We start from the raw sequence: 57671 nt of genomic DNA, 5'->3' as shown, positions 1-57671 counted from the left end.
GACAAGGGCAAACTCACCGCCGTTTCGACCGACACGCCATACTCATGCAGCGCCTTTGGTCACATCATCCAGCGCCCTGTCCATGCCGAACAGGAGCGCGACGAGATGATCAAGGAATGTCATCTGGCACTGCTCAAGGCCGGGATACATGCCGAACAGGTTCCCGCTTTTGTCTATAACGACTTGCATACCTACATTGCCAGATACCTGTACCGCTGAAGCAGGCACGAGCAAACTGCCGACGGATCGGCTTTCCAAATCGGCAGTTTGTCGCATACTCCAGAAAACCTTCCATGGCGCGAGAACCCAATGAGTGAGGATCGAAGCAAGGTGGATGTGGGTGACGAAACGCGCTTTCGCCTGCTGATCGATGCGGTGGTCGATTATGCGATCTACATGATCGACCCCGACGGCATCATTTCCAGTTGGAATGCCGGGGCCAGGCGCTTCAAAGGGTATGAGGAAGCTGAAATCCTCGGTCATCATTTCTCGCGTTTCTACACCAAAGAAGATCGCCAGGCCGGTTTGCCGCAAAAGGCACTGGATACGGCCCTGCGCGAAGGGCGTTTTGAAGGCGAGGGGTGGCGAGTGCGCAAGGATGGCACGCGTTTCTGGTGCCATGTGGTGATCGACCCGATACATGACCCGTCGGGCAAACTGCTGGGGTTCGCCAAGATTACCCGTGACCTGACCGACCGGAAAATGGCCGAGGAAACGCTCAAGCAGAGCGAACAGCAATTTCGTCTGCTGGTACAAAGCGTGACGGACTACGCCATCTACATGCTTGCCCCGGACGGGCGGGTCACCAACTGGAACGCCGGAGCGCAACGCATCAAGGGCTACACGCCCGAGGAAATCATCGGCAAGCATTTTTCCCTGTTCTACACCCCCGAGGATCGTGAAGCCGGCGAGCCGCTGCGTACGCTAGACATTGCGGTGCGGGAGGGACGCTTTGAAAACAGGGCGTGGCGCCAGCGCAAGGACGGTACGCGGTTCTTTGCCCACGTGGTGGTGGACCCGATCTGGGGCGATACCGGCAGATTGCTGGGCTTCGCCAAGATCACCCGTGACATCACCGAAGCCACACAGGCGCAGCTGGACCTAGAACATACCCGCGAAGCGCTGTTCCAGGCGCAGAAGATGCAGGCCATCGGTCAGCTCAGTGGCGGTATCGCCCATGACTTCAACAATTTGCTGACGGTCATCCTCGGCAACCTGGAAATTGTCCGCAAACGCATGAGCGACGATCCGCGCATGACCCGCCTACTGGACAACGCCACCCAGGGGGCACTGCGTGGCGTGACCCTGACCCAACGCATGCTGGCGTTTGCCAGGCGACAGGAGTTGAAAGCCGAACCTGTCGATATACCGGCACTGGTGCAGGGCATCACCGGCCTGTTGCGCAGCTCCCTTGGACCTTCGGTGAAAATCGAGACCCGCTTCGTGCCCGCGCCCGAACCGGTACTGGCCGATGTCAATCAGCTGGAGCTGGCGGTGCTCAATCTGGCGACCAATGCGCGCGATGCGATGCCCAATGGCGGAAAGATCGTTTTCGGTACCCGCTCCGAGGTCGTCATCGACCAGCCCCAGTCATCCCTTGCACCGGGGCATTACGTCTGCCTGACGGTCACCGATACCGGTGAGGGCATGGACAGCGCCACGCTGGCGTCGGCGATGGAGCCGTTTTTCACCACCAAGGGCGTCGGCAAGGGGACTGGCCTGGGGCTGTCGATGGTGCATGGTTTCATCGAACAGATGGGAGGGCGATTCGCCCTCAAGAGTGAAAAAGGCCAAGGCACGACTGCCGAACTCTGGTTACCTGTCGCCAACGCCGCCCTTGGGGTCGGCCCGACCGTCACCGAACAACAGCCTGCGCAGGTATCGCCCCTGAATGTGCTGGTGGTCGACGACGACAGCCTGGTCCTGACCAGCACCTGCCTGTTGCTCGAAGACCTTGGCCATCGGGTCATCGTCGCCGAGTCGGGGGCCCGTGCATTGCAATTGATCGAAAGCGCGCAACACTTCGATCTGGTGATTACCGACATGGCCATGCCGCAAATGAATGGCGCACAACTGGCACAGGCCATCCGAATCCTGCAGCCGACCCTGCCGATCATCCTCGCCACCGGTTATGCCGAGCGCCTGGAAGGATTTGCCGTCGGACTTCCGCGCCTGTCCAAACCCTTTACCCAGTCCGGCCTTCTGGAAATCATCGCCTCGGCAATGAAGTGAGTTGGCGGCGGTACTGTTCATGGCGCGCGAGCATCGGCTGGGTGCTGATGCCGTGCAGCAGAATGCTCAGTGCCACCACCGACAGCGTGAGATCGGTGCATAGGCCGAGCACACCTGAGGGCAGGTTGTGGTTCAAGGCGTAGAAAAGGTAGTAGAAACTCCCGATGCCGCGAATCCCGAACCAGCCGATCAACAAACGTTGCCGGCCATCGAGCAACCGCCCCCATGGCAACAGGCCGACACTCAACGGCCGTATGACGCAGAACAACACCAGGGCCAGGCCCAGCGCACGCCAGTCCCAATGCCCGACCAGAACCACCCCGAGCAGGGTCACCAGGAAGACTTCCATGGCCCGTTCGACCAGGCTGCCGAATGACAGCATGTCGCCAATCATGATCCCGGCGGCAACCTGCGTGTCATCCAGATGCTCCACGTCGCCATGCACGGCCGCATCGGGCTCCAGATTCTGGTGACCCACCACCGGTTGAACCAAATGCTCGGCCGGCGGCTGCCAGTGCCCCGTGGATTTCACTTCGGCATGGCGCAAGCCCAACCCGGCGGCGAATACTGACAGAAAACCGTAGCCATGCACCGACTCGGCCGCGACATAGGCGAGGGCGATCAGGGCAAATGTCAGGTAATCGTTGGGGGAGAAAGTGCTGTCGGCGTTGCGGATACGCATCGACAGCGTCAGGCGGCCGATCCCCCGGCCCATGCAGTAACCGATCGAAAGTCCCGCCGGCACTGCCCAAAACAGGCGCTTGAGCACCCATTCATCCAGCCAGGCGGCGGATGTGTCCGGGACTTGTTGTACAAGCAGCATGCCGAAAATGACAAAGGGAAACGCGATGCCGTCGTTGAGCCCCGCTTCGCCTGAAAGTGCGAAACGCACGGTGTCGTCATCCCTCGCATCATTGACCTGCACCAGTGTGGCCAGTACCGGGTCAGTGGGGGCCAGAATCGCCCCGATCAGCAGGGACGGGCCCCATGCCAGGCCGAACCCGTGGTGCAGCAATACACAGACACCGGCGATGCTCAAGAGCATGACCGGACCGGCGAGGCCGAAGGCCACCCGCCAATTGGGATCCTTGAGCGGCAAGCGCAGTTTGAGGCCACACACGAACAGGGAAAACAGCACCGCGACTTCAGTCAGGTGCTCCATCCAGTTGGCCGCATCCCTGATGTCCAGCCTGAGCCAGCCCAGGCCCGCCGGACCGATGACCAGGCCCAGGACCAGGCACACGGCCGAGGTGGTGACCGGCATCCAGCGCAGGTAGGAAGAGGTCAGCGCCAGCGTCAGCAGCACGGCCCCCAGCACGGCGACCCAGGCGATGAAACTCATGGGCCTGGGTCGTCAGCCAATCAAATGCGCAAGATAGTGCCGTGGATGCGCTTGTTCTTCCTTGCGGATATCCGTCCATGTGAAGAACAGCTTGACGAAAGGTGCGGACATGGCGACCTCCAGATATCGGCAGGCCCACTACCGCAGGGCCTATAAGCTGTTGAGCACAGCTGCCATCCGGGGGTTCCATCTTTCGGCCAAAAGAACAGGCAGCGCACGGAATCGACGGCGATTGCGACCGCCCGGCCAATGCCCGTAGGAGCGAAGCTTGCTCGCGAACAGCGATTGTCAGGCAACCACGGTGAAGGACCGGCATTGCGCTGTTCGCGAGCAAGCTTCGCTCCTACAGGGGGCTGGGGAGCGGAGCCGAGAGAGTCAGGCCTTGAGGCTGCGCTCCATCCGTGCGATGCCTTCTTCGAGCAGCGAGCGCGGGCAGCCGAAGTTCAGGCGCACGAACTGGCGGCAGTCGTCGCCGAAGTCCAGGCCCGGGCTCAAGCCGACTTTAGCCTGCTCAAGGAAGAACTGCTGCGGATTGTCCAGACCCAGCGCCGTGCAGTCGAGCCAGGCCAGGTAGGTGCTTTGCGGCACATTCATGGTGATGCCCGGCAGGCGCGTGCGTACGGCGTCGACCAGGTAATCGCGGTTGGCCTGCAGGTAGGCACTCAGCTCGGCCAGCCAGGGCGCGGCTTCGCTGTAGGCTACGCGGGTCGCTTCAAGACCCAGCGGATTGACGCTGTCGACCATGCCGCAACGGGCGTGGTTGACGCGCTCGCGCACGTGGCGGTCCTGAATGATCATGAACGAGGTTTTCAGCCCCGCAATGTTGTACGCCTTGCTCGCCGACATCAGGGTGATGGTGCGCTGGGCGATTTTCGGGCTCAGGGAGGCCATCGGGATATGCTTGCGGCCATCGAAACAGAGTTCGGCATGGATCTCGTCCGAAATGATCCAGGCGTCCTGTTCCAGGCAGATGTCGGCGATGGCTTGCAGCTCCTCCCGAGGGAAGGCCTTGCCCAGCGGGTTGTGCGGATTGCTCAGCAGCAGGGCACCGCCGCCTTGCAAAGCGCGGCTCAGGGTAGCCAGTGGCGTTGTGTAAGTGCCGTCGGCTTGCGCGTCGAAATTCAGCTCGACCTTGTTCAAGCCCCAATGGCCCGGGGCGTGACGCAGTGGCGGATAATTGGGTACCTGCACCACGACATTCTGTTGCGCCTGCACCAGCGCCTTGAGCGCCATGTTGAACCCGGACTCGACCCCCGGCAGGAAGACCAGCTCCTGGGGTTCGACGCGCCAGGCGTATTTGTTCCACAGGTCGGCGACGATCGCCTCGCGCAGGTTGTCCGGGGCCACGCTGTAGCCGACCATCGGGTGTTCCAGGCGTTTTTGCAGTGCCTGGATGATCATCGGCGGTGCGGCAAAATCCATGTCGGCGACCCACATCGGCAATACATCGGCCGGGTAACGGCTCCATTTGGTACTGCCGGTATTGTGGCGGTCGAACACCTGATCAAAATCGAAAGTCATGCGCGGTCTCGTGAAGGCGGGGGCGGTTAATGGCGGCCATGATAAGCCCCAATCCCTGTAGGAGCGAGCATGCTCGCGATGGTCGCCAACGATAACGCTGATTGCCTGACACGCCGCGGTGCCTGGTTGTCCATCGCGAGCATGCTCGCTCCTACAGGGGAAGGGCGTTGCCCGACGGTCGGCTCTCATGGTGATTTCGACAGCCTTGTCTAGAATTCAACTGTCGGCAGCCAGACTGCCGCAACCGTGTTTGCCCGCAAATCCGGCAACGTACCGGATCTTCACCTGATCAGGAGTGCACGATGGACCTCAGCCGTCGTCAGTTCTTCAAGGTCGCCGGTATCGGCCTTGCAGGCTCTAGCCTGGGCGCGTTGGGCATGGCCCCGACGCCTGCCTTTGCCGAACAGGTGCGTCACTTCAAGCTCGCCCATACCCATGAGACCCGCAACACCTGCCCGTACTGCTCGGTCGGCTGCGGCTTGATCATGTACAGCCAGGGCGATACCGCGAAGAATGTCGCGCAAAACATCATTCATATCGAAGGCGATGCCGACCACCCGGTCAATCGCGGCACGCTGTGCCCGAAAGGGGCCGGCCTGCTCGACTTCATTCACAGTCCGGGGCGCCTGCAATATCCGCAGGTGCGCAAGCCCGGCAGCAGCGAGTGGACGCGTATCACCTGGGATGAAGCGCTCGATCGTGTGGCCGATTTGATGAAAGCCGACCGCGACGCCAACTTCATCGAGAAGAACGCTCAGGGCCAGACAGTGAACCGCTGGTTGACCACCGGGTTCCTGGCGGCATCGGCGGCGTCCAACGAAGCGGGCTACATCACCCATAAGGTCATTCGCAGTCTCGGCATGCTGGGGTTCGATAACCAGGCGCGTGTCTGACACGGTCCGACGGTGGCAAGTCTTGCCCCGACGTATGGCCGTGGAGCCATGACCAACCACTGGAGCGATATCGCCAACGCGAATCTGGTTCTGGTGATGGGCGGCAACGCAGCGGAGGCGCATCCGTGCGGCTTCAAATGGGTGACCGAAGCCAAGGCGCACAACAAGGCGCGGCTGATCGTGGTCGACCCGCGATTCACCCGGACCGCCTCGGTGGCCGACTTTTACGCGCCGATTCGTACCGGCACCGACATCGCCTTCATGGGCGGGTTGATCAATTACCTGCTGACCGAGGACAAGATCCAGCACGAGTACGTGCGCAACTACACCGACGTGTCGTTCATCGTCAAAGCCGGCTATGGCTTCGAAGATGGCATTTTCAGCGGCTACGACGCGGCCAAGCGGCTCTATACCGACAAATCCGGCTGGAGTTATGAGCTGGGCGAGGATGGCTTCGCCAAAGTCGATCCGACCCTGCAGGACCCGCGTTGCGTCTATCAGTTGATGAAGCAGCATTACAGCCGCTACACCATGGAACTGGCGAGCCAGATTTGCGGCATGCCGGTCGATGCCATGAAGAAAATCTGGGAGGAAATCGCCACCTGCTCGCAACCGGGCAAGACCATGACGATTCTCTACGCCCTGGGCTGGACCCAGCATTCGATCGGCGCGCAAATCATTCGCAGCGCCGCGATGGTGCAACTGCTGCTGGGCAATGTCGGCATGCCGGGCGGAGGCGTCAATGCGTTGCGCGGGCACTCCAACATTCAGGGGCTGACCGATCTTGGGCTGTTGTCCAACTCCTTGCCCGGCTACCTCACGCTGCCGCTCGATGCCGAGCAGGACTACAACGCCTATATCGTCAAGCGCACGCAAAAGCCTTTGCGTCCCGGCCAGCTGTCCTACTGGCAGAACTACGGCAAATTCCATGTCAGCCTGATGAAGGCCTGGTACGGCGCCAATGCCACCGTCGACAACAACTGGGCCTACGATTACCTGCCGAAACTGGACATTCCCAACTACGACGTCCTCAAGGTCTTCGACCTGATGAGCCAGGGCAAGGTCAACGGCTATATGTGCCAGGGCTTCAACCCCATCGCCGCCTTGCCGGACAAGAACCGCGTGACGGCGGCGCTGGCCAGGCTCAAATGGCTGGTGGTGATGGACCCGCTGTCCACCGAAACCTCGGAGTTCTGGCGCAATGTCGGCCCCTACAACGACGTCAAGAGCGCCGACATCCACACCGAAGTGATTCGCCTGCCCACCACCTGTTTTGCCGAAGAGGACGGCTCGCTGGTCAATAGCAGCCGCTGGCTGCAATGGCACTGGAAAGGCGCCGACGGCCCAGGCCAGGCGCGCACTGACGTGCGGATCATGAGCGAATTGTTCCTGCGCCTGCGTCAACGCTATCAGGCCAATGGCGGCGCTTATCCCGACCCGCTGCTCAAGCTGTCGTGGCCTTACAAGATCCCCGACGAGCCTTCGCCCGAGGAGCTGGCCAAGGAGATCAACGGCAGTGCCACTGTCGACTTCACCGATGCCACCGGCGCCGCGATCAAGGCCAATTCGCAACTGGCCGGGTTCGCCCAACTCAAGGATGACGGCAGCACCGCGTCCGGATGCTGGATTTTCTGCGGCAGCTGGACCGAGGCCGGCAACCAGATGGCCCGGCGTGACAACAGTGACCCGTTCGGCATGCACCAGCACCAGGGCTGGGCCTGGGCATGGCCGGCCAATCGGCGAATTCTGTACAACCGCGCCTCGGCTGACGTGCAAGGCAAGCCGTGGGACGAGAAAAAACGCCTGGTGTGGTGGAACGGCAAGGCCTGGGGCGGCACCGATGTGCCGGACTACAAGGCTGATGTGGCGCCGGAGGCGGGGATGAATCCGTTCATCATGAACCCCGAGGGCGTGGCGCGATTCTTCGCCGTCGACAAGTTGAACGAAGGCCCGTTTCCCGAGCACTACGAGCCGTTCGAAACGCCGATCGGCATCAACCCGCTGCACCCGCAAAACAAGAAAGCGACCAGCAACCCGGCGGCACGGATCTTCGATTCGGTGTGGGACAGCCTCGGCGTGGCCAAGGACTTCCCTTACGCCGCCACCAGCTATCGCCTGACCGAGCATTTCCACTTCTGGAGCAAGCACTGCCGGCTCAATGCGATCGCGCAACCGGAACAATTCGTCGAGATTGGCGAGGTGCTGGCCAAGGAGAAAGGCATCGTCGCCGGCGACCGCGTACGGGTCAGCAGCAAGCGCGGTTTCATTGAAGCCGTGGCGGTGGTGACCAAGCGAATCCGGCCGTTGCAGGTCAACAATCAGGTGGTGCACCAGATCGGTATTCCGTTGCACTGGGGCTTTACCGGCCTGACGCGCCACGGTTACCTGACCAACACCCTGGTGCCGTTCCTGGGCGATGGCAACACCCAGACCCCGGAATCCAAGTCATTCCTGGTCAACGTGGAGAAAATCTGAATGGCCAGCCAAGACATCATTGCCCGCTCGGCCACCACCACCGTGCCGTCCTCGGTGCGCAATCTGGAAGAAGTGGCCAAGCTGATCGACACCACCAAATGCATCGGCTGCAAGGCCTGCCAGGTGGCGTGCTCGGAATGGAACGAATTGCGCGACGAGGTGGGCCACAACCACGGTACCTACGACAACCCGCAGGATCTGACGGCCGATACCTGGACCCTGATGCGTTTTACCGAGCACGAAACCGACGCGGGCAATCTGGAATGGCTGATCCGCAAGGACGGCTGCATGCACTGCGCCGAACCCGGTTGCCTGGCGGCATGCCCCAGCCCCGGAGCGATCATCAAGCACGCCAACGGCATCGTCGATTTCAACCAGGACCATTGCATCGGCTGCGGTTACTGCATCACCGGTTGCCCGTTCAACATCCCGCGCATTTCGCAAAAGGACCACAAGGCCTACAAATGCACGCTGTGTTCGGACCGGGTGGCGGTGGGGCTGGAGCCGGCGTGCGTGAAAACCTGCCCGACCGGCGCCATCGTCTTCGGCTCCAAGGAGGACATGAAGGAGCATGCCGCCGAACGCATCGTCGACCTCAAGAGCCGCGGCTTCGACCACGCTGGTCTGTATGACCCGGCAGGTGTCGGTGGCACCCATGTGATGTACGTGTTGCATCATGCCGATACGCCCAGGTTGTACGCCGGACTGCCGGCCGATCCGGCCATCAGCCCGCTGGTGGGCCTGTGGAAAGGCGTGAGCAAGCCCCTGGCGCTGCTGGCCATGGGCGCTGCGGTGCTGGCCGGGTTCTTCCACTATGTGCGCGTCGGGCCGCAAATCGTCGAAGAGGATGAACTGCCACCGCCGAACGATTCAGCGGTACATGAAGTCGATCCCTCCGTGCACACCTATGATCCGAAACGGGAGAACAGGCCATGATGCGCAAACAGATCCTGCGCTACACCGCCAACCAGCGCACCAATCACTGGCTGGTGGCGATCCTGTTTTTCATGGCGGGGTTGTCCGGGCTGGCGCTGTTCCATCCCGCCATGTTTTGGCTGAGCAACCTGTTCGGCGGCGGGCCGTGGACGCGCATCCTGCACCCTTACATGGGCGTGCTGATGTTTGTGTTGTTCCTGGGACTGGTCTTGCGTTTCTGGCGTGCCAACTACTTCATCGCCAACGACCGCCTGTGGCTCAAACGCATCGACCGGGTGATGAAAAACGAGGAGGAGGGCGTGCCGCCCATTGGCAAGTACAACCCCGGGCAGAAACTGCTGTTCTGGACTTTACTGCTGTGCATGCTGGTGTTGCTGTTCAGCGGCCTGGTGATCTGGCGAGCCTGGTTCAGCGCCTGGTTCGGTATCACCATCATCCGTTGGGCGATGCTGTTGCATGCGTTGGCAGGCTTCGTGCTGATCCTGAGCATCATCGTGCACATCTATGCCGGGATCTGGATCAAGGGCTCGGTCGCCGCCATGCTGCACGGTTGGGTCAGCCGCGCCTGGGCCAGGAAACACCATGAACTCTGGTATCGCGAAGTAACGCGTGAGCAAACGCGCGACGGGACTGCGCCACCACCGATCACGAAAAAGGGCTGACCGTTGCCAACCATCCTCGAACCCGGGCAAATCGAAGCGGCGGCCAGTTCGCCGCCGTTTCTGCACCTGCCACCTGCCAATCTGTTCACGCTTCGCGCCGAGCGTCTCGAACTGCTGGCCCAGGGGCATCCGCTGGCCGACTACCTGCGCCTGCTTGCCGGGCTATGCCGGGCGCAGCAACAGGTACTGGACGATCCGCCTGCGAGCGAACCGCTGGACCGACAACGCATCGAGCTGTGCCAGCAGCACGGACTGCCACCCTTTGCTGCCGACAGCCTGAGTCGCGAGGACGACTGGCAGGCCTGTCTTGATACCTTGTTGCAGCGCTATGTCGCCCCCGATCAACCCGCCGTGCTCGATGCCCTGCAAACGCTGCGCGAAGCGGGCCAGGGACAACGCCGCGCCTGGGCGGTGGCGCTGGTCAGCGGCCAGTATTCGCTGGTGCCCGCGGCACTGGTGCCGTTTCTCGGTGCGGCGCTGCAAGTGGCCTGGAGCCATTGGCTTTTGTGTACGCCGAACCTGCAACTCTCGCCCGGCGCCAGCCTCAGTCAATGCCCGGCCTGCGGCTCGCCCGCCATGGCCGGGGTGATTCGCCATCGCGGCAAACACAATGGCTTGCGTTATCTGGTCTGCTCCCTGTGTGCCTGCGAATGGCACGTGGTGCGGGTCAAGTGTGTGTACTGCGAGCAGAGCAAGGGCCTTGAATACCTCAGCCTCGAAGATGATCGCCACGCCGCCAACCAGGCGCCGCTGCGGGCCGAGGTCTGTCCGGGGTGCAACAGTTACCTCAAATTGCTCTATCTGGAAAACGATGCGCTCGCCGAAGCCCTCTCGGCGGACCTGGGCAGCCTGATGCTGGACATGCGCCTGGCCCAGGACGGTTACCAGCGGCTTGCGCCGAATCTGTTGCTGGCACCGGGAGACGAGTGAGCACAGGGTCTACACTCTGGCACGTAGGCCACTGTGGGAGCGAGCCTGCTCGCGATGGGGCCGGGTCAGGCGCCGTCAATCGCCAAATTGACCGGAGCCGGCCAATCCCTTCGAATTCCGGAGCGCCCGATGCCTGCAAACCCTGCCAGCCAATCACCACGATTACCTTCCATCGACAGCCTGCTGAGACACCCCGTATGCCGGCCACTGGCTGAACGCTACGGGCGCGATTCACTGTTGGCCGCGTTGCGCCAGCTGCTCGATGAGTTGCGTGCAGGCGTACTGAAGGGTCAGGTCGCCGCTGTTGAAACCAGCCCCGAAGTGCTGGCCGGCCGGGTCAGCGAACGCCTCGCCACTCAGCATCGAAGTCGCGTACGCCGGGTGTTCAACCTCACCGGCACCGTTCTGCACACCAATCTGGGGCGGGCCTTGTTGCCCGATGAAGCCATCGATGCCGTGCAAATGGCGGCGCGTTATCCGTTGAACCTGGAGTTCGACCTGCATAGCGGCAAGCGCGGCGACCGTGACGATCTGATCGAAGGGCTGATTCGCGAACTGACCGGCGCCGAGGCGGTGACGGTGGTCAACAACAATGCCGCGGCGGTGCTGCTGAGCCTCAATAGTCTGGGCGTACGCAAGGAAGGCATTATTTCCCGGGGCGAACTGATTGAGATCGGCGGCGCCTTTCGCATTCCCGACATCATGGCCCGGGCCGGGGTCAAACTGCACGAAGTCGGCACCACCAACCGCACCCATGCCAAGGATTACGAGGCGGCCATCGGCCCGCGCAGCGGGCTGGTGATGCGCGTGCATGCGAGCAATTACAAGATTCAGGGGTTCACCACCAGCGTACCGACCGCGGAACTGGCGCAGCTCGCTCATCGGCATGGTTTGCCATTGCTCGAAGACCTCGGCAGCGGCAGCTTGCTGGACCTGACCCGCTGGGGACTGCCCGCCGAACCCACGGTGCGCCAGGCCTTGCTCGATGGCGCCGATATCGTCACCTTCAGTGGCGATAAGTTGCTCGGCGGACCGCAGGCCGGGTTGATTGTCGGGCACAAGGAGCTGATTGCGCGCATCAAGAAAAATCCGCTCAAGCGCGCACTGCGGGTCGACAAACTGACCCTGGTGGCCCTCGAAGCGGTGCTGGGTCTTTACCGAAATCCGGATTGCCTGGCCGAACGCCTGCCCAGCCTGCGCCTGCTGACCCGTCCACAGGCCGCTATCCTCACCCAGGCGGAACGCCTGCAACCCTCGTTGGCAGCGGCATTGGGCGATGCCTGGAACGTCAGCGCGGTAACGGCGCTGGGCATGATCGGCAGCGGCAGCCAACCGGTGGCGAGATTGCCCGGCGCGGCGTTATGCCTGCGTCCGCTGTGTTCCAAACGCCTGCGCGGGCGATACCTGCTCGCGCTGGAAGCGGCATTGCGCGACTTGCCGATACCGGTGCTCGGTCGTATCGATGACGACGCGTTATGGCTCGATCTTCGGCAACTGGACGATGAACCGGCCTGGCTGGCGCAACTCGATCAATTGCAGGTGGAGGGCCGGGCAGGGTGATCGTCGGCACGGCGGGGCACATCGATCATGGCAAGACGGCGTTGCTTGAGGCGTTGACCGGGCAGGCCGGTGACCGGCGCCGGGAGGAACGCGAGCGGGGCATGACCATCGATCTGGGCTACCTCTACGCAGCGCTGGCGCCGGGCGCCCCCCTGACCGGTTTCATCGATGTGCCCGGCCATGAGCGGTTCACCCATAACATGCTGGCCGGCGCGCAGGGCATCGATCTGGTGTTGCTGGTGATCGCTGCCGATGACGGTGTGATGCCACAGACCCGGGAACACCTGGCCATCGTCGAGCTGCTGGGCATTCCAGGGGCATTGGTGGCGATCAGTAAATGTGACCGGGTCGAGCCCTTGCGAGTGCAAGCGGTGCGTGAACAAATCACCCGTCTGTTGGCACCCGGCCCCTACGCCGGAGCGCCGGTGATCGCATTGTCGAGCAGGACCGGAGAGGGCATCGAAACCTTGCGTCTGGCCCTGTTGCAGGCGCAGCAAGAGGTGGCGCAACGCAGCCTCGACGGCGGCTTTCGCCTGTCGATCGATCGGGCGTTCAGTGTGGCCGGCGCGGGTCTCGTGGTGACCGGTACGGCAGTGTCGGGGCAGGTTGCCGTAGGTGACACACTGATGCTGGGCCCCCTCGATAAACCGGTTCGGGTCCGTGGCCTGCACGCTCAGAACCAGGCCGCCAGCACCGCCATGGCCGGTCAGCGTGTGGCATTGAACCTCAGTGCCGAACGCCTGGCACTGGAGCAGGTTCATCGCGGCCAGTGGCTGGCCAGCGAGTGGCTGTACGCGCCGACAAGACGCCTGGACATCGATTTGCGCCTGCTGCCCGACGAAACCCGTGCCCTCGAACATTTCCAGCCGGTGCATGTACATATCGGCACCCAGGACCTGACGGGCCGGGTGGCGTTGCTTGAAGGTGCCAGCCTGGCGCCGGGCGAACGCATGTTCGCGCAAATCCTGCTCAATGCGCCGGTTCAGGCGGTCAAAGGCGACCCTCTGATCCTGCGTGACCAGAGCGCACAACGCACCCTTGGCGGCGCACGGGTACTCGACCCGTTCGCACCGACCCGACAACGTCGCAGCCCGCAACGGCTGGCGCAGCTGCAGGCCCTGGCCGCCAGCAGGCACCTGGAAGCGATACTGCCGGTGTTGCTGGGCAACAGTGATACCGGGCTCGATCCCCAACGCCTGGAGCGCCAGTTCAACTGCCTGCGCGCCAACTGGGTATTGCCACAAGACGTGCGCCTGATCCAGACGCGGCTTTGCCCGGTGCTGTTTGGCGCGGCACGCTGGCAGACATTAAAGGAGCGGGTGGTACAACACCTTGCGCGTTTCCATGAACTGGAGCCGGATCAAATGGGGCCGGACCGCGACCGTTTGCGGCGCTTCGCCGGGACGCCGCTGGAACGCCCGGCGTTTCTCGCGCTGCTGGATGAACTGCTGGCCGACGGCCGTATCACGGCCAGCGGGCCCTGGTTGCATCTGCCTGACCATCAGCTACGCCTGAGCGAGGAGGACGAGAAGCTGTGGCAAAAACTGCAACCGCAGTTCGACGCCGCCGGGTTCGATCCACCGTGGGTACGCGATCTGGGGCAGGACGAGGCGGCCGTGCGTTCGCTGCTGCGCAAGATGGCCAGGTTGGGACTTGTCCATCAGGTGGTACGTGACCTGTTCTACACCGACGCATTGATCCGTAGTCTGGCGGCTATGCTGTTGCAATTGGCTGACAACGACCCGGTGATCCAGGTGGCGGCGTTTCGCGATGCGGTGGGGCTGGGACGCAAGCGCAGCATACAGATCCTGGAATACTTCGACCGGCTCGGCCTGACCCGGCGCCTTGGCGACCGGCGCCAGATCCGCACGGACAACGCGCTGGCCCGCCAAGAGCACTGATTCGCAGGTTGATTTCAAGGAAGGTAATCGCGCCCGGTGGCGCGGCCGGGCTTCAAACCCGGTTGGGGACGGCATCCGTTCCCGGGCAGGTTCGACTCCGGCTACCTTCCGCCATTTCTCAGGCAAACGCGGCGGACAATCGCGAATCCGCCTGAGCGTCTATGCTGGGCTTACTGACGTCAAACCTACTCGTCGAACTGCCAGGAGACCCCCATGGAGCCCACCCCGCTATTAGAGAGGACCTGGACCCGCGGACTGCTCGATGTGTTGATCCGCGCCGGCCTGATTCTGGTGTTGGTGCTGTTCTGCTTTCAGATTTTCAGCCCGTTCCGGGACTTGATGCTGTGGTCGCTGATCCTGGCCATTACCCTCTATCCGTTGCAGCAGAGACTCATGGGCCCGCTGGGGGAAAAGGAAGGACGCATCGCCACGCTGATCGTGTTGATTTCGGTGGTGATACTCCTGGTGCCGATTTACTTGCTGGGCACTTCGATTGCCGACTCGGTGGATAACGCCATGACCATCGTCAAGGACCAGGGTCTGCAGATTCCCCCACCGAACGAGGCGGTCGCCGGATGGCCGGTCATCGGCAAGCCGCTGTCGGCGATCTGGCTTCAGGCCGCCACTGATCTTCCCGGCCTGACCGCCAAATACATCCCGCAAATCAAGGACATCAGCCTGGCATTGCTTGGCAGGGTGGCGGGTGTCGGCATGGGGTTCCTGACCTTTATATTCGCGTTGATCATCGCCGGGATTTTCATGGCCTACGGCAAGGCCGGAAGCCATGCCGCGTCGCAGATCGCCTCGCGGCTCAACGGCCCGGTGAAAGGGCCGAAAATCGCCGCATTGTGCACCGCAACAATCCGCGCGGTTGCGTTGGGCGTGGTCGGCATCGCCTTCATTCAGATGATGCTGGTGGGCCTGGGCCTGGTGTTCAAGGGCGTGCCTGGCGCCGGCCTGATGGCGTTGGGGGTGCTGTTGCTGGGCATCATGCAGCTGCCGGTGACCATCATCACGATACCGGTGATCATCTGGGTGTTCGCCACGGAGGGACCGAGCACCGCCACCATCGTCTTCGCCATTTACATCTTTGTGGCGGGCCTGGTGGACAACGTTCTGAAACCCTTGCTGCTGGGCCGCGGGGTCGATGTGCCGATGCCGGTGGTGCTGATCGGCGCATTGGGTGGCATGGTCACCAGCGGCATCATCGGCCTGTTCATCGGCCCGGTGGTGCTTGCGGTCGGCTATCAACTGTTCTGGGAGTGGGTGGAGGATCGGTCTCAGGAAGAGGGTGGGGTTTAGCCGGGTTTGCGGGCGTCGTGGCTTTTAAGGATTGGCTGATGGAAAGCTTTGTCGGTCATCAAGACAATTGATCAGGCCTGAACGGACATTGTCATCAGGATCTGAATCCGGTTTCACATGACATTCAAAACGGCAGGGTGCGGGATGACACGCAGGCTCAATTCAACCTGAGAATGCTCCTCCCGATCTAAATGGAGAAATGGCATCGATCCGGGTATGGATTGCCAAGGGACGTATCGATGTCGTACAGCTTGTTGATTGTCGAGGGAGAGCGGCTACCGCACAGCTTTTTTCGTGTCATTGAAGAGGGCATGGGGGATGTGACCCTCAGGGTCGTTGACACCTGCGACGATGCCATCGAGCTGTTGAAGCGGCAGACCTTCAACATGGTATTGAGCAGCTTGTCCATGCCAGAGGTGCAAACCGCACAACTGATCCGCAGGTTGGCCATTGCTGGGCATAAACCGGCACTCGCCATTCTGCATACCGCAAGCCGTCGGGCCATCCTGAATGTCAACCTGGCTGCCAGGCATTCGGGTGTCATCATGGTCGGGGTTGTAACAAATCCCATGGATCTGATTTCCCTGCGGGCTGTGCATCTCAGATCGCTGGCTCTGCGCGAGGTTGCAGAGAAAGGGCGCATCGGTACACACCAGTACGATCCTGCATTGCTCAGCAGCGCATTGCACCAGAATCAGATCCGTCCATGGTTCACGCCACGCAGAAATCTGCGCACTGGATGTATCAGCGGTGCCGACGCAGTCGCCTGCTGGAGTCATCCACAAACCGGAAGGCTGCTGGCGAAGGATTTTTTGCCCTCTGACACGGATGCCGATTTCGACGAAGCACTCCTGACGCAAATGCTTGAGGGCGTGATTGCGGCACAGACCACCTGGCTGCATCTGGGCTACACAATTCCCGTCTGGATCGAATTGCCTGGACACTTGTTGTGCCGTGCAGGCATGTCCGATCGACTCTATCAGCAGGTAGTCAGTCTCTATGGGCAACCCCGGCTGATCGGATTTCAGTTGACCAGGGGTTCGACCGTCGAGGGCTGGAACCATTTGGCCGGCGCTATGGAACAGCTGCGCAGCACCGGCTTTGGCGTTGTTCATGATGATCGCGGTCAGGGTTACAGTCGCTATTTGAATCCCGATCCACCGCCGTTCAGTGAAATCAGGATATTCCCGCCTCTTGTGCGTAGCGCTGTGGCCAATGAAAAAGTAGCCGCTTCATTGGCGAGCATTGTTGCGCAAAGTCATCAGTCAGGGCTGCCGGTTATAGCGGGCGGAATAACCACTGCAGAAGAAATTGCGCTGTTGCAGCGTATTGATTGTGATGAGGTGCAGGAACCTTTCAATGCCCCTCCGATGCCGCTGCAAAAATTCACCGGAATGTTGAGTGCCTGTTGGGATTTGCAGGGCTCAATACATGACTTTAAGGATTGCCTGATAGCTCGCTGAGTCATGCCTGTTTAAGCTGAATCTAAACTGTTTTTCAATGTTCGTTACGATCTCGCGCGGCTCCATGTTTCGGGAAAATTGCCTAAAACAATGATGTCGCCGGTTTTGTAAGACACTGCCGTAAAGGTTGAAAATATGCTGCTTAGAAGGTTCAGGCTGACCCACCGCGCTTTGTTGGTGTTTTTGATAATAAATATACTGGTCATCATGCTCGGTAGTATTTCGCTGTGGCAAACGGGCAGGGTGCGAGCGGCGGCGGTTGAAATTGAAAAGAACTGGATGGAGAGTGTGCGTCAGGCCAGCCAGATTGAATCCATGGTACTGAGATTACGACTTGAGTCATTCCGCGCCATTAGTGCCAATAACGAAGAGGTGCGAAAGTCGTCGCTCGACACCATAACCAATACAAGAGCGAAACTTGAACAGCTGTTGGGCGGTTATCAGCAACAAGTCAGTAGCAGCGAAGAGCAACAGATCTATGAAACGACCAAGGCTGGTATGGCGAATTACTCCAGCAAGTTGGACACGCTCTTGACGCTCATAGAAGCCGGAAAGCAGGATGAAGCAATAGCCTTTATTAATACTGCCATTCGCCAGCCCACCAACGAGCTGCAATTGACCATTGGCAAACTGGTAGAGCTGAACCGTTTGGGCGGTCAACAATCAGGCATCGATTCAGAAGAAACTTATCAAAGTTCCATAAAAACCATCATTGGACTGAGTGGGGCCATCCTGGTGATGAGCGTACTGCTCGGTATTGCATTTGCAAGAAGTATCAGTGTGCCGTTGCTCACCGTTCTGGCAATCAACCAGAAAATTTCCGAAGGTGACCTCAGGAACGATGTCCAGTTAAGCGGAAATGATGAACTGACCGATCTGATGGTTTCTACGGCTGCCATGCAAGCCAGCCTGCGTGAAACGATCCGACACATCGGCGATTCATCCACCCAGCTGGCGTCGGCCGCAGAAGAGATGCACAGCGTGACTGAAGAGTCGAATCACGGCATGCAGCGACAAAACAATGAGATCGAACAAGCGGCGACGGCGGTCAACGAAATGACCGTGGCCGTTGAAGAAGTTGCGCGAAATGCGGTGTCTGCGTCGGAATCCGCGCAAGTCTCCGAGCAATCGACTCGCACCGGTTCCGAGCGGGTCACAGAGACCGTTGCAGCCATTCGCAAACTGACGTCGATCGTCGAGAACACCAGTGCGCAAGTGGAAGGGCTGGCAGGCAAGGCGCAGAACATCACCAAGGTGCTGGATGTGATCCGCGCCATTGCCGAACAGACCAATCTCCTGGCCTTGAATGCCGCGATTGAAGCGGCCCGGGCCGGTGATCAGGGCCGTGGCTTCGCGGTGGTGGCGGACGAAGTGAGAGCCTTGGCGCATCGCACCCAGGAGTCCACCAAGGAAATCGAAAGCATGATCGGCGACATTCAGGTCGGTGCCGAACAGGCCGTGCTGGCCATGTCGCAGAGCTGTATCAACGCCCAGGACACCCTCGGCGTTGCTCAGGAAGCCGGCGCGGCGTTGGCCGTCATCGCAAAATCAATTACCGATATCAACGAGAGAAACTTTCTGATTGCCACTGCCTCCGAAGAGCAGGCCCAAGTGGCTCGTTCAGTCGATTCCAACTTGATCAGCATCCGCGATCTTTCGATGCAAACGTCTGCAGGCGCCCATCAAACGGCGGCGGCCAGTAATGAGCTTTCCAGGCTGGCTATAGCAATGGCGGAATTGACCAGGAAATTCCTGACTTGAGTTGACCGGGCCTTGAAAGCGACAGAGCGACAGGCTTGCCGCTTTGTTGCTTTCGTAAACACTTTCCGGAAAAAACGGCGCCACGTTGAACAATAACGTCGATGATTTATGAGCGGCACTGTTGAGGTAGTAAATGGACACCGCGATCAAAAACATTCCACTTTCAGAAGTACACTCGTTGGCTGAACCTGTACCAAGCGAATACCACGCATTCATTGACGAAATTCGTGAAGCGACGACTCATGCCGCCGCCATTCGAGAGTCAGTCGCCAGCGCAGCCTCCAATCTGGGGTTGAACATGTTGTCGGCAAACCAGGAGTTGGTGCAGGCACACCGCCAGTTGTGCAATGTATTGAACCTTGCCGAAGTCAAACAACGTTCGGCCATCGACCGTCTGGAGAAACAGTCACGCAAGACACTTCATGAAGTCATGTTTCGGGCCATTATGGTCCTGGGCATTTCCGCCGGTATTGGTGGAGTCGTTGGTGGAGCGATCACCCAGTTGGCCTTTCGTTGAGCCGTACTCAACCGCCGGAACTTGAACACCTTGACCCCCATTTGCAGTTTGAGTTGGAGGCAGTAATGAAAATAGCCGATCTTGATATGGCTGAATTGATTGACGCCGTCGGCGTTGCACTTGTGCCTGTAATCTTCAAGGGCGTGGAAAAAGAAACACCTGCCTATGCCCTGCGTGAGCGCGCCCGTCTCAATGGCGAAATAATGGGGCGCTTCGCGGCGGTACTTTATTGTGGCGATGAAGTCGGTACCGACATTCTTGAATTGATCGATCTGTTTACTGCGCATATGCGTGGTAAGCATCTGCAATCCATGGATCGATTCCTGGGGCCGGGCGGGGCGTTGAGTGTATTGCGCCATTCGCCGGATCAAGCACTTCGAACACCCAAATAATCAGCTTCGGACCGCGTATCGAATAGCCTGTCGGTTGAGCACCCATCAACCGCATTTTAAGGTTTGCCTGATGGTGGACAGCTGGACGGGGCGCTTAACCTTGCGCCATGAAACTCAAGCAATTCCTGCAACCCGCCGATTCCTATTTCTCCACGCCAAAAGCTGCGCGCAGACTTCTGCGGTTGTTCGCACAGTTTTTAGTCCTGGGGACGATTGCCGGTGCACTGGTTTCGATCCTTTCAATTTTCAGTAGCGAGATATCGCGTCGCCAAGGCTATTTGAATGACGCGATTGTCAACGCGCGGGTGTTTTTCACTCAGCGCGAAGCATTGCTCAAATTGCTTGTGCTCTCATCGGTCAATGACCTGGATGAGGGCAGGGCGAATGCCGGTGCGCAAAAAGACTGGTATGTGGATATCGGTCATCCTGGTAAAGGGTGGAGCTTGCACCTGACCGATGCCATGACGGAGTTCATGAAAGACAAGCGACTCAACCTCGTTTATGTCCCTGAAGAACCCAACACCCCAGGTATTTACCTCAGCAAAGCGGTCACTTTTTTAACATCGATATCACAAGATACGCTGCGAAGGTTGCGTACCCTCGATGCCCCGTCAGCCGGCGCGGCCCACTGCATCTGGCTCAGTGATCAAGGTTCATCTTCACCACGGCTCTATCTGTTCACGCGGGCGGCGCCTGATCGCCCGAACGCTGGCTGGATTGGCATGGAGATGGATGCTTCGGACGTTTCCAGTTCCCTGCATGACGACAGTGCGGGGCAATTTCTGATGCTCAATCCTCATGGTGACGTGATGATGAGCAGTACGGGCTATGGGCGCAACGCGCCACCGGTGCTGAAAGTGGAAATGGGCCACGTTTTCGGTCTGTCCGGTGAAGGCGTTGTACCGAACCAATTGGTGATGCAAAGGCAGCTGGGTTACTCGGACTGGAAGATCTTCTACACGATTGATCTTCTGTCCTTGTTGAGTGTGTTTTGCTGGCCGTTGACGATTTCGTTTTTCCTGATATCGATTACCGCCTTTCTGGTGTATCGACTGGTATCGCGGATTGAACGGCGTTTGATCACGCCTGCCACGCAACGCATCGATGCACTGATAGAAAGTGAAGCGTTCAGTCGGGCCGTCATTCAGACGGCCCCGGTCGCACTGTGCGTATTGCGTCGGGCGGATGGCCAGGTGGTACTTGAAAACCGTCTGTCGGAGCAGTGGCTGGGCGAGTGCAATGAGCGCGAAAGGCTGTGTCATCGCTGGATAGAACAGGCTTTCGATAACAACGAAACGAATCAGTCGGACGAGTTCCAGGCGGGCAATGGTCGCCATCTGTATCTGAGTTTCGTCAGAACCCGTTACAACGCGGAGGATGTTCTTTTTTGTGCATTCAGCGATATCAGTTCACGAAAACAGGTAGAAGCGGCCCTGGCCATGGCCAAGCAGATGGCCGATGCCGCCAATGAGGCTAAAACGCTGTTTCTTGCGACCATGAGCCATGAAATTCGCACCCCCTTGTACGGCGTGCTGGGTACGCTGGAACTGCTTGCAAAAACTGAACTGCGGCCTCAGCAAAAAGCCTATTTGCACGCCATTGAAAACTCTTCTTCTACCTTGTTGAACCTGGTTTGCGATGTCCTGGATGTTTCAAAAATAGAAGCAGGGCAGTTGGCGCTCAATATTCAGGATTTTTCACCACTGGAGCTGGTTCATAACGTCATTCAGAGTTATGTCGCGGCGGCTCGCAGCAAGGGGCTTTCAATCTATTCGTTCATCGATCCGGTTATTCCGGGGATGTTACGCGGAGACCTTACAAGGATCCGGCAAATATTGAACAACCTGCTCAATAACGCCGTGAAATTCACTGAGAGCGGGCAGATTGTATTACGCGTGAAAGTGGGCGCTTTGGAAGGGGGGCGGATCAAGACATTGTGGCAAGTGTCGGACAGTGGCCCAGGTATTGCCCTGGAAGATCAGGCCTATCTGTTCGACCCGTTTTACCAGACTGGCAACAGTACGAATGTGATTGCAGGCACCGGCTTGGGGCTGTCGATATGCCAGCGTCTTGCGGAGCTGATGAATGGCAATATTCGAGTAGTCAGTGCACCCGGCCTCGGCAGCAGCTTCACACTGGAGGCAGCGCTGGAGGCGTTGGCTCCAGCGGCGGAAATGCCGGCCAGGTCAAAATTGTCCCCCGAGGTGGTGTATGTCTACTCCCCGGCGTTGGAAATGTCGGAGTACATAGCGAGCTGGCTGCGTCATTGGGGAGCCAGGACCCAGATCGGATATCCGCCCGGTAATCATTGCGGGGAAAAGGGCGTGTTGATTGAAATTTATCCATATGAAACATCTCACGTATGCCCTGAATGGGACGGACCAAGGATTGTCATCACTTCGCAGGAGTTAGCAGAAGAACGACAGTCGCCTCGACTCCGAAACATTCAGCCCAATGATCTGAATGCACTGTTCGACGCGGTTCTTCAGTTCCAGGGGGACTTGAATGCGTCACAAACACTTATTGAAAGTGAACCGAGCAGGAAACTGGATTTGAACATCCTGGTTGCCGAGGACAACGTTATCAACCAGTTGATTTTGAAGGATCAACTCGAAGCGCTGGGCTGTCGTGTGATCGTTGCGCAAAACGGCTCCGAAGCATTGATGCTCTGGAACGGAGATGACTTTGACGTGGTGCTGACCGACATCAACATGCCGGGGATGAATGGCTACGATTTGGCCAGGGAATTACGCCGCATCGGATGCAGGGCCCCCATTGTTGGCGCCACGGCCAACGCCATGCGTGATGAGACTGATCGTTGCCTGAGCGCAGGTATGCAGCAATTGTTGGTAAAGCCATTTGGTTTGGGGGCGCTTTATAACTGCATGCAACAGTACGAAGGGATGAACATCGATGGCTTATAGAATTCTGGTTGTCGAGGATCATCCTTTTCAGCATGGGTACCTGCTCGGTTTGCTCAACGATCTGAGTGGTTTATCCGTTACTTCAGCTTTCAATGGAGAAGAGGCACTGGCGGCAATCAAGGCTGAGCATTTCGATCTGGTCTTGAGTGATTTGATGATGCCAGGAGTGGATGGCATACAGCTTGTACAGAGGATTGGCAAACTCTCCCGAAAACCGGCCCTGGCCTTTATGAGCTCCGGGTCCGGAAGAATGATGACCAGCGCCAGTTTCGCCGCCAGAAGCCTGGGTTTCAACGTGTTGGGTCTGATCGCAAAACCGGTGAATGTCGGCGCTTTACGAAAATTGCTGGACCAACTCGTCGCTCTGGATTCGGTCGAAGACGCCTCAGTGAGAGCGCCTGCACACCATAGCCTTGCCGACCTCAGTCTTGCGTTGAAAACAGGGCAGATACAACCGTGGTTTCAACCGAAAAAAAGTTTGGCGACCGGGCGGATTGTAGCGGCAGAGGCCTTGGCCCGATGGAAGCATCCAAGCCTGGACGTATTGCTGCCCAGAGACTTCTTGCCCGGAATCATTCGTCATAACCTGGAGGAAGAATTGCTCATGCAATTCGTCACCCAAACCATTGCCGCACAAACCCTGTGGCGTCGTCATGGTTACGACGTGCCAGTTTCAATCAATTTGCCTACACATCTGCTCGATAGCGATGAGTTGCCCGATCGACTGTATGAACGGGTCATTCAAGAAGGAGGGACGCCGTCAAGAATAGGATTCGAACTGATGGAGAACTCTGCCACCGAAGACCTTGGGCATTATTTCGCAGGTGTCTGTCGTTTGCGGTTCAAGGGCTTTGGTTTGGCCCAGGATGACTTCGGCAAAGGCTACAGCTCCTATTTCAATCTGGTATCCACACCCTTTACCGAGTTGAAAATCGATCGCTCACTGGTCAACGGCTGCGTCGAAAACGAATACCTGGCCGCTGCGCTTTCCAGCATCGTTTCGCTGGGTAAACACCTGGGGCTCAACGTTGTGGCCGAAGGCGTGGAAACCCAGGAAGAGTTGGCATTGTTGAGCCGAATTCATTGTGATCAGGTGCAAGGCTTTCTGATCTCCAAAGCAGTGGACCCCCAACTGTTCCTGCGACTGCAAACCGAAGCCGGCCCCGCCATCCATTGACAGCATTGCGCAATCCACCCGGTCCAGTGAGCGAACCTTGGCTAAGGTTCATGCAGTGCTTTTTGCGCGGCATAACTTTTTTGAGAGGTTTGATGAATACGGACACGCTGTTCGCGCGATTGGCAAGAAGCTCGGTACGCCTGAGCTCCGGCCTTCTGCTGTCCTTGGGAGTGGTGTTTTTGCTGGTCATGACCAATGCACGGGCAATCATCCTTCTGCTCGATAGCGAACAAGGCAAGGCCGAAGTGCATTTCGCCAGGGTCCTGGAAAACGTTCGAGAGCAGGAAGCCTTCCTTGGAGAAATTTCAGATGCCCTGGTGGCGCCCAACGACCACATGCAAATGGATGCAGGCCTGCTCAAACAAGGCCTGCAATTCAATGATTCAGGCGCAGATTTTTATGAGGTGTCCGACAGTGATTTTTCATTGTCCTTTACCGTTGCCCAAATGGAGGGGCAGGGCGAGCAAAGTCTGAGGGCCCTGTCTGTAATAGGCTGGCATTTGACCAATTTTTACAGTCGGTTCTGGTCACAGTCGCACTTTCTATCCCCCCAGGTTTTTGTCCTCAGTCCCCAGAGCCAGGCGAGTATCGCGGTTCCTGCCATCGGGAAGTTTCGTAATGAAACTTTTCTTTCCCGAAAGAACTACGACGCGATCACAGGTCACCTGCGCCAGCAGGCCATGGTCGACCCTGCGCGCTTTCAAGATCACGCCGTACATTGGATTCAAGTGGCCTCGAAGTCGCCCTTGGCAAGCGACAGTATGGAGGTGGCCGCTTTTGTCGCCGGAGACCTGCCCATCAATGCCTTGCGTACGCAAAGCGGCATGGATCAGGTGATGGTCGCCACAATGTTTGACCTGCGTCACTTGCTGGAGGGAACAACGGGCCTGGACCTGCCTTTTCATGGAGGTTTTACGCTCATCGCCCCTGCCGGAGAAGTGCTGACTGGCCAGTTGCATGCACCTGCGCAAAACCCGGGGATTTCGTTGTCATCCGATGGTTTATTGATTTCGGTTTTTGATACGTCCATAAAGCACGAGCGCTGGGCAGCCCAGTATTCCGTTGGATACGGCACCCTGTTGAAGTGGGCGACCGTACCCCTGCTACGCTTGCTCATCATTTCACTTGTGCTGTTTGCACTGTTCCGGTGGCTCTACCGCTACTACCAAACGCATGTTGTCGTTCCGGCGAAAACTGCGCACGCCCAACTCATCGAAAGCAGGTTATTCAATCAATCGGTCATCGAAAGCGCACCTGCCGGGCTGATTGTCATTCGGATTTCCGATGGCTCGATCATTCTGGAAAACAAGCGGGCGGAAATTAACCGGGCCGTGTCTCAGACCATCGTCCGGATGCTGCGAAAGCCCTATACCAGCTTGAACGGCGAGGCTTGCATGGCTCTCGAGGGGCGTTACTTTCTGGTCAGTTACTCATCGGCTCGATACCTGGAACAGGACGTGCTGCTTTGTACCTTTTCGGATGTTACCGAGCATCGACAGCGCTCGCAGGCATTGCACCAGGCCAAGTTGGCGGCGGAGAAGGCCAATGAAGCCAAAACCATCTTCCTGGCCACGATGAGTCATGAAATACGTACACCCTTGTATGGCGTACTCGGAACGCTGGAGCTTCTGGGGCAGACAGAACTGGATAAACGCCAGGTTGGCTATCTGCATACGATGCAGGTGTCTTCTTCGACGGTGCTGCAAATCATCAGTGATGTACTGGATGTATCGAAAATTGAATCCGGACAGTTGACCCTGGACGCCGAGGATTTCTGTCCGCTGGATCTGGTAGAGGACGTGGTGTCATCGCATATCGCCGGCGCCCGGTCGAAAGACCTGCAGATATATGCCTGTGTTGATCCGAACATCCCGGATTTTCTGCATGGCGACAGGGTGAAAATTTACCAGGTCTTGAACAACTTGCTGGGTAATGCCATCAAGTTTACCAATATGGGTCGTGTCGTTTTGCGCTGCCATTTATCAAGACCGGACAACCTTGATCCAAGCCTGGTATTTCAAGTTGCCGACACAGGCATCGGTATCACACCGGATCAGCAACGCCACATTTTCGAGCCCTTCTACCAGGCCCGTACCAGCAATCTGGTCAGTGGCACAGGCTTGGGTTTATCCATTTGCAGCCGGTTTGTCGAGCTGATGGGAGGCCACCTCAGTGTTGTCAGTGAGGAGGGACTGGGCAGCAGTTTCACTGTCAGTCTACCTTTCACCGAACCCGAATCCGGTATGGCGAAAGTTTCCGATATCGCGCTCGATGGGCGGCAGGTCTATGTGCGTGCGCCCGCTCGTGAATTGTCGGACAACATTTGTGCCTGGTTGACCCGATGGGGAGCCAGCGCTGCCGTGGTTTCAACAAGATCCCATGAAATGCTCTCCAGTGGTTTGCTTGTCGACGTGCTCGGCGCCGGTGAGCTTCCCTATGGCTGGAAGGGCAAGCGATTGATTTGCGAACACGATGGGCCTGAAGTTGCCGAGGTGACTGAGTCGGGTTTCAGAGTCAGTGCCCATCACGTTCGCAGCATCGCCAGGGGCGTCTTGATGGTCACCAGCGAAACCGGCACGCCCGCCCATCAAGTGCCCGCCACTACATCGCAAAAATTGGAACTGAGGGTTCTTGTGGCCGAGGATAACCTCATCAATCAGGCTATTCTCAAGGAGCAACTCGAAGCGCTGGGTTGCAGTGTCATTCTCGCCGGCAATGGCGCGCAGGCGTTGCAATTGTGGAGCCAGGAAAGCGTTGATGTGGTGCTGAGCGATGTGAACATGCCCGTCATGAACGGTTATGAACTTGCACGGGCGATACGGGCAAAAAATACACAAGTGCCCATCATCGGCATCACAGCCAACGCAATGCGTGATGAAGGCGAACGCTGCCAGGGCGCTGGCATGGACTCATGGATGGTCAAGCCGTTGAGCCAGGCGCACCTGCTCGATGTGTTGGCCAGCGTGCGACCTGCGCGGCAGCACATTGCTCCAGTGACGGGGCTTGCGTCTGAAACCGAGTCAGATGGTCATGCAGAAATACTCGTTCTTTCCGAGGCAATGCGTCGTGTCTTTCATAAATCCATGGAACAGGACATGGAGGCCATTCGTTCAGCTGTTGCATCCGGCGCGCTAGAGGAAACTATCCAGAAACTGCATTCGGTCAGTGGCGCCTTGTCCGTGGTGCGTGCCGAACAACTGTCGCAGATGTTCGGACGGTTGGAGCATCAACTGCGTGAGGATGCATTGAATGCCTCCTTGGCCGCCGAGATAGAACAGGCTCTCGAGATGCTTTCCCGACTACTCAAATCAATATGAACGATGTCACCTGAGCCATTCATCTATGGACACCTTAATGAGCAAGCAAAAAATCACTGTCGTCATCGCGGATGATCATCCAATAGTGTTGCTTGGCGTACGCGAACTGATCGAGCGTGACGATCGCTTCAAGGTAGTCGGGGAGGCAATCAACTCAAGCGAACTGATCAAAGTACTGAATGCCGAGAATCCCGACATATTGATCACTGATTACAATATGCCAGATCACTCCATTTATGGTGATGGATTGAAGTTGGTGAAGTACTTGTCACGTAACTATCCGTCGTTGCAAGTACTTATCTTAACGATGGTTTCCAACGGTCTTATTCTTTCGAGGCTCTATGACCTGGGCGTTGCCGGGGTGGTTCAAAAGAGCCAATTGCATGCTGAAATCCAGCGCGCACTGGATGCATTGAGCCAAAAGCGCCGTTATAAGTGTCCTGCGTTGAACAAATCTTCTGTCATGGACGAGGGGCGCAATGTCGAGCAGCGCCTGGCGCTGCTATCGCTGCGCGAACTTGAGATCCTGCGTTTGTTCGTTTCGGGAATGAGTTTGCGTGATATCGCAATCGACCAGAACCGCAGTGCGAAGACGATCAGCACCCAGAAAGTCGCCGCCATGCGCAAGCTTGAAGTGAATAGTGACCAGGAACTTATAACGTTTTGCCTGGAGGCGAACCTGTTTCAATGAAGGTTTTTTATATGAATATTTCGACAGCCGGACCGACGGGCTGCACTGATTGCTGAGCTGATTTTAAGGATTGCCTGATGGATGGGGAGGGCGCGGCTCAGTAATGTACGCCAGTGTGGCTTGCATCTATTGAATGCCATAGAAAATATTTGTAGCGCTGTCCTGACCTGGCTGAAACCAAGGATGGTTGACCATGAACGCTGTCATGGTCGATTTGATCACGTGTCACCGGGATCCGGGTGCCGCTCGAGATTTATATTACCCATCGATCATGGCGGTGCTGTAGATGTTTGTCAGAAATATGAAATTGGTACCTCGGACGCTGCTCAGTTTTGGGGTGACCTGCGTATTGATTCTTGTACTGGGCTGGCAATCGCTTTGGCGTATGGACAACGTGCAGTGGGCGATTGGTGATCTGCAAGACAACTGCATGCCCAGTGTTCAGCAGGCAGCGAAAATAGAGTCGGTTACTTACAAACTGCGTGTTGCAAACCTGTTTTTCGCCATGAGCGATGCGCAGACCCTCAGCGCGAATATGGAACAAGTGACCAAGCTGAAAGACTCCCTGAAAGCGGAGACGCTTGCTTATATTCCCTTGATCTACGGATCTGAAGAGCAGGCATTGTTCGACAGCGTCAATGCCAATGTGAATGCATTCGTCACGCAAATCGATCAACTATTGGCGTTGGGTGCTACCGGTTCACAAAAAGAACTGGTGCAATTCATTAGAAGTAATTCCGCACCTGCTGCCGAGCGCGTATTGAAGTCCACGCAAGACCTGCAACGCTTGATGAGCGGCAGGAGCGAGAAGTCCAGTACGATGGCTCGCAATGAGGCTCATGAAAGTAAAGTGGCCACCATCGTCATCTTGAGTCTCGCGCTTGTGGTGACATTCATCCTGACTTTCGTGTTCACCCGCAGCATCATTGTGCCTTTGCGCGAGTTGCTGGCCGCCACGAAGAACATTGCCTCGGGCAACCTCGTGGGTGAGGTGACGGTGTCCGGAAAGGATGAAATCTCCGAACTGCAAGTGTCTACGGCTGAAATGTTGGTCAGCCTGAAAAGCACCATCGTTCATATCTCCGATTCATCATCGCTGCTGGCCGCTGCGGCGGAGGAAATGAACGCCATTACCCATGAGTCCAATGCCGGTGTGCAGCAGCAGAGCATGGAGACGGAAATGGCGGCGACGGCGGTGAATCAGATGACCACGGCTGTCGAAGAGGTCGCGCGCAACGCGGTCGCTGCTTCTGTTTCTACCCAGCAATCGGAGCATTCCGCGCGCACCGGTATGAGCAGGGTGTCTGAAACGATTTCCTCCATCGAGAACCTGAGCACGGCCGTTCAAGGGACCAGCGCCGAGATTGAACAATTGGCCGTCCAGACCGAAAACATCGCCAAGGTACTGGACGTGATCCGCGCCATTGCCGAGCAAACCAACCTGCTGGCATTGAACGCTGCAATCGAAGCGGCGAGAGCGGGCGAACAAGGTCGTGGTTTTGCGGTTGTCGCCGACGAAGTGCGTGCATTGGCACACCGTACTCAGGCGTCTACGCAAGAAATAGAACAGATGATCAAGAACGTCCAGGCAGGTTCGGAAATGGCCGTTTCGTCCATGAAACAGACGGATATCGAAGCAACGGCGACGTTGAAGATAGCCCGGGAGGCAGGCGCGGCAATCACGGAAATAACCCGGGCAGTATCGGAAATCAATGAACGCAACTGTTTGATTGCTACCGCCTCGGAAGAACAGGCGCAAGTTGCAAAGTCTGTTGACAAGAATTTGGTGAGTATAAATAACCTCTCGGCCCAGAGTACTACCGCCGCGGATCAAATATTCATCGCCAGTGGCGAATTATCTTCGCTGGCATCCGATCTGAACAAGTTGGTCGGTCGTTTCACCATTTGATACCTCGGGCTGTCGAATCGGCTCGCCATGAATAATCTACGCACATCATCAGGAGGGTCGCTTCGCCTTGCTGATGATGTGCGGTGAGCAAAAAAATTGTAAAAGCGCAGTGTTACACCCCCCATCGGTAGGAGTCGAAAAATGGCGCCCGAATTCAAGACGCAGTTCCCGGACAGTTTGAGTACGATATTTATTTCGGAAAAAGAGACCTGTGATGTAAATCGGTTTATCCAACAATACATTGAAAGTAGAAACCTGGACTCAAGCTTTCAACTGGCATCCGAAATCAGTGCCGCACTGAAGGACTATCCCGGGTTTTCGCCGGTCAGGCTGTATGAACTCAATGCATGGTTGGACAAAAACTACCGATCACGAGTGTGCTGTCGGCCAGTCGAAGCTTTATTGAGACTGGTTGTCAATAATAATTATATTCCGAGAGCGTCGTTTGAAGTCTCTTGATTTCGTGCGACGCACGCCGCGGTAAATGGTGATTTTTCAAGGGTGCTTATACAGAAACTTGAACGATGCGAGCAGGATCGCATTGCTGGGATGGGGACTAACGATGCGGTCTTATTTAATAAAAAAATCAAAAGTGAAGTTTTTCGCGTTTCTCACCGTTGGAATGTTGCTCGCCGCAGCGTTGATTTTTGGAGGGTTGTTTACGATCAGAGAGCTCGATACTTACATACGCAGCATGTATTACGGCAATACGGCGCCGATTGGTCACCTGGCCAGTATGCGTGCGGCGCAATTCAATGCACGGCGTCTTCAATGGCGCATATTCGCCTCTAATGACCCGGTCAAGACCGCAGAGTACGCAAAGGTCATGCAGGCCTCTTTGGGTGAAATGTCCAGGGAGTGGCAACTCTACTACCCAGAGGGCATCAGCAGTCCTGAGGAAAAGGTGGTCGCAGAACAGATCAGGATTGATCTGCCTCAGGTTCTGGCAATCATGCGCGAGAGTGTGCGCCAGCTGGAACAGGGTCACTACGACGAGGCGTTGAAGTGGTACCAGGCCCGTATTCCGTTTCTGGATCAAATGGATCAGATGCTGTCCAGGGACATTGATTTGAACCTGGCGCAAGCCAGGACTTTCGCGGTATTGAGTCAAGCGATTTTCAACAGGATTTTCTGGATTACCGTCGCGTTGTTCGCACTCGGTTCAACAGGTGGTGTCGGCTTGTCGTTGTACTGGCGTCGGCAGAGAGACAACGCCGAGCAAAAATCCCGCGAGCACCTCTGGTTGGTCGATCAGGTGTTCAACATCACTATGGATGGCGTAATCATTACCGATCGACAGGGGCGGGTCACCAAAGTCAATCCGGCGTTTACCAGGATGACCGGGTATACCGAGGATGAAGTGATGGGACAGAACCCGAGCCTGTGGTCATCCGGTCGGCAGTCCCAGGAGTTCTATGCGCAAATGTGGCGAAGCCTTTCGGAGAGCGGACACTGGCAAGGCCAGTTATGGAATCGAAAGAAGAGTGGCGATCTTTATCTGGAATCGCTGGCCATTACTGCCATTGTTGGCCTGGATGAGTCCGACCTCAACTATGCGGCAGTTTGCAGCGATATCACCCAACAACATATGGAGCAGGAGTTTCAGGGCTATCTGGCCACGCACGACCCACTGACCGATCTTCCCAACCGGCTGCTTTTCCGTGAGCGACTGACACAGGCTATCGCCCGTGGCCATCGGGCAGGTTCACAGGTTGCCATCATGTTTCTGGACCTGGATCACTTCAAGGAGATCAATGACAACCTGGGTCATTCCGTAGGAGATGCAACGCTGGCCGCCATTGCGACTCGCCTCAAAGGTTGCTTGAGGGAAGTCGATACCGTGGCACGCCTTGGCGGTGACGAGTTTGCGATTGTGCTGGAGGATATTCACGGCATTGAACAAATCGAACCGATCGCCCGCAAGTTGCTGTGGTCGGTAGGCAAGCCCATTTTCGTGGACAGGCATCAGGTCAGCGTCACGCCGAGTATTGGTGTGAGTATTTATCCCGATCATGGCGACACGCCAGAAACGCTGGTGAAACTGGCGGACCAGGCGATGTACGAAGCCAAGAACGCGGGGAAAAACGCCATCAAGCTCTACGCGAAATCAGATCTGCCACAGTCGTCTGCGACCGATGAGATTTGCGCAACGACTTAACCGGCCGGCTCGGCCTTGCAAGTCATTTCCCCTGAACCCGGCTTCTGGAACATGGCCATGTCGCCGTTTTGCCAGAAGCTGTAGGTCCCCAGAACATCCTTGCCCGTGTAACGGGCTCCCATCTCGCTCGGCACCTGACTCAGGGTGATCGAACTGCTCGCCCATTTCAGGTAAACGACACCGGGCTGAGTGATGAAGAAGGTCGCGTCGATCTTCGCGTTCAATCCCGCACAACTGAATGCCAGCGGACCTTCGGTGAGTCGATCCGGGTCCCGTGTCCTGACAATGGCCGAACCCCGGCGCAATTGATAGGCACGTTCGGCATAGCTGCGGATCGTACATGCCCTGGGCTCGCGGTCGGAGGCGCATTGATTGCGTGCTTCAACCCAGAACTGCTGGTCGATCAAGACTTTGTCGGGGCGCGGCTCGGCGTGTTCATCCGTGAGCGCCAGCCGATAGAGACGGTTGAGCTCGATATCCATACGTGCCAATTGCGCATCGCTACAGATCAGCTTTTCAACGGCCATGCGGGTACCGGCGCAGTCGAAACTGGTTTTGTAGGACGCCGCAACGGCACAGGTGCTCGCCGCCGCACACAGGCTGACGGCAAGCAAAGCGCTGCAATGGGCCATAACCGTTTTCATGTTGGTGTTACCCGGATCATGAGGCGGAGCCCGGATTGCCGTGGGATCTATCCATTCGTTGGAAAAATATTCATGCACAGGGGTGTAGGCAGTGTAAATCAGTGTTCGAAAACTGCCACACCGCCCGGCGGCCGGGTGCTTGCACAGGCAGAATCGCCATCGGGTCAAGCCATCGTGCGCACCTTGCGCCTGTCATGAAATGAAAAGTCGTTGTCGTCCTATGAGAAGCGGTTCAAAGGGCGGCGTCCTACAGTCCAGTCACTCGCATTTCGACGTACTACGCCATTAAGAGACTGGAGAATAAGAAACCATGGCCAAAGCCGTACGCTTTTACGAAACCGGTGGTCCCGAAGTATTGCGCTACGAGGACGTGGAGGTGGGGGATCCCGGCCCGGGCCAGGTTCGTCTTCGTCACGTGGCGGTGGGCCTGAACTATGCCGACACCTACTTTCGCAACGGCACCTATCCGATTCCGATGCCCAACGGCATGGGCGTCGAGGCGTCCGGCGTGGTCCAGGCCGTAGGCGAGGGGGTGACCCATGTCGCGGTTGGCGATCGAGTGACCTACACCGGTTTTCTCAACACCCTCGGGGCCTACAGCACCGAACGCCTGATTCCGGCCGCACCCCTGATCAAGCTGCCGGAAACCATCAGCTTCGAGACCGCCGCGGCCATGACCATGCGCGGGCTTACTTCTTCCTACCTGATGCGGCGCATCTACGACTTCAAGGAGGGGGACAGCATCCTCTTGCACGCTGCGGCCGGCGGCGTGGGCCTGATCGTCTCGCAATGGGCCAGGCTGCTCGGGCTGACCGTCATCGGCACGGTGTCCACCGACGCCAAAGGCGAAGTCGCCCGGGCCCACGGCTGCGACCATGTGATCAATTACAGCCATGAAGACGTGGCCGCGCGCGTTCGTGAAATCACCGATGGCACCGGCGTCAACGTCGTGTTCGACAGCGTTGGCAAGAATACCTTCATGGGCTCGCTGGACTCGCTCAAGCGTCGCGGCCTGATGGTGTGCGTCGGCACGGCGTCGGGCCCGATCCCGGCCTTCGATCCGGTGCTGCTGGCGATGAAGGGTTCGGTGTTCCTGACCCGTCCGGCCCTGGCCGACTATATCGCCGACCCGGCGGAAAAGGCCGCCCTGGCCACAGAGCTGTTCGACCACGTCGGCAGCGGCCGGATCAAGATCGAGATCAACCAGCACTATGCCTTGCAGGACGCGGTGCAGGCCCATCGTGACCTTGAGTCGCGCAAGACCACGGGCTCGTCGATTTTCGTCATTTGAGGGAGCGGCCCGCCATGAAAGTCGAACAATTGACCTGCAGCATTGGCGCCGAGCTGATCGGCGTGAACCTCGCCGACGCGATTCATGACGACGGTCTTTTCGCCGAAATCCGCGCGCAGTTGCTTAAAGCTCGCGTGGTGTTCCTGCGCGATCAGAACATCACCCGCGCCGAGCATGTAGCCTTCGCCCGAAAATTCGGCGAGCTGGAGGATCATCCGGTTGCCGGCAGCGATCCGGAGCACCCGGGCCTGGTGCGGATCTACAAGAACCCGGACCAGCCGATGGACCGCTACGAAAACGCCTGGCACACCGATGCCACCTGGCGCGAGGCACCGCCGATGGGTTGTGTGTTGCGTTGCGTGGAATGCCCGCCGGTGGGCGGCGACACCATGTGGGCCAACATGGTGGAGGCCTACGCGCGCCTGCCCGATGACGTTAAAACGAAGATCGCCGATCTGCGTGCCCGTCACAGTATCGAGGCGAGCTTCGGTGCCGCCATGCCTATCGAAAAGCGCCTTGCGCTCAAGGCGATGTACCCCGATGCCGAGCACCCGGTGGTGCGCACCCATCCGGAAACCGGCGAAAAGGTGTTGTTCGTCAATGCCTTCACCACCCATTTGAGCAATTACCACACCCCTGAACGGGTGCGCTTCGGCCAGGACGCCAATCCCGGCGCCAGCGAATTGCTGCGCTACCTGATCAGCCAGGCGTACATCCCCGAGTATCAGGTGCGCTGGCGCTGGAAGCCCAACAGCATCGCCATCTGGGACAACCGCAGCACCCAGCATTACGCAGTCATGGATTACCCGCCGTGCCATCGCAAGATGGAACGTGCCGGCATCATCGGTGACAAGACCTACTGATCGATTTTTTCTGCATTTGCACTCGCCTGTACGCCTGCCCGGTGCGAACCCGGGTGGGCGGATAAAACCAATAAGAGGAGTAATCCAATGCAATTTTTCGACGATTCGCTGCACCCGGAAAACATGGAGAAGGTGGTCATCACCGTCGCCCCCTACGGCCCCGAATGGATGCCGGAAGACTTCCCCGAAGACATTCCGCTGACCATGGATGAACAGGTGCAGAAGGCGGTCGATTGCTATGAAGCCGGCGCCACGGTCCTGCACCTGCATGTGCGCGAGCTGGATGGCAAGGGCTCCAAGCGCCTGTCCAAATTCAACGAATTGATTGCCGGCGTACGTGAAGCGGTGCCGGACATGATCATCCAGGTCGGCGGCTCGATCTCGTTCGCCCCCGAGAGCGATGGCGAAGCGGCCAAATGGCTGTCCGACGATACCCGCCACATGCTGGCCGAACTGACGCCGAAGCCGGATCAGGTCACCGTGGCCATCAACACCACCCAGATGAACATCATGGAGCTGTTGTATCCCGAGTACCTGGAAGGCACATCCCTGGCCAATCCGCTGTATCAGGCAGCCTATAGCGAAATGACCGTACCGGCGGGCCCGGCCTGGGTCGCCGAACACCTCAAGCGCCTGACGGACAACGGTATCCAGCCGCACTTCCAGTTGACCGGCATGCACGCCATGGAAACCCTCGAACGCCTGGTTCGCCGGGGCGTCTACAAGGGCCCGTTGAACCTCACGTGGATCGGCATCGGAGGTGGTTTCGACGGTCCGAACCCCTTCAACTTCTTCAACTTCATCCACCGCGCGCCGGACGGTTGCACGCTGACCTCGGAATCGCTGCTCAAGAACGTCATGCCGTTCAACACCATGTCGATGGCCATGGGCATGCACCCGCGTGTAGGCAATGAAGACACTATCATTGATCACAAGGGTGATCGTTTCAGCTCGGTAGCGCAGATCAGGCAAACCGTGCGCATTGCCCATGAGCTGGGTCGCGAAATCGCCTCCGGCAAGGAAGCACGCGAGATCTATCGAATCGGCGTGCAGTACCAGAGCATCGAAGAAACGCTCCTGGCCAACGGCATGGCCCCCAACCGCAAGGCCGGCCAGAAAGGTGTGCCTCAACGCGGTTGACCGACCGCGGGCGAGAGGTCGGCAGCCTCTCGCTCGCGGCACTATCACACGCTCGATAACAACAAAAACAACGTTTCGAGGAGGCTGCATGGCCTTTCATCCCATCGCCGCAGACGATGACGACACGAGTGTCGGCGTTGCGCGCAAATACGCCTGGATTGTCTTCGCCTTGACGTTCGGCCTGCTGATTTCCGATTACATGTCACGTCAGGTGCTCAATGCGGTGTTCCCGATGCTCAAGGCCGAATGGGCGCTGAGCGACGGCCAGTTGGGCCTGCTCAGCGGCATCGTGGCCTTGATGGTCGGCCTGCTGACGTTCCCCTTGTCGCTGATGGCCGACCGCTTCGGAAGGGTCAGGAGCCTGGCGTTGATGGCCCTGTTGTGGAGCCTGGCCACATTGGGTTGTGCGCTGGCACAGGATTACCCGCAGATGTTCATTGCCCGCTTCATGGTCGGTGTCGGCGAAGCGGCTTATGGCAGCGTCGGTATCGCCGTGGTGATTTCGGTGTTTCCCAAACACATGCGCGCCACCCTGGCCAGTGCCTTCATGGCCGGCGGCATGTTTGGCTCGGTATTGGGCATGGCCATGGGCGGCGCCATCGCCGCCAAGCTCGGCTGGCGCTGGTCGTTTTCCGGCATGGCGTTGTTCGGGCTGCTGCTGGCCTTGCTGTACCCGATGATCGTCAAGGAATCACGCATCGCCCCGCAACGCGCGAGTCGGGTGATGAAAAAGTCCAGTGCCGCGGTCAAGCAGCCGTTACGCACGCTGTGTTCCAGCCCATCGGTGATCGCCGCCTACATTGGCAGCGGCTTGCAATTGTTCGTCGGTGGCACCGTGATTGTGTGGATGCCCAGCTACCTCAATCGCTACTACGACATGGCAGCGGACAAGGCCGGCGGTGTCGCGGCCATCATTGTGTTGTGCAGCGGTGCCGGGATGATCCTGTGCGGCATGCTCAGCGACCGGATGTGCCGCCAGTCGGCGGAGCGCAAGGTTGCCCTGGCCATCGCCTATTGCCTGGGCAGTTGCCTGCTGCTGTCGGTGGCGTTCGCCTTGCCGCCAGGTCCTGTGCAGTTGCTGATGATTGGCCTGGGCATGCTGATTGCCGCCGGGACGACCGGCCCGGCCGGCGCAATGGTCGCCAACCTGACTCATTACTCGGTCCACGGCACGGCGTTCGCCACCCTGACCCTGGCCAACAACATGCTGGGCCTGGCGCCCGGACCGTTCCTCACCGGCAAGGTGTCGGACCTGATCGGCCTGCATGCGGCGTTCCAACTGGTACCACTGGTCAGTGTTGCCGCGGCAGCCGTGTTCTTTTACGCCAGGTGCCACTACCAAAAAGACATTGCCCGACTCAAGGGCCAGCACGTCGATGACCCGGTCAGCGACGCCGTTACTGAGGTGAAGTTGTGAGTCGTCGTTTACGTATTGATGTGTTTTTCGATTTCATCTGCCCCTGGTGCCTGATCGGCAAGCGTCAACTGGAACATGCGCAGGTGCAGTTTCGCAGTCGCTACCCGGATGTGCAGATCACCACCGTGTGGCAAGGCGTGCAGTTGTTGCCTCAGTTGCCGGTACAGGGGGAGCCCTTTGCCGATTTCTATCGCAAGCGTCTGGGCAATGCCGATGCCGTGGCCATGCGCCAGGCCCAGGTGCGGCAGGCTGCGGCAGCTGTCGGGCTGAGCATCGACTTCAGCCGCATCGTGACGATGCCCAACACCGCCGACGCCCATCGTTTGCTCGAGCGTGTCAGGGCACAGGGCAATGCTGTCTTGCATGACACTTTGCTTGAGCGCCTGTTCGCCGCTTACTTCCGCAAGGGCGAGGACCTGGGGTGCCCGGAGACGTTGCTCGCCATCGCCCGTTCCTGCGCCATTGACGCAGAGTCCGTAGCCGATTGCCTGACTGGCGATGCCGCGCCCTTTGCAGGGTTGGCCGGGGGTGTCAGTGGCGTACCCGGTTTTCAGTTCGACCGCCGCCTGACCGTTGTCGGCGCACAGCCTGCCGAGGCATTGCTCGGCGCCATGAGGCAAGCCCTCAGGGAAAGTGATCGCGAGCGGCAGTCGGCATGACGCGGCGCATTCCTGTACCTGCGGGCAAGCACCCGCAAGTCGGCGGCCGGGCGCTGTTCGAATTCGAAGACAAAAGCCTGGCGCTGTTCAACGTCGAAGGCGAACTGTTCGCCATCGACGACAGCTGTCCGCATCAGGGCGCATCGCTGTGTGGCGGGCGCCTGGAGGGCAGGGTGATTCAATGCTGCGCCCATGGCCTGCGTTTCGATCTGCGCAGCGGTTTTCTGCTCAATTCCACTCAAGTCAAGGTCGCCCGTTACCCGGTCGAGATGGTCGCCGGCCAGGCATTCATTGTTATCGCTCCAGAGGAAACCGCGTCATGAACGCCATTGCTCTCACCCAGATTCATAGCCGCACGCGCGAACTGGCGCCGGGATTTATCGTCAGTCTGATCGTGGCGGCAGCGGCTTCGTTTTTATCCGAGCACTACGGTGCGCCGGTAATGCTGTTCGCCTTGCTGTTGGGCATGGCGCTGAACTTTCTCGCCGGGGAAGGGGCCTGCAAGGCCGGCATCGAGTTCACCGCACGTACCGTGCTGCGTATCGGCGTGGCGCTGCTGGGCATGCGCATTACCCTGGAACAAATAGCCGGACTGGGCTGGAAACCCGTGGCACTGGTGATCATTCTGGTTGTGGTGACAATCAGCGTGTCGGTGGTCGCGGCCAAGGCGCTGGGCTTTTCGCGTCTGTTTGGCATGCTGACCGGTGGGGCGACGGCCATTTGTGGTGCTTCGGCGGCGTTGGCGCTGGCTGCAGCATTGCCCAATCACCCGCAAAAGGAGCGTGCCACGCTGTTCACCGTGATCGGGGTGTCGGCGATGTCCACGATGGCCATGATCCTGTACCCGATGATTGCCAACTGGCTGTCCCTGTCGCCACAAGTGGCCGGCGTGTTTCTGGGCGCCACCATCCACGATGTCGCCCAGGTCGTCGGCGCGGGTTACAGCATGTCGACCGAAACCGGTGACACCGCCACCGTGGTCAAGTTGATGCGCGTGGCCATGCTCGTGCCAGTCATCGTCTGCGCAGCGATGGTCACCCGCATGCAAGGCGCCGATCCCAGGGGCAAGCGCCCGCCATTGTTGCCCTGGTTTGCCGTCGGCTTTCTGATACTGGCCTGCATCAATAGCACCGGCTGGGTGGTTCCCGCCATACAAGGCTCGGTCAACGAGTTGTCACGCTGGTGCCTGGTGATTTCCATCAGTGCGCTGGGCATGAAGACACAACTCAAGGAACTGGCGGCCGTGGGGATCAAGCCGATCCTGCTGATGGTGGGGGAGACGGTGTTTCTCGTGCTGCTGGTGCTGCTGTTGCTGCACTGGGGCCTCTAGGATTCAGTCCGATACAACACCTGTGGGAGCGAGCCTGCTCGCGATAGCGATTTGGCATCCAACATATTGGCTGCCTGACACACCGCCATCGCGAGCAGGCTCGCTCCCACAGGGATTTCGGTTTCCACATCGCGCTTTTGCGGCGACTGTACCAGCAGTCGCCGTTTTTTTTCAGGTCACGGAGGCTCAGGAGGCACTTGGGTCGGGGGCGGCTTTCGGGGCGGACTGCATCTGCGCGCGCCACGTCGCCGGCGGCATGCCGAACTGGGCAATGAACCAGCGCGTGAAGGAACTCGCCATGGAGTAGCCGAGCATGTCGGCAATGCGGCCCAGCGAGTAGTTGGGGTTTTCCAGGTAGCGCAGCACCAGGTCGCGGCGCACATCATTGATCAGGTCATTGAACGCACAGTCCTGTTCCTTCAAACGGCGTTGCAAGGTCCTGACGTTCATACCCTGGGACTGGGCGATCTGTTCGATGGTGGCGCGCCCCATCGGCAACAACAGGTAGATGGCCTTGCGCACTTCGAACAGGATCGACGGCCCTTCATGGCCCGGTAGCGAGTCCAGGTAGCGCTGGGCGTAGCGCGCCATGGCGGGGTCGGCGTTGGGGTTGGCGATGTCGAGGCTGGCATCGGGACAGACAATGCCGTTGAACTCGCTGCCGAACTCCAGGTTGCAGCCGAACAGGCGTCGGTGCAGTTGCAGGTTGTCGGGGGGCTGGTGGGTGAAGTTGACGCTCAGCGGGTGCCAATGTGCGCCGAGCAAGGCCGAGCAAAGTCGGAACATCACGCCAATCGCCAGTTCATTGGCTTGCCGGCAGGGCATGGGCGATTCGGTCACCACCTCTTCGCGGATGATCACCATCTTGCCGGCTTCCTCAATGAAAATCGCCAGCGAATCGTTCATCAGGTGACGGTAATTGACCACCACGTTCAAGGCATCGCGCAGCGTGCGCTGGTGACTGAGCAGCAGGCTGACCACGCCAAAGTCTGAGAGCTGGCGCGATTCGGCCATGCTCAGGCCGAAGTTCTGGCAACCGCTGGCGGCTGCCGACGCCTCCAGCAGACGCACGGCGGCATCGATGGGAATACGCAGCTCCGGCGATTGCAGCTGGTTTTTGCTCAGGCCGACGGACGCGAGCACATCGCGGGGATTGAATCCCAGGTACTGGGTGACCTCCAGGTAGTTGGTCAGGACAGCGGCGCGAACGAGCCTGGTCATGCGGAGTTCTTCCCTGGGCCGGTTGGGGTGGTAACGAGCGGGGCGACTATAGCCAGCGCATCGACCGTTGAACAGTTGGCAGATCGTCGGTTGCGTGCTAGCGCAACGGTGCCTGTTCACGACCTCTGCAAAGACCCATGGGGGCCCACGCTTTGATTACAGTGGCCTGCAGCCATCCGTGTTTGGTTTTCGACCAGTGGTTGCGCTCATCCGGCACCGATCAGTCTGTCATCAAAAGAAAAGTGACTGACGTCAAATGAAAAGCGCCCCGGGTGACGGCTCTTTAATGTCAGCCCTACAACAAGAGTCTGGCGACAGAGCCAGTCAATCACCGAGAAGCCGAAGGTATTGCAAGTGGACAAACTGCACACTGCCGCAACCGTTCTGATCGTACCGGGTCTGCGCGAGCACGTAGCCGAACATTGGCAAACGCTGCTGCAAGACAGACTTGCCAAGGTACGCAGCGTACCGCCCCTTGAAACCGACAAACTCGATTGCGCCGCCCGCGTCCGTGCGATCCAGCATGAGCTTGAGCAAATTGACGGTCCGGTGATTCTGGTGGCCCACAGTGCCGGCGTGCTGATGGTCGCCCACTGGGCCGCTCGCCACCGTCATCCGATCAAGGGTGCACTGCTGGCGACGCCTCCGGATCTCGATGCCGATTGGCCGCAAGGCTACCCATCCCCTGAAACCCTGCGTACCCACGGCTGGGACCCGCTGCCCAAAGGCCCGCTGCCGTTTCGCAGCCTGGTGGCCGCCAGCACCAACGATCATTTGGCCAGCCTCGACGCCGTCACTCGCATGGCTCACGGCTGGGCTGCCGAGTTGCGCAACCTGGGCAACGTCGGCCATCTGAATCCAGCTGCCGGTTACGGCCACTGGCCGCAAGCCGAAGAGCTGGTCCTGGAACTGGATCGCTGATTCAAACCGGCGGGTCGCAAACCCACCGGATATCGCCCCCTGACCTGAAACACGCAAGCCTCTGAACGGGCATGCGAGGGGGCGGCTGCGCTTAAAACAAATACAAAAAGGCGGAGAAAACGCTATGCACAACAACAATCATCGGTTCGTCCCGTCACGCTACACCTTGCTGGCCTCGGCCATTCTGGCCGCCAGCCTGCCGGTGGCCCACGCGGTCGAACTCGATACCGGTAATCCCGACTGGACCGCCCGTTTCGATAACACCGTCAAGTACAACTACGGTGTGCGCACCGAAAGCGCCGACAAGCGCATGTTGGGCACGCCCAACAACAACGACGGCGACTACAACTTCCGCCGATCCGGGACCAACATCACCAACCGCATCGACCTGTTGACCGAGCTGGATGTGGTCTACAAGGAAAAAACCGGCTTTCGTGTCAGTGCCGCCAGTTGGTACGACAAGGCCTACGAGAACACCGGCTCGAACTCCAACCCGTTCGTCAACGGCAACGGCTCCACTTCGGGCCTGGTCGCCAACGACCCGCGCCTGGCGGCTGTCACCAATGACAATGTCGGCAACGGCAGCCCGCACCTGAGCAACTACGCCCAGCGTTACTACACCGGTCCGTCCGGCGAAATCCTCGACGCCTTCGCGTTCTTCAGCACCGAAATCGGCGAAGAATCGATGCTCAGCGTCAAGGCCGGCCAGCACAACGTGTTCTGGGGCGAGACCATTCTCAACCCGGTGCACTCGATGAGTTACGGTCAGTCCGGCCTGGACCTGGCCAAGCTGGCGGCGTCGCCGGGTACCGAAGCCAAGGAGCTGTTCGTTCCGCGCAATCAGCTGTCGATGTCCTTTACCCTCAACCCAGAGCTGACCTTCGGCGCCCAGTATTTCCTGGACTGGGACGCTGCACGCCTGCCGGAAGCAGGCACCTACTACGGCGGCTCCGACCTGGTGGGCTTCGGTGCGCAATCGTTCCTGCTGGGCAACACCAACGCCGTGGTCCCCGGCAGCCCGCTCGGTTGCGGCCTGGCACCGTGCAACGCGTTGACCAACGTCCGTCGCGGCCACGACCTGACGCCGGACAAGAGCGGCGACTGGGGCGTCATGGCCAAGTGGTCGCCGGCCTGGCTGGATGGCACCCTCGGCTTCTACTACCGCAATACCTCGGAAATCCTGCCGCAAGCCTGGCTTGATGCCAGGGGCCTGACCTCGGCCAATCCCAACGGCACCCGTCCGGCCGGGCAGGTACCCGCCGTGGTCAATACCCTCAACTCGTTGAGCACCAGTACCTATCAACTGGCCTATGCCGACAACATCCACATCTTCGGCCTGAGCCTGTCCAAAGACGTGGGCGGCGTGAGCGTGGGATCGGACCTGAACATCCGTCACAACATGCCGCTGGCCAGTATCCCGGCGATCGTCAGCTCGACCAGTCCGCTGGGATTGGGCGCAGGCCTGGGCCTGTTGCCGGCCCGTAGCGCCGCAACCGGTGTGGTCTACGACACCCCGCAAAAGGGCGACAGCATGAGCGCCACCGGCGACACGCTGCACTGGACGCTCAATGGCCTGATGACCCTGCCCAAGACACCGGTGTTCGACTCGGCCACGCTGCTGGGCGAGTTGTACTACAGCAACCTGCTCAAGCTCGATGGCAAGAACGAAGCACTCTACAAGGGCAAGGACACCTATCGCGGCATCGACCAGCCGACCCGGGACAACTGGGGTGTCGCGGTCAACTTCACGCCGACCTGGTACCAGGTGTTTCCCGGTGTCGACCTCAACGCGCCGATGTCGGTCAACGTCGGTCTGGCCGGCGTGTCGCCGGTCTCCGGCGGCGGTGCCAAGGACACCGGCAACTACGCCGTCGGCGTGGGTGCCGTTGTGTACAACAAGTACTTCGTCGACCTGAAGTACGTGGACTCTTTCGGCAAGACCGACAAGTGCAACGTCAGTGGCACCAGCACCGGTGCCGCCGCAGCGGGCAGTGGCGACGGCTCCACGCCGAACGCATTCAGCGGTAACGAAAACTATGCCTGTTTCGCCGGTGGCTACTCGGCCTTTTCCGGTGGTGGCGCAACCACGGCGGACCGTGGCGCCGTTTACCTGACGATGAAAACCACTTTCTGATTCACCACTGGCTTGCTCAAGGCAGGCAGGAGAACAACAAGATGAAGTATGTAAAAACCGTGTTGGCCGCCTCGCTGGCGATGGTCATTGCCGCCCAGGCACAGGCCGCCGTATCAACCCAGGACGCCGCCAGGCTGGGCAGCAGCCTGACCCTGGTGGGTGCCGAAAAGTCGGGTAACGCAGACGGTTCGATCCCGGCGTATGACGGTGGCTTGACCACACCTCCGGCTTCCTACAAGTCCGGCGACAGCATGCGCCCGGATCCGTTTGCCAGTGAAAAGCCGTTACTGGTGATCGACGGCAAGAACGTCGATCAATACAAGGCCTCGCTCACCGCGACCACCGTTGAGCTGGCCAAGCGCTTTCCCACGTTCCATGTGAATGTGTATCCGACCCACCGTACTGTCGCGCTGCCCAAGGCCGTGCTGGACAATGGCGTGAAAAATGCCACCGAGGCCAAGTCCCTGGAAGGCGGCCTGGCCATCGACAACGTACTGCCGGGCGTGCCGTTCCCGATCCCGCAGTCGGGCAACGAAGCGATGTGGAACTTCCTGCTGCGCTATCAGGGGGTGAACATCAACTCCAAGTACGACTCCTGGAACGTCGATTCCGCTGGTGTTGCAAGCCTGGCGACCACCGGACAGGCGTACATTTCCTATCCGATCTACGAGAACCTGGCGCAGCCGATCAGCAGCGCCGACGTCTACTACCAGATGAAACTGTCCTACACCGGCCCTGCGCGTCGTGCTGGCGAAGCGGTGATGCTCAAGGACGCCGCCAACCCGTTGCAGCAGCCACGCCGCGCCTGGCAGTACCTGCCAGGTCAGCGCCGGGTCAAACTGGCGCCCAACCTGGCCTACGACACGCCCAACCCCGGCACCGCCGGCGCCGGCACCTACGACGATGTCTTCGTGTTCAACGGCGCGCTGGACCGCTACGACTGGAAGCTGGTGGGCAAGCAGGAAATGATCGTGCCTTACAACACCTACAAGCTGACCTACGCCCAGGACCCGAAATCGCTGACTACGCCCAATCACCTGGCCCCGGATTACGTGCGCTGGGAGAAACACCGCGTCTGGGTGGTCGAGGGCAATCTCAAGCCCGGCGCGCGGCACATCTATCAGAAGCGCCGCTTCTACCTCGATGAAGACAGCTGGAGCGCCTTGGCCTCCGACCAGTACGACGCCCGTGGCCAGCTCTACCGGGGTTCGTTTGCCTTCCTCAGCCAGAGCTACGACAAGCAGGTGCCGGACTCCACGCCTTTCATGATCTACGACCTGGTCGGCGGCTCCTACAACATCAACGGTGTGGTGGGGCCTTACGGCGGCATCAAGTACATCGATTCGCTCTCCAAGGCGCAGTGGACACCCGAATCCCTGGCCGGTAGCGGCATCCGGTAAAACCGCCTGCGACAAAGCCCCCGTAAGGTCCGCTGCCTGCAGCGGACCTTACGGGCGGCCGGATTGAATCCGGGGCCGCAAGGTCATGCATCCCGGAGCGATTTTCCCAAGAGGAAGCGTTATGTGTTCGTACAAGAAGTACCAGCAACTGGCGTTGGGCATCCTGATTGCCCTGATACAGGGTATCTCCCAGGCATCCGGCTACATCGACGTACTGGATCTGCCGGCCAGTCCAAGCCAACTGGCGGCCAGCAGTCCGTTGTCCGGCATGGCGCGCGCCGGTGACCGACTGATTGCCGTCGGGCAGCGCGGGCACATTCTCTATTCCGATGACTCCGGCAAGCACTGGCAGCAAGCGGCCGTGCCGGTGAGTGCCGACCTCATAGCCGTGAATTTTCCCTCCGCGCTGCAGGGTTGGGCCGTCGGCAACGACGGCGTGGTCCTGCACAGCGATGACGCCGGGGTGACCTGGCATAAACAACTCGATGGCCGCCAGATCGGCGAGCTGTTGGTCAAGCATTATTCCGCACTGGCCAGTGCCGAGCCCGGCAACGAGCAATGGCCGACTTGGGTTGCCGAAGGCCAGCGCCTGACGGAGCAGGGCGCCGACAAACCCTTGCTCGACGTCTGGTTCGCCAACGACAGGCAAGGGTTCGTGGTGGGCGTGTTCAACCTGATCCTGCGCACCGAAGACGGCGGCCGCAGCTGGACGCCTTTGCAGGATCGCACCGACAACCCGCAAGGCCTGCACTTGAACGCCATCGCCTCCTCCGGCGATGCGCTGTACATCGCCGGCGAGCAGGGCCTGCTGCTCAAGTGGGATGAAACCGGGCAACGCTTTGCCGCCGTGCCGACGCCTTATCAAGGCAGCTTCTTCGGCGTTGTCGGTCAACCGGGGGAAGTGGTCGTCTACGGCTTGCGCGGCAACGTGTTGCGCAGCACCGATGGCGGCCGGAACTGGACGAAACTCGAAAGCGACCAGCCAGTGAGCATTACCGCCGGCCTTATCGACGATCACGGCAATTACCGTCTGTTTACCCAGGGCGGGCAGATGCTGGTCAGCCAGGGCGCCAGTGCCCGGCTGACGCTGGCGCAGCAGACCGGCACGGCCCCCGTGACCGGGGCCATCCGGGCGGCCGATGGCACGCTGGTACTGGCGGGCAGCCGCGGTGTACGGACGCTGTCCGCCGTCAAGACTTCCAATCCTTAGAGCGAGAACCCGGATATGGGCCATATCAAACAAGACGCCATGCCGGTGATCCGCGACCTGCGTGACTTCGACCGCCAGTCCGGCAACCGGCTGGAACGACTGGTGTTCAACTTTCGCCCGCTGTTCATGTTGCTGATGGCGTTGGCGACCGTGGTGTTCGGCTACATGGCGCTCACCCGCCTGGAACTGCGCCCCAGCTTCGAGAAGATGATTCCGCAGAGCCAGCCCTACATTCAGAACTTCCTGGAAAACCGCCAGTCACTGCGCGGCCTGGGCAATTCGGTGCGAGTGGTGGTCGAGAACACCCGGGGCGACATCTTCGACCCCGATTACCTGAACGTGCTCAAACAGGTCAACGACCAGCTGTTCCTCACCGAAGGCGTCGACCGCGCCTGGATGAAGTCGCTGTGGAGCCCGTCGGTGCGCTGGACCGAAGTCACCGAGGACGGTTTCCAGGGCGGCCCGGTGATGCCCGATACCTATCAGGGCAAGCCGGAAGAAATCGAACAGCTGCGCCAGAACATCGCCCGCGCCGGCATCGTCGGCAGCCTGGTGGCCAGCGACTTCAAGTCGAGCATGTTGGTCGTGCCACTGCTGGACAAGGCTGCGGCCGGCGGCCGAAGCATCAACTATCACGGCTTTTCGCAGATGCTCGAAGAGCAATTGCGCGACAAGATCGAGTTTGCCGGTGACAGCGCGGCGCGCAAGGCCGGGGAGGAGGGCAAGGGCCCGTATAAGGTACGGGTGATCGGTTTTGCCAAGCTGATGGGCGACCTGATCGATGGCCTGATTCAAGTGATGATGTTCTTCGGCCTGGCCGTGATCACTTCGCTGGTCATTATTTACGCCTATACCCGTTGCGTACGCAGCACGCTGCTGGTGGTCGGCTGCTCACTGATCGCCGTAGTCTGGCAACTGGGCATCGTCGCCTGGCTGGGCTATGCCATCGATCCGTATTCGGTGCTGGTACCGTTCCTGATCTTCGCCATCGGTGTGTCCCACGCGGCGCAGAAAATGAACGGCATCATGCAGGATATCGCCCGTGGCACCCACAAGCTGATCGCCGCGCGCTACACCTTCCGCCGCCTGTTCATTGCCGGCGTCACCGCATTGCTCGCCGACGCCGTGGGCTTTGCCGTACTGATGCTGATCGACATTCCGGTGATCAAGGACCTGGCAATCACCGCCAGCATTGGTGTCGCGGTACTGATCTTCACGTCGCTGCTGTTGATGCCGGTCGCATTGTCCTATGTTGGCGTGGGTGCGAAGGCTGCCGAACGGGCCTTGAGCATCGACACGCGGGCCGACAGGCACAAAGGCTTTGGCAGGCTGTGGGACCTGCTCGACCGTTTCACCACGGCCAGATGGGCCACGGTGGCGGTGCTGGTCGCGGTGCTGATGGGCATCGGTGGCTTCATGATCAGCCTGCACCTGAAGATCGGCGATCTGCAAAGCGGTGCTCCGGAGCTGCGCGCGGACTCGCGCTACAACCGTGACAACGCCTACATCACCCAGCATTACGCGCTGTCGAGCGACCTGTTCGCGGTGATGGTCAAGACAGCGCCCGAAGGCTGCCTGAATTACAAGACCCTGATTCTCGCCGACCGCCTGGCCTGGGCGCTGCAACAGAATCCGGGGGTGCAGGCCACTACCTCGCTGGTCAACGCCGTGCGTCAGATCACCGCCGGCACCTATGAAGGCAACCCCAAGCTCAACAGTATCCAGCGCAACCAGGACGTCCTGAACTACGCCGCGCAACAGGCCTCGGTCAACTCTGCGGAGCTGTTCAACAATGACTGCTCGGTGATGCCGGTGATTGCCTATCTCAAGGACCACAAGGCCGAGACCCTGGATGCCGTGGTCGCCATCGCCGACCGCTTTGCCAGGGAAAACAGCACCGATGATCGGCAATTCCTGCTGGCCGCCGGCACTGCCGGGATCGAGGCGGCCACCAACATCGTGGTGCGCGAGGCCAATCGCACCATGCTGTTCTATGTCTATGCCGCGGTCACGCTGTTCTGCCTGATCACCTTCCGCAGCTGGCGCGCCACGCTGGTGGCGCTGTTGCCGCTGATCCTGACGTCGATTCTCTGCGAGGCCTTGATGGTGGCCATGGGTATCGGCGTGAAGGTGGCGACGCTGCCGGTGATCGCCTTGGGGGTCGGCATCGGCGTCGACTATGCCTTGTACCTGCTCAGCGTGCAGTTGCAGTTCCAGCGCCAGGGCCTGTCACTGTCCCGGGCCTATCGCCAGGCCGTGTCCTTCACCGGCCGGGTTGTCGCGCTGGTGGGCATCACCCTGGCGGCCGGCGTGGTGTGCTGGGTCTGGTCGCCGATCAAGTTCCAGGCAGACATGGGCATCCTGCTGACCTTCATGTTCCTGTGGAACATGCTCGGGGCGCTGATCCTGATTCCCGCCTTGTCGTACTTCCTGTTGCGTGAACCGGCGCCGCAACGCACCGCCTCCAGCGCCCCCGACACCGTGCAAAAAACACGCACGCATGCTCTGACCACTCCTGAGTAAAGCCACTATGTCCGACTACAAAGCCCCCTTGCGCGATATGCGCTTCATTCTCAACGAAGTGTTCGAGGCGCCCCGTCTATGGGCGAAATGGCCCGCTCTGGCCGAGGTCATCGATGAGCAGACCGCGACGGCAATCCTGGAAGAAGCCGGCAAGATCAGTGCCGACGTGATCGACCCGATCAATCGCATTGGCGATGAGCAAGGCTGCACCTGGAGCAACGGCTCGGTCAGTGCCCCGCAAGGTTTCGCCGCCGCCTACCAGGCGTTCGCCGAGGGCGGCTGGGTGGGTGTCGGCGGTGATCCGCGCTTCGGTGGCATGGGCATGCCCAAGGCCATTTCGGCGCAGGTCGAAGAAATGGTCAACTCGGCGGGGCTGTCGTTCGGCCTGTACCCGATGCTGACCGCCGGTGCGTGCCTGTCGATCAATGCCCATGCCAGCGAGGCACTCAAGCAACGCTACCTGCCGAATCTGTACGCCGGTGTCTGGACCGGTTCCATGTGCCTGACCGAAGCCCACGCCGGCACCGATCTGGGGATGATCCGCACCCGGGCCGAACCCCAGGCCGACGGCAGTTACAGCCTCAGCGGCAGCAAGATCTTCATCACCGGCGGCGAGCACGACCTGACCGAGAACATCATCCACCTGGTGCTGGCGCGGCTGCCGGACGCACCCGCCGGGCCGAAAGGCATTTCGCTGTTCCTGGTGCCCAAGGTCCTGGTCAATGACGACGGTTCCCTGGGGGAACGCAATTCGCTGTCCTGCGGCTCGATCGAGCACAAGATGGGTATCAAGGCGTCCGCCACCTGCGTGATGAACTTCGACGGCGCGACCGGCTGGATCGTCGATGCACCGAACAAGGGCCTGGCGGCGATGTTCACCATGATGAACTACGAACGTCTTGGCGTCGGCATCCAGGGCCTGTCGCTGGGCGAGCGCTCCTACCAGAACGCGGTCGACTATGCCCGCGAACGCTTGCAGAGCCGTGCACCGACCGGTCCCCAGGCCAGCGACAAAGCGGCCGACCCGATCATCGTGCATCCAGATGTGCGCCGCATGCTGCTGACCATGAAGGCCTTGAACGAAGGCGGGCGGGCCTTCTCCACCTATGTGGCGATGCAACTCGATACCGCCAAACTCAGTGAGGATGCGGCAGCCCGCAATCGGGCCCAGGAACTGGTGTCGCTGCTCACCCCGGTGGCCAAGGCATTCCTCACCGACATGGGGCTGGAAACCACGGTGCATGGCCAGCAGATCTTCGGCGGTCACGGCTACATTCGTGAATGGGGGCAGGAGCAACTGGTGCGCGATGTGCGCATCACGCAGATTTACGAAGGCACCAACGGCATCCAGTCACTGGACCTGGCGGGACGCAAGATCGTCGGCAGCGGCGGGGCGCTCTACCGATTGTTCGCCGCCGAGATCCGTCACTTCAGTGCCAACGCCTGTGCAAGCCTGGATGAGTTCACCCGGCCGTTGAATGCCGCCCTCGACACCCTTGACGAGCTGACTGCGTGGCTGCTGGACCGGGCCGGGAACAATCCGAACGAAATCGGTGCCGCTTCGGTCGAGTACCTGCAGGTGCTGGGCTACACCGCGTATGCCTACATGTGGGCGCTGATGGCGAAGGCGGCCAAGGGCCGGCAGGCCGAGGATGACTTCTACGTCGGGAAACTGAGCACTGCGCGCTTTTACTTCGCCCGCCTGTTACCACGTATCCATTCGTTGAGTGCTGCGGCCATGGCCGGCAGCGAGTGCCTCTATCAACTGGATGCAGCGCAGTTCTGACTGCCGGACCGACGCAATTCACAAGGACCAGGAACACCCACCATGATGGCCACAAAAATAATTCCGCCCGCCGACGGCGCCTATGCCTACCCACTGCTGATCAAGCAACTGCTGCTGTCCGGGGTGCGCTATGAACCGGGTCGGGAAATCGTGTATGCGGACAAACTTCGCTACGACTACCGGACCCTCAATCAGCGCATTCGGCGGCTCGCCAACGCCTTGACCGCCGCCGGCGTCAAGGCTGGCGATACGGTCGCGCTGCTCGACTGGGACAGTCATCGCTACCTTGAATGCTTTTTCGCCGTGCCGATGATCGGTGCGGTGCTGCATACCGTGAACATTCGCCTGTCGCCGGATCAGGTGCTGTACACCATGAACCACGCCGAAGACGATCTGGTGCTGGTGCATGACGACTTCCTGCCGCTGATCGAGCAGATCCGCGGGCGGCTCGATACCGTCAAGGGCTTCGTGCAGTTGACGGACGGCGTGCCGGCCCACACTCAGGTGCCGATGCTGGGGGAATACGAAAACCTGCTGTCCTGTGCTGCGGACCACTACTCATTCCCGGACTTCGACGAAAACTCGGTGGCCACGCTGTTCTACACCACCGGCACCACCGGCCTGCCAAAAGGGGTGTACTTCACCCACCGCCAACTGGTGCTGCACACCCTCAATGCCGTCGGCACGCTGGGCGTCTATCAGGGCCAGCCGCTGCTGCGCTCCGATGACGTGTACATGCCCATCACGCCGATGTTTCACGTGCATGCCTGGGGTGTGCCGTATGTGGCGACGCTGATGGGGCTCAAGCAGGTTTACCCAGGGCGCTACGAGCCCAACAGCCTGGTCAGGCTCTACCGCGACGAAGGCGTGACCTTCTCCCACTGCGTGCCGACCATCCTGCAAATGATCCTGGGGTGCGAGGCAGCGACGCAGACCCGGTTCGATGGCTGGAAAATGCTCCTGGGCGGCAGCGCGCTGACGCTGGGCATCGCCAGCGAGGCGAGCGCCAGGGGCATCCACGTGCACAGCGGTTACGGCATGTCGGAAACCTGTCCGTTGCTGTGCCTGACGTACATGCGCGAAGCCGACCTTGAGCAACCCCGGCAAGCGCAACTGAGCCAGCGCATCAAGACCGGCGTCGCGGTGCCGATGGTCGACCTGGAAATCGTCGATGCCAGCGGTAATGCCGTTGCCCATGACGGTGAGTCGCTGGGGGAAATCGTGGTCCGCGCACCCTGGCTGACCCAGGGTTACCTGAAAGAACCGCAAAAGGGCGCCGAGCTGTGGCAGGGCGGCTGGCTGCACACCGGCGACATGGCCTCCATCGACGCCCTGGGCGGCGTGGAGATCAAGGATCGCATCAAGGACGTGATCAAGACCGGCGGGGAGTGGATCAGCTCCCTTGAACTGGAAAGCCTGCTCAGCGAACACCCGGCCGTCCTGTCGGTCGCGGTCGTGGGCATCAACGATGAACAATGGGGCGAACGGCCCATGGCGCTGGTGGTGGCCGAACCGGGCCTCTACCTCGACCGCCGGATGCTGGAAACTCACTTGCAGCAGTTTGTCGACGCTGGCCGCATCAACAAGTGGGCGATTCCCAAACAGTTCAAGTTCGTCGCCGAAATCCCCAAGACCAGCGTCGGCAAGATCAACAAGAAGCTGATCCGCGAAAGCGAAATCAGTTGATCGTGCACTTGTTTTTCATTGCTTGAGTGTCGCTGGCACAGGTCGCCGGGTCGGTCATCATGACCGGCCCGGTTTTTTTTTGAGTCAGACATTGCCTATATGTGTCTCGGTATTTGAGCCAAGAGAACCCCCGATGGATAAGCGTTCCAACGGGGGGACCGACTGATGGTTAAGCAAAGTGGGCGTTATCTCTTGGCGAGAATCGCTGCCATCTCTGGCTCATCCAGATGATCCAGCGCGCGCTCCACCATCAAATGCACCCCGTCGGCCATGCGACTGAGCGCCAGGGCTACGGAGCGGCGCGAACCGTCCACATCGTCGGCCAGGTCGGCGGCAATGGCGCTGATGGACAGCAAGTCTTCCGAGGCGTTAGCCAACAGTGCTTCGGTGTTGATATCCGGGCAGACGCTGAAAAGTTGGCCGTTGCGTTTCGTGGGTTTCTTTCCGGCGGGCGGGAAGTGGTGGTCGAGGGCGCGCTCGGCGGCGTCGTGGAGTTTTTTTGAATCGAGGCTTTCGTAGGGCGATGCCGGATCGGATTCCGGCGGGTTTGGAGTGACCTTGAACATGATCTTCAATTCCTAAGTGATGCCGACACCCATTCGCGACTAAACGAAGGGGGTGGCGGCTGTACGCAGGTTAGTCGGACCGGGGAATTGAAGAAGCCGGCGCACCCGAAGGTGCCCTACGCACAGCCACCATCAAATGCAGATAGGAAATATCTGCCTGATGACCGCTTGTGCAACTTCAATTACCAGCGAGCGACTAAACCCGACCACTGATGGGCAGTGGCAGGGAAACGATAGAGTCGGGGGGCCAATGTGCACAAGCCGGCGGATTCTGGCGTAACCGTAGGCAACGGCACAAGCTCTTGTAGCTTTCACGAAGTAAATCCGACGGTGTTTAAACAAGCGCTGCTCGGTGGTGTTTAATTGGCGGAAAATCCTTGAGTTGGAAGTGAACACGGAACGGTATTCGCAAACCCTGTCGGGTTTATCAACTTCAATTGCGTAATTGCGCTAACAAGCGGCTGATGGGATTGATGTAGGAATGTCCGCTTACTCCGGTCAGGCGCTTCCAGTATTTCAGGGTGTTACATCGTAGGCTCTAAAGGCCTTTTTGGCGGCATACCGCGCCACTCTTCAGCAGAGAGCGTGCGAACCGTTGCGCAGGTATGATGGAAAAAAAAACGACGGGCAAGCAGATGGATCGATACGCGCTACGCGATTGGCTACCCCACGAAAAGCCGTCTCTGCCGGGTTCGCCGTCGACACCTTTGCACTCCAATCCCAAACGCTTGGCCTATGGGGCCGTTGGCTTGCTGGTGGCCATCACCGGCGGGCTGGGCAATGCGCTGGTCACGGCAAACCTGCAGTTTCTGCAGGGTGCGCTGGGTGCCACTACCGCCGAAATGGCCTGGTTGCCGGCCGCCTATGTCATGACCAATGTCTCGATGAACCTGTTGTTGGTGAAGTTCCGCCAGGAGTTCGGGCTGCGGGCGTTCACGGAGGTGTTCCTGCTGTTGTACGCCCTGGTGACCTTCGCCCACCTGTTCGTCAACGACCTGAACTCGGCGATTGCTGTCCGGGCGGCCCACGGGATGGTGGGCGCGGCGTTGAGTTCGCTGGGGCTGTACTACATGATCCAGGCCTTCCCGGCCAAATGGCGGATGAAAGCCCTGGTGCTCGGGTTGGGGGCGTCACAGCTGGCCCTGCCATTGGCGCGGATCTTTTCCGAAGACCTGCTGCAAATTGCAGAGTGGCGCGGCCTGTACCTGTTCGAACTGGGCCTGGCGCTGGCGGCAATGGGCTGCGTGGTGATGCTCAAGCTGCCACCGGGCGACCGCTTCAAGACGTTCGAACCGCTCGATTTCCTCACGTTCACGATTTTGTCCGGGGGCGTGGCACTGCTGTGTGCGGTGCTGTCGCTGGGGCGCATCGACTGGTGGCTGGAAGCGCCGTGGATCGGCATGGCCCTGTCGGCCTCCATCGTCCTGATCATCGCCGGGCTTGCCATCGAACATAACCGCAGCAACCCCTTGCTGATGACGCGCTGGCTGGGCAGCGGCGCGGCAATTCGCATGGCGGTGGCGGTGACACTGATACGCATGGTCACGTCCGAGCAGTCCACCGGTGCGGTGGGTTTTCTGCAGGCGCTGAACATGAGCAGCGAGCAGATGCGCAGTCTCTATTGGGTCATGCTGCTGGGGGCCATGTCGGGGCTCGCCGTCAGCGCCCTGACGATCCATCCGCAGCATCTGTTCATGCCCCTGATCGTTTCCCTGGCCCTGATGGCCACCGGTTCGTTCATGGACTGCTGGTCGAGCAACCTGACCCGCCCGGAACAGATGTACCTGAGCCAATTCCTGCTGGCCTTCGGCGGGACGTTTTTTCTCGGGCCGACCATGGCGCTGGGCACCCGCAACGTGGTCACCAATCCGCGTAACCTGGTGAGCTTTTCGGTGCTGTTCGGGATCTGCAACAACCTTGGGGGGCTGATTGGCGCGGCACTGCTGGGCACCTTTCAGATCGTTCGGGAAAAATTTCATTCCAGCGTCATCGTCGAGCAACTGACGATGCTCAATCCGCTGGTGCTCAGCCGGGTACAGAGCGGCGCCGCGGCTTATAGCGGGATCATTGTCGACCCGTCGCTGCGCACCAATGTCGGGACCCGGGTGCTGGCCGCAGCGGCGACGCGCGAGGCCAACATACTGGCTTATAACGATGTCTTCATTTTGATCGGCAGCATCGCGATACTGACCATGATCTGGATTTTCATCCGCAGCCTGTGGCTGTGGAACGCCAACCGGTCCGTGGATGCGGCCCGAACCCCTGACCCTGGCCACGGCTCCACGAACCGATGAACGAACCCATTTCCACGACCACCAATGCCATCGCGTCCACCCCCGAGGGTGTCGAGCCATCGGCCAATGCTGCCACCGGGCCGCGATCCTTGCGGGTACGCATCCTGTCTTCGGTGATGTTCGCTTGCGTCGCCATCGTCGGTGTATTGGTGGTGCTCTATGCCTGGCAGTTGCCGCCATTCAGCAGCGCCATCGTCAGCACCGAGAATGCGGTGGTACGAGGGCAGGTCACTATCATCGGCCCGCAATTGAGCGGTTATGTGTTTGAAGTGCCCGTGCAGGACTTCCAGTTCGTCAAGGCCGGGGACTTGCTGGTGCGCCTGGATGACCGGATCTACAAGCAACGGCTGAACCAGGCGCTGGCGCAACTGGAACAGCAAAAAGCCGCACTGGCCAACAACCTGCAGCAACGCAAGAGCGCCGAGGCGACCATCCTCCAGAGGCAGGCGACCATCGCCAACAGTGACGCACAGGCACGCAAGAGCCAGGCGGACCTGCGCCGCAACGAAGAGCTGATCCGTGACGGCTCGGTGTCTCACCGCGACCTGGATGTGACCCGTGCCGCCAACGCCCAGGCCGTCGCGCTGCTGGCCGAGAGCAATGCGGCACTGGAAATCGCCAGGCAGGACTTGCAGACCGTGATTGTCAATCGGGCCTCGCTGGAGGCGTCGGTTCTCAGTGCCCAGGCGGCGGTGGAGCTGGCGCGTATCGATCTGGACAATACCCGTGTCGTGGCCCCGCGCGACGGCCAACTGGGGCAGATCGGCGTTCGCCTGGGGGCGTACGTCAACTCGGGCGCGCAATTGATGGCGCTGGTGCCGGATACGCTGTGGGTGATTGCGAACATGAAGGAAACCCAGATGGATAATGTCCGCGTCGGTCAGCCGGTATCGTTCACCGTCGATGCGCTCAACCACTTGCAGTTGCACGGTCATGTGCAGCGTATTTCTCCGGCGACCGGTTCGGAATTTGCGCTGTTGCAATCGGACAACGCCACCGGAAACTTCGTGAAAATCGCCCAGCGCGTTCCGGTGCGCATCACCGTGGACCCCGACCAGGCCGAGCTTCAGCGCTTGCGGCCGGGGATGTCGGTGGTGGTGAGTATCGATACTGGCAAAGAGGAGGAGGGTGAGCGTCGGCAAGCGCCCACCCGGAAATGACCCGCCATCGATGGCCGACATCGATCAGCAGCAGGGCGACGAGCTATCGATGAATCGCCGCGTAGGATTTACCCAGGTCGCTGGCCCAGCCATCGAGCACGAGCTTGAGGTTATCGGCGGTCATGACCTGTTTGTCGTTCTCCAGCGGTACGCCCGTGCCCTTGCGCACGACTTCGGCCACCACAGCCCCGGTCTCACCATCCTGGAATGACACTTCGGTCGCGATTTCACTGTCCTGATCACGGATGCCGGTGGCGGTGCTCACGCCGGCAGCGACCAACGTGATCGGTAGCCATTCATAAAACCGCAGGCCCTGGGTACTGGCGGCGACCCGGGTAATGGCCGGCCTGACCACCAGGGTATCCGGGCCGGGCTTTGGCGCCAGGTGCACGACCTTGCCCAGTTCGGACCTGAGCGCCGCATCGTAGTAACCGGTCACGCTGGAGAGGGTACTTTGCGGAATGCGCTCGGTCGGCTCGGCCTTGGGATAGAACTGACTGGGGGCCAGGTAGACTTGCGTATAGCGCCCTCTGGTCAATTGGGGGCTGACCCAACTCAGAATGGTTTGTCCCGAGGGCGCCTGGTGTTCTGTCAGCACGCTATAGTCTTGCAGAAATCCCGTGTACATCCCCGGTTCGACTTTTTTGCTGCTGCATGCCGACAGGCTCAGGGTGGTTGCGAACAACAGCGACAGCGAACGAATGCGTGTCATCAATGCGATTCCTTTTACGGCTCGATGTCCCGCGCTTTTCAGGCGGGGGTGTAGGTTAGCGGGGTGTTTTGCGAACACTCGATGTGCAACTGGCCATGGCTCATGATCCAGTGGATGAGGTCGGCGGTGGCGATGGAATGGGCGTATTCCACCCAATGGGCACAGGTCGGGCTGTAACATTCGAAGTAGCGGCGCAGGACGACCCGACTGCGATCGTTGGTCAGCCCCAGGCAAAACTGCTGGAAGAGTATCGGCGTATCCTCACCCGGTGACGTGCTGCGCTGGCTCAGGACCAGGCGACGCTGGCTGTCGTCTCTCTCGGCGGTGTACTTGCTGTTCAAATCCTTCATGGAAGCCCCCTGCATTGGAATGCGAGAAGGTTGCCCGAAGGGTTTTGCCCGACGATGTCCGGTTGATGTCTGCCTGGCAGAAATGTTGCTCGATTGAAATATATGACCCGGACCGCGGAATGGTTTTAGAGTCGCACCTTTTTCGGCCCCGAGGATCCTGTGACCGTGAGCAGACTGCTGATCGTCGACGACGATTTGGAAATTCTGTCCCTGCTGAAGAAGTTCTTCGTTCAGCATGCCTATGAGGTGGACGTGGCCCCCCATGGCGAGGCCATGTGGGCGGCGATAGCGCAGAATCGAC

43 protein-coding genes, 1 tRNA gene and 3 pseudogenes (2 of these 47 cut by a window edge) are annotated in these 57671 nt (G+C 59.5%); 40 read left to right on the top strand and 7 right to left on the bottom strand.

Annotated features, from left to right (window positions below; translation table 11 throughout):
- Together ACQKP2_RS03700 and ACQKP2_RS03695 are read left to right on the top strand one after the other, a co-directional pair.
- On the top strand, positions 1 to 219 hold the 3' portion of the coding sequence (locus tag ACQKP2_RS03700; RefSeq protein WP_427574435.1) for a zeta toxin family protein. Its footprint begins 684 nt before the window's first position; 219 of the gene's 903 nt are visible here — the last part of the coding sequence; the start codon falls outside the window, past its left edge; its stop codon occupies positions 217 to 219.
- Between the two features lie 90 nt (positions 220 to 309).
- Positions 310 to 2232, top strand: a complete 1923-nt coding sequence (locus tag ACQKP2_RS03695; protein ID WP_427574433.1) for a PAS domain S-box protein — start codon at positions 310 to 312, stop codon at positions 2230 to 2232.
- On the opposite strand, the gene ACQKP2_RS03690 is transcribed toward ACQKP2_RS03695, so the two are convergent.
- Together ACQKP2_RS03690 and ACQKP2_RS03685 are read right to left on the bottom strand one after the other, a co-directional pair.
- Entirely contained in the window at positions 2210 to 3574 is a 1365-nt protein-coding gene (locus tag ACQKP2_RS03690; RefSeq protein WP_427574431.1) for a cation:proton antiporter, read from the bottom strand. The two genes, ACQKP2_RS03695 and ACQKP2_RS03690, sit on opposite strands and share 23 nt — an antisense overlap.
- A gap of 375 nt (positions 3575 to 3949) precedes the next feature.
- Positions 3950 to 5095 (bottom strand): MalY/PatB family protein, encoded by a 1146-nt coding sequence (locus tag ACQKP2_RS03685; RefSeq protein ID WP_427574429.1) that lies wholly within the window; start codon positions 5093 to 5095, stop codon positions 3950 to 3952.
- A 69-nt stretch (positions 5096 to 5164) separates the two neighbouring features.
- Between ACQKP2_RS03685 and ACQKP2_RS03680 the strand changes: the two genes are divergently transcribed.
- The 21 genes and pseudogenes from ACQKP2_RS03680 to ACQKP2_RS03580 all read left to right on the top strand — a co-directional run bounded on the left by ACQKP2_RS03680 (position 5165) and on the right by ACQKP2_RS03580 (position 32063).
- Positions 5165 to 5308 (top strand): hypothetical protein, encoded by a 144-nt coding sequence (locus ACQKP2_RS03680; protein ID WP_427574428.1) that lies wholly within the window; start codon positions 5165 to 5167, stop codon positions 5306 to 5308.
- 89 nt (positions 5309 to 5397) lie between these two features.
- On the top strand, positions 5398 to 8463 hold the full coding sequence (fdnG, locus tag ACQKP2_RS03675; RefSeq protein WP_427574426.1) for a formate dehydrogenase-N subunit alpha: 3066 nt from the start codon (positions 5398 to 5400) through the stop codon (positions 8461 to 8463).
- Positions 8464 to 9399, top strand: a complete 936-nt coding sequence (gene fdxH / locus ACQKP2_RS03670; protein ID WP_427574424.1) for a formate dehydrogenase subunit beta — start codon at positions 8464 to 8466, stop codon at positions 9397 to 9399. It begins immediately after the preceding gene.
- Entirely contained in the window at positions 9396 to 10061 is a 666-nt protein-coding gene (locus tag ACQKP2_RS03665) for a formate dehydrogenase subunit gamma (RefSeq protein WP_427574423.1), read from the top strand. Before fdxH ends, ACQKP2_RS03665 begins: the two co-directional genes overlap by 4 nt.
- Before the next feature lie 3 nt (positions 10062 to 10064).
- Entirely contained in the window at positions 10065 to 10991 is a 927-nt protein-coding gene (fdhE, locus tag ACQKP2_RS03660; RefSeq protein WP_427574421.1) for a formate dehydrogenase accessory protein FdhE, read from the top strand.
- Between the two features lie 129 nt (positions 10992 to 11120).
- On the top strand, positions 11121 to 12551 hold the full coding sequence (selA, locus tag ACQKP2_RS03655) for an L-seryl-tRNA(Sec) selenium transferase (RefSeq protein WP_427574420.1): 1431 nt from the start codon (positions 11121 to 11123) through the stop codon (positions 12549 to 12551).
- The gene (selB, locus tag ACQKP2_RS03650; RefSeq protein ID WP_427574418.1) at positions 12548 to 14452 is read left to right on the top strand and encodes a selenocysteine-specific translation elongation factor; all 1905 of its coding nucleotides are present in this window, start codon (positions 12548 to 12550) and stop codon (positions 14450 to 14452) included. Before selA ends, selB begins: the two co-directional genes overlap by 4 nt.
- An 18-nt stretch (positions 14453 to 14470) precedes the next feature.
- A tRNA-Sec gene (locus tag ACQKP2_RS03645) sits at positions 14471 to 14566 on the top strand.
- A gap of 99 nt (positions 14567 to 14665) precedes the next feature.
- Positions 14666 to 15754, top strand: coding sequence for an AI-2E family transporter (locus ACQKP2_RS03640; protein WP_427574417.1), 1089 nt, complete (start codon positions 14666 to 14668; stop codon positions 15752 to 15754).
- A 239-nt stretch (positions 15755 to 15993) separates the two neighbouring features.
- Positions 15994 to 17217: an EAL domain-containing response regulator gene (locus tag ACQKP2_RS03635; RefSeq protein WP_427574416.1), complete on the top strand. Its 1224-nt coding sequence runs from the start codon at positions 15994 to 15996 to the stop codon at positions 17215 to 17217.
- Between the two features lie 135 nt (positions 17218 to 17352).
- Positions 17353 to 17895, top strand: a pseudogene (locus ACQKP2_RS03630) (MCP four helix bundle domain-containing protein); the annotation flags it as partial.
- 60 nt (positions 17896 to 17955) lie between these two features.
- On the top strand, positions 17956 to 18978 hold the full coding sequence (locus tag ACQKP2_RS03625; RefSeq protein WP_427574524.1) for a methyl-accepting chemotaxis protein: 1023 nt from the start codon (positions 17956 to 17958) through the stop codon (positions 18976 to 18978).
- 133 nt (positions 18979 to 19111) lie between these two features.
- The gene (locus ACQKP2_RS03620) at positions 19112 to 19495 is read left to right on the top strand and encodes a hypothetical protein (RefSeq protein WP_427574415.1); all 384 of its coding nucleotides are present in this window, start codon (positions 19112 to 19114) and stop codon (positions 19493 to 19495) included.
- 65 nt (positions 19496 to 19560) lie between these two features.
- Positions 19561 to 19887 carry a hypothetical protein gene (locus ACQKP2_RS03615; protein WP_427574414.1) on the top strand — a complete coding sequence of 109 codons (327 nt, stop codon included), beginning with the start codon at positions 19561 to 19563 and terminating at the stop codon, positions 19885 to 19887.
- Positions 19888 to 19994: 107 nt separating this feature from the next.
- A complete protein-coding gene (locus tag ACQKP2_RS03610) occupies positions 19995 to 22811 on the top strand; it encodes an ATP-binding protein (RefSeq protein ID WP_427574413.1) in 2817 nt (938 codons plus the stop codon).
- The gene (locus ACQKP2_RS03605; protein ID WP_427574412.1) at positions 22801 to 23988 is read left to right on the top strand and encodes an EAL domain-containing response regulator; all 1188 of its coding nucleotides are present in this window, start codon (positions 22801 to 22803) and stop codon (positions 23986 to 23988) included. Before ACQKP2_RS03610 ends, ACQKP2_RS03605 begins: the two co-directional genes overlap by 11 nt.
- A gap of 50 nt (positions 23989 to 24038) precedes the next feature.
- A complete protein-coding gene (locus tag ACQKP2_RS03600; RefSeq protein ID WP_427574410.1) occupies positions 24039 to 27305 on the top strand; it encodes an ATP-binding protein in 3267 nt (1088 codons plus the stop codon).
- Positions 27306 to 27342: 37 nt separating this feature from the next.
- Entirely contained in the window at positions 27343 to 27996 is a 654-nt protein-coding gene (locus ACQKP2_RS03595; protein ID WP_427574409.1) for a response regulator, read from the top strand.
- 286 nt (positions 27997 to 28282) lie between these two features.
- Positions 28283 to 29017: pseudogene (locus tag ACQKP2_RS03590) on the top strand (MCP four helix bundle domain-containing protein); the annotation flags it as partial.
- Positions 29018 to 29095: 78 nt separating this feature from the next.
- Positions 29096 to 29905: pseudogene (locus tag ACQKP2_RS03585) on the top strand (methyl-accepting chemotaxis protein); the annotation flags it as partial.
- 562 nt (positions 29906 to 30467) lie between these two features.
- A complete protein-coding gene (locus tag ACQKP2_RS03580; protein ID WP_427574408.1) occupies positions 30468 to 32063 on the top strand; it encodes a diguanylate cyclase domain-containing protein in 1596 nt (531 codons plus the stop codon).
- Here the strand turns inward: ACQKP2_RS03580 and ACQKP2_RS03575 are convergent.
- Positions 32060 to 32707 (bottom strand): MliC family protein, encoded by a 648-nt coding sequence (locus tag ACQKP2_RS03575; RefSeq protein ID WP_427574406.1) that lies wholly within the window; start codon positions 32705 to 32707, stop codon positions 32060 to 32062. The genes ACQKP2_RS03580 and ACQKP2_RS03575 overlap by 4 nt on opposite strands.
- Positions 32708 to 33017: 310 nt before the next feature.
- Here ACQKP2_RS03575 and ACQKP2_RS03570 point away from each other — a divergent pair, with 310 nt between their 5' ends.
- From ACQKP2_RS03570 to ACQKP2_RS03540, 7 genes are all read left to right on the top strand, one after another.
- Positions 33018 to 33998, top strand: coding sequence for a quinone oxidoreductase family protein (locus ACQKP2_RS03570; RefSeq protein WP_427574404.1), 981 nt, complete (start codon positions 33018 to 33020; stop codon positions 33996 to 33998).
- Between the two features lie 14 nt (positions 33999 to 34012).
- Positions 34013 to 34861 carry a TauD/TfdA dioxygenase family protein gene (locus ACQKP2_RS03565; RefSeq protein WP_427574403.1) on the top strand — a complete coding sequence of 283 codons (849 nt, stop codon included), beginning with the start codon at positions 34013 to 34015 and terminating at the stop codon, positions 34859 to 34861.
- An 87-nt stretch (positions 34862 to 34948) separates the two neighbouring features.
- Positions 34949 to 36001, top strand: a complete 1053-nt coding sequence (locus ACQKP2_RS03560; RefSeq protein ID WP_427574401.1) for a 3-keto-5-aminohexanoate cleavage protein — start codon at positions 34949 to 34951, stop codon at positions 35999 to 36001.
- 88 nt (positions 36002 to 36089) lie between these two features.
- Positions 36090 to 37418, top strand: coding sequence for an MFS transporter (locus tag ACQKP2_RS03555; RefSeq protein WP_427574400.1), 1329 nt, complete (start codon positions 36090 to 36092; stop codon positions 37416 to 37418).
- Positions 37415 to 38077, top strand: coding sequence for a DsbA family oxidoreductase (locus ACQKP2_RS03550; protein ID WP_427574399.1), 663 nt, complete (start codon positions 37415 to 37417; stop codon positions 38075 to 38077). Before ACQKP2_RS03555 ends, ACQKP2_RS03550 begins: the two co-directional genes overlap by 4 nt.
- On the top strand, positions 38074 to 38400 hold the full coding sequence (locus ACQKP2_RS03545; RefSeq protein ID WP_427574398.1) for a Rieske (2Fe-2S) protein: 327 nt from the start codon (positions 38074 to 38076) through the stop codon (positions 38398 to 38400). Before ACQKP2_RS03550 ends, ACQKP2_RS03545 begins: the two co-directional genes overlap by 4 nt.
- Positions 38397 to 39407, top strand: coding sequence for a YeiH family protein (locus ACQKP2_RS03540; protein ID WP_427574396.1), 1011 nt, complete (start codon positions 38397 to 38399; stop codon positions 39405 to 39407). The genes ACQKP2_RS03545 and ACQKP2_RS03540 overlap by 4 nt, the downstream gene beginning before the upstream one ends.
- Before the next feature lie 186 nt (positions 39408 to 39593).
- Here the strand turns inward: ACQKP2_RS03540 and ACQKP2_RS03535 are convergent, their stop codons facing one another.
- On the bottom strand, positions 39594 to 40628 hold the full coding sequence (locus tag ACQKP2_RS03535) for an AraC family transcriptional regulator (RefSeq protein WP_427574395.1): 1035 nt from the start codon (positions 40626 to 40628) through the stop codon (positions 39594 to 39596).
- A gap of 354 nt (positions 40629 to 40982) precedes the next feature.
- Between ACQKP2_RS03535 and ACQKP2_RS03530 the strand changes: the two genes are divergently transcribed.
- From ACQKP2_RS03530 to ACQKP2_RS03500, 7 genes are all read left to right on the top strand, one after another.
- Entirely contained in the window at positions 40983 to 41549 is a 567-nt protein-coding gene (locus ACQKP2_RS03530; protein ID WP_427574394.1) for an RBBP9/YdeN family alpha/beta hydrolase, read from the top strand.
- 124 nt (positions 41550 to 41673) lie between these two features.
- Complete coding sequence (locus ACQKP2_RS03525) at positions 41674 to 43683, top strand: DUF1302 domain-containing protein (RefSeq protein ID WP_427574393.1); 2010 nt, start codon at positions 41674 to 41676, stop codon at positions 43681 to 43683.
- Positions 43684 to 43724: 41 nt separating this feature from the next.
- The gene (locus ACQKP2_RS03520; RefSeq protein WP_427574391.1) at positions 43725 to 45083 is read left to right on the top strand and encodes a DUF1329 domain-containing protein; all 1359 of its coding nucleotides are present in this window, start codon (positions 43725 to 43727) and stop codon (positions 45081 to 45083) included.
- A gap of 121 nt (positions 45084 to 45204) precedes the next feature.
- The gene (locus ACQKP2_RS03515) at positions 45205 to 46293 is read left to right on the top strand and encodes a WD40/YVTN/BNR-like repeat-containing protein (protein ID WP_427574390.1); all 1089 of its coding nucleotides are present in this window, start codon (positions 45205 to 45207) and stop codon (positions 46291 to 46293) included.
- A 15-nt stretch (positions 46294 to 46308) separates the two neighbouring features.
- A complete protein-coding gene (locus ACQKP2_RS03510; protein ID WP_427574388.1) occupies positions 46309 to 48816 on the top strand; it encodes an efflux RND transporter permease subunit in 2508 nt (835 codons plus the stop codon).
- Positions 48817 to 48823: 7 nt separating this feature from the next.
- The gene (locus tag ACQKP2_RS03505; protein WP_427574387.1) at positions 48824 to 50602 is read left to right on the top strand and encodes an acyl-CoA dehydrogenase C-terminal domain-containing protein; all 1779 of its coding nucleotides are present in this window, start codon (positions 48824 to 48826) and stop codon (positions 50600 to 50602) included.
- 42 nt (positions 50603 to 50644) lie between these two features.
- Complete coding sequence (locus ACQKP2_RS03500) at positions 50645 to 52288, top strand: fatty acid--CoA ligase (RefSeq protein ID WP_427574386.1); 1644 nt, start codon at positions 50645 to 50647, stop codon at positions 52286 to 52288.
- Between the two features lie 185 nt (positions 52289 to 52473).
- Here ACQKP2_RS03500 and ACQKP2_RS03495 read toward each other — a convergent pair whose 3' ends face one another.
- Positions 52474 to 52854, bottom strand: a complete 381-nt coding sequence (locus ACQKP2_RS03495; protein ID WP_427574385.1) for a DUF6124 family protein — start codon at positions 52852 to 52854, stop codon at positions 52474 to 52476.
- Between the two features lie 635 nt (positions 52855 to 53489).
- Between ACQKP2_RS03495 and ACQKP2_RS03490 the strand changes: the two genes are divergently transcribed.
- Both ACQKP2_RS03490 and ACQKP2_RS03485 read left to right on the top strand, forming a co-directional pair.
- Positions 53490 to 55148 (top strand): MFS transporter, encoded by a 1659-nt coding sequence (locus tag ACQKP2_RS03490; protein ID WP_427574523.1) that lies wholly within the window; start codon positions 53490 to 53492, stop codon positions 55146 to 55148.
- On the top strand, positions 55145 to 56308 hold the full coding sequence (locus ACQKP2_RS03485) for an HlyD family secretion protein (protein ID WP_427574383.1): 1164 nt from the start codon (positions 55145 to 55147) through the stop codon (positions 56306 to 56308). Before ACQKP2_RS03490 ends, ACQKP2_RS03485 begins: the two co-directional genes overlap by 4 nt.
- A gap of 43 nt (positions 56309 to 56351) precedes the next feature.
- Here ACQKP2_RS03485 and ACQKP2_RS03480 read toward each other — a convergent pair whose 3' ends face one another.
- A complete protein-coding gene (locus ACQKP2_RS03480; RefSeq protein ID WP_427574381.1) occupies positions 56352 to 57020 on the bottom strand; it encodes a DUF3313 domain-containing protein in 669 nt (222 codons plus the stop codon).
- Between the two features lie 38 nt (positions 57021 to 57058).
- Complete coding sequence (locus ACQKP2_RS03475) at positions 57059 to 57370, bottom strand: hypothetical protein (RefSeq protein WP_427574380.1); 312 nt, start codon at positions 57368 to 57370, stop codon at positions 57059 to 57061.
- 165 nt (positions 57371 to 57535) lie between these two features.
- Between ACQKP2_RS03475 and ACQKP2_RS03470 the strand changes: the two genes are divergently transcribed.
- On the top strand, positions 57536 to 57671 hold the start of the coding sequence (locus ACQKP2_RS03470) for a response regulator (protein ID WP_427574379.1). It continues 575 nt past the right edge of the window; the window shows 136 of its 711 coding nt (coding positions 1-136); it begins with the start codon at positions 57536 to 57538; the stop codon falls past the right edge of the window.

The sequence above is a fragment of the Pseudomonas sp. NPDC089569 genome, from assembly GCF_050280625.1.
GTDB lineage: Bacteria > Pseudomonadota > Gammaproteobacteria > Pseudomonadales > Pseudomonadaceae > Aquipseudomonas.
This window is presented reverse-complemented; position numbering and strand designations above follow the sequence as displayed.

Excerpts from the sequence above, each read along its gene's own strand:
- ACQKP2_RS03625 (WP_427574524.1), top strand. The coding sequence starts at position 17,956 with ATGAGCGTACTGCTCGGTATTGCATTTGCAAGAAGTATCAGTGTGCCG.
- ACQKP2_RS03480 (WP_427574381.1), bottom strand. The coding sequence starts at position 57,020 with ATGACACGCATTCGTTCGCTGTCGCTGTTGTTCGCAACCACCCTGAGC.
- ACQKP2_RS03600 (WP_427574410.1), top strand. The coding sequence starts at position 24,039 with ATGCAGTGCTTTTTGCGCGGCATAACTTTTTTGAGAGGTTTGATGAAT.
- ACQKP2_RS03515 (WP_427574390.1), top strand. The coding sequence starts at position 45,205 with ATGTGTTCGTACAAGAAGTACCAGCAACTGGCGTTGGGCATCCTGATT.
- ACQKP2_RS03615 (WP_427574414.1), top strand. The coding sequence starts at position 19,561 with ATGAAAATAGCCGATCTTGATATGGCTGAATTGATTGACGCCGTCGGC.
- ACQKP2_RS03565 (WP_427574403.1), top strand. The coding sequence starts at position 34,013 with ATGAAAGTCGAACAATTGACCTGCAGCATTGGCGCCGAGCTGATCGGC.
- ACQKP2_RS03490 (WP_427574523.1), top strand. The coding sequence starts at position 53,490 with ATGGATCGATACGCGCTACGCGATTGGCTACCCCACGAAAAGCCGTCT.
- ACQKP2_RS03575 (WP_427574406.1), bottom strand. The coding sequence starts at position 32,707 with ATGAAAACGGTTATGGCCCATTGCAGCGCTTTGCTTGCCGTCAGCCTG.
- ACQKP2_RS03635 (WP_427574416.1), top strand. The coding sequence starts at position 15,994 with ATGTCGTACAGCTTGTTGATTGTCGAGGGAGAGCGGCTACCGCACAGC.
- ACQKP2_RS03520 (WP_427574391.1), top strand. The coding sequence starts at position 43,725 with ATGAAGTATGTAAAAACCGTGTTGGCCGCCTCGCTGGCGATGGTCATT.
- ACQKP2_RS03500 (WP_427574386.1), top strand. The coding sequence starts at position 50,645 with ATGATGGCCACAAAAATAATTCCGCCCGCCGACGGCGCCTATGCCTAC.
- ACQKP2_RS03495 (WP_427574385.1), bottom strand. The coding sequence starts at position 52,854 with ATGTTCAAGGTCACTCCAAACCCGCCGGAATCCGATCCGGCATCGCCC.
- ACQKP2_RS03560 (WP_427574401.1), top strand. The coding sequence starts at position 34,949 with ATGCAATTTTTCGACGATTCGCTGCACCCGGAAAACATGGAGAAGGTG.
- ACQKP2_RS03505 (WP_427574387.1), top strand. The coding sequence starts at position 48,824 with ATGTCCGACTACAAAGCCCCCTTGCGCGATATGCGCTTCATTCTCAAC.
- ACQKP2_RS03535 (WP_427574395.1), bottom strand. The coding sequence starts at position 40,628 with ATGACCAGGCTCGTTCGCGCCGCTGTCCTGACCAACTACCTGGAGGTC.
- ACQKP2_RS03620 (WP_427574415.1), top strand. The coding sequence starts at position 19,112 with ATGGACACCGCGATCAAAAACATTCCACTTTCAGAAGTACACTCGTTG.
- ACQKP2_RS03510 (WP_427574388.1), top strand. The coding sequence starts at position 46,309 with ATGGGCCATATCAAACAAGACGCCATGCCGGTGATCCGCGACCTGCGT.
- ACQKP2_RS03485 (WP_427574383.1), top strand. The coding sequence starts at position 55,145 with ATGAACGAACCCATTTCCACGACCACCAATGCCATCGCGTCCACCCCC.
- ACQKP2_RS03690 (WP_427574431.1), bottom strand. The coding sequence starts at position 3,574 with ATGAGTTTCATCGCCTGGGTCGCCGTGCTGGGGGCCGTGCTGCTGACG.
- ACQKP2_RS03665 (WP_427574423.1), top strand. The coding sequence starts at position 9,396 with ATGATGCGCAAACAGATCCTGCGCTACACCGCCAACCAGCGCACCAAT.
- ACQKP2_RS03570 (WP_427574404.1), top strand. The coding sequence starts at position 33,018 with ATGGCCAAAGCCGTACGCTTTTACGAAACCGGTGGTCCCGAAGTATTG.
- ACQKP2_RS03640 (WP_427574417.1), top strand. The coding sequence starts at position 14,666 with ATGGAGCCCACCCCGCTATTAGAGAGGACCTGGACCCGCGGACTGCTC.
- ACQKP2_RS03525 (WP_427574393.1), top strand. The coding sequence starts at position 41,674 with ATGCACAACAACAATCATCGGTTCGTCCCGTCACGCTACACCTTGCTG.
- selA (WP_427574420.1), top strand. The coding sequence starts at position 11,121 with ATGCCTGCAAACCCTGCCAGCCAATCACCACGATTACCTTCCATCGAC.
- ACQKP2_RS03595 (WP_427574409.1), top strand. The coding sequence starts at position 27,343 with ATGAGCAAGCAAAAAATCACTGTCGTCATCGCGGATGATCATCCAATA.
- ACQKP2_RS03680 (WP_427574428.1), top strand. The coding sequence starts at position 5,165 with ATGCTCGCGATGGTCGCCAACGATAACGCTGATTGCCTGACACGCCGC.
- ACQKP2_RS03545 (WP_427574398.1), top strand. The coding sequence starts at position 38,074 with ATGACGCGGCGCATTCCTGTACCTGCGGGCAAGCACCCGCAAGTCGGC.
- ACQKP2_RS03695 (WP_427574433.1), top strand. The coding sequence starts at position 310 with ATGAGTGAGGATCGAAGCAAGGTGGATGTGGGTGACGAAACGCGCTTT.
- ACQKP2_RS03610 (WP_427574413.1), top strand. The coding sequence starts at position 19,995 with ATGAAACTCAAGCAATTCCTGCAACCCGCCGATTCCTATTTCTCCACG.
- ACQKP2_RS03580 (WP_427574408.1), top strand. The coding sequence starts at position 30,468 with ATGCGGTCTTATTTAATAAAAAAATCAAAAGTGAAGTTTTTCGCGTTT.
- ACQKP2_RS03555 (WP_427574400.1), top strand. The coding sequence starts at position 36,090 with ATGGCCTTTCATCCCATCGCCGCAGACGATGACGACACGAGTGTCGGC.
- ACQKP2_RS03475 (WP_427574380.1), bottom strand. The coding sequence starts at position 57,370 with ATGAAGGATTTGAACAGCAAGTACACCGCCGAGAGAGACGACAGCCAG.
- fdxH (WP_427574424.1), top strand. The coding sequence starts at position 8,464 with ATGGCCAGCCAAGACATCATTGCCCGCTCGGCCACCACCACCGTGCCG.
- ACQKP2_RS03540 (WP_427574396.1), top strand. The coding sequence starts at position 38,397 with ATGAACGCCATTGCTCTCACCCAGATTCATAGCCGCACGCGCGAACTG.
- ACQKP2_RS03605 (WP_427574412.1), top strand. The coding sequence starts at position 22,801 with ATGGCTTATAGAATTCTGGTTGTCGAGGATCATCCTTTTCAGCATGGG.
- ACQKP2_RS03685 (WP_427574429.1), bottom strand. The coding sequence starts at position 5,095 with ATGACTTTCGATTTTGATCAGGTGTTCGACCGCCACAATACCGGCAGT.